The 57671-nt window shown below is 29.5% G+C and carries 49 protein-coding genes, 3 pseudogenes and 1 riboswitch (2 of these 53 only partly in view); of the genes and pseudogenes, 42 read left to right on the plus strand and 10 right to left on the minus strand.

Annotated elements, in window-relative coordinates; genetic code table 11:
• A protein-coding gene (locus T483_RS0120830) for an FAD-dependent oxidoreductase (protein ID WP_026888571.1) crosses the window boundary here: on the plus strand, nucleotides 1-488 show its 3' portion. It extends 853 nt beyond the left edge of the window; only the last 488 of its 1341 coding nucleotides appear in the window; its start codon lies beyond the left edge, outside the window; its stop codon occupies nucleotides 486-488.
• A gap of 85 nt (nucleotides 489-573) precedes the next feature.
• On the opposite strand, the gene T483_RS0120835 is transcribed toward T483_RS0120830, so the two are convergent.
• On the minus strand, nucleotides 574-2091 hold the full coding sequence (locus T483_RS0120835; RefSeq protein ID WP_026888572.1) for a PLP-dependent aminotransferase family protein: 1518 nt from the start codon (nucleotides 2089-2091) through the stop codon (nucleotides 574-576).
• A gap of 309 nt (nucleotides 2092-2400) precedes the next feature.
• Here T483_RS0120835 and T483_RS29590 point away from each other — a divergent pair.
• The 3 genes and pseudogenes from T483_RS29590 to T483_RS0120855 all read left to right on the plus strand — a co-directional run.
• Nucleotides 2401-3196: pseudogene (locus tag T483_RS29590) on the plus strand (methyl-accepting chemotaxis protein); the annotation flags it as partial.
• A gap of 151 nt (nucleotides 3197-3347) precedes the next feature.
• Nucleotides 3348-3803, plus strand: a complete 456-nt coding sequence (locus tag T483_RS0120850) for an Lrp/AsnC family transcriptional regulator (RefSeq protein WP_026888575.1) — start codon at nucleotides 3348-3350, stop codon at nucleotides 3801-3803.
• A 64-nt stretch (nucleotides 3804-3867) separates the two neighbouring features.
• Entirely contained in the window at nucleotides 3868-4677 is an 810-nt protein-coding gene (locus tag T483_RS0120855) for a TraX family protein (RefSeq protein ID WP_035790414.1), read from the plus strand.
• Nucleotides 4678-4701: 24 nt separating this feature from the next.
• On the opposite strand, the pseudogene T483_RS32685 reads toward T483_RS0120855, so the two are convergent.
• Nucleotides 4702-5240, minus strand: a pseudogene (locus tag T483_RS32685) (DJ-1/PfpI family protein).
• A 326-nt stretch (nucleotides 5241-5566) separates the two neighbouring features.
• Between T483_RS32685 and T483_RS0120875 the strand changes: the two are divergent.
• The 8 genes from T483_RS0120875 (at nucleotide 5567) to T483_RS0120910 (ending at nucleotide 14205) form a co-directional block, all read left to right on the plus strand.
• Entirely contained in the window at nucleotides 5567-6268 is a 702-nt protein-coding gene (locus T483_RS0120875) for a flavodoxin family protein (RefSeq protein ID WP_026888578.1), read from the plus strand.
• 74 nt (nucleotides 6269-6342) lie between these two features.
• Nucleotides 6343-6969: a VC0807 family protein gene (locus T483_RS0120880; RefSeq protein WP_026888579.1), complete on the plus strand. Its 627-nt coding sequence runs from the start codon at nucleotides 6343-6345 to the stop codon at nucleotides 6967-6969.
• 90 nt (nucleotides 6970-7059) lie between these two features.
• Nucleotides 7060-7620: a PadR family transcriptional regulator gene (locus tag T483_RS0120885; RefSeq protein WP_026888580.1), complete on the plus strand. Its 561-nt coding sequence runs from the start codon at nucleotides 7060-7062 to the stop codon at nucleotides 7618-7620.
• 442 nt (nucleotides 7621-8062) lie between these two features.
• Complete coding sequence (locus T483_RS0120890) at nucleotides 8063-9235, plus strand: NAD(P)-dependent malic enzyme (RefSeq protein ID WP_026888581.1); 1173 nt, start codon at nucleotides 8063-8065, stop codon at nucleotides 9233-9235.
• 200 nt (nucleotides 9236-9435) lie between these two features.
• Complete coding sequence (locus T483_RS0120895; RefSeq protein ID WP_012060164.1) at nucleotides 9436-10410, plus strand: 2-keto-3-deoxygluconate permease; 975 nt, start codon at nucleotides 9436-9438, stop codon at nucleotides 10408-10410.
• Nucleotides 10411-10595: 185 nt separating this feature from the next.
• Nucleotides 10596-11666, plus strand: coding sequence for a butyrate kinase (gene buk, locus T483_RS0120900; RefSeq protein WP_012060163.1), 1071 nt, complete (start codon nucleotides 10596-10598; stop codon nucleotides 11664-11666).
• Nucleotides 11667-11930: 264 nt separating this feature from the next.
• The gene (locus tag T483_RS0120905; RefSeq protein ID WP_026888582.1) at nucleotides 11931-13505 is read left to right on the plus strand and encodes an ATP-binding protein; all 1575 of its coding nucleotides are present in this window, start codon (nucleotides 11931-11933) and stop codon (nucleotides 13503-13505) included.
• Nucleotides 13506-13509: 4 nt separating this feature from the next.
• Nucleotides 13510-14205, plus strand: a complete 696-nt coding sequence (locus T483_RS0120910) for a response regulator (RefSeq protein WP_026888583.1) — start codon at nucleotides 13510-13512, stop codon at nucleotides 14203-14205.
• Nucleotides 14206-14300: 95 nt separating this feature from the next.
• Here T483_RS0120910 and T483_RS0120915 read toward each other — a convergent pair whose 3' ends face one another.
• The 3 genes from T483_RS0120915 to T483_RS0120925 all read right to left on the minus strand — a co-directional run bounded on the left by T483_RS0120915 (nucleotide 14301) and on the right by T483_RS0120925 (nucleotide 16208).
• Nucleotides 14301-15068: a 3'-5' exonuclease gene (locus T483_RS0120915; RefSeq protein ID WP_026888584.1), complete on the minus strand. Its 768-nt coding sequence runs from the start codon at nucleotides 15066-15068 to the stop codon at nucleotides 14301-14303.
• Nucleotides 15069-15209: 141 nt separating this feature from the next.
• Nucleotides 15210-15788, minus strand: a complete 579-nt coding sequence (locus T483_RS0120920) for an ATP-dependent Clp protease proteolytic subunit (protein ID WP_026888585.1) — start codon at nucleotides 15786-15788, stop codon at nucleotides 15210-15212.
• A gap of 36 nt (nucleotides 15789-15824) precedes the next feature.
• Nucleotides 15825-16208 (minus strand): helix-turn-helix transcriptional regulator, encoded by a 384-nt coding sequence (locus T483_RS0120925; protein ID WP_026888586.1) that lies wholly within the window; start codon nucleotides 16206-16208, stop codon nucleotides 15825-15827.
• 238 nt (nucleotides 16209-16446) lie between these two features.
• On the opposite strand from T483_RS0120925, the gene T483_RS0120930 reads away from it, so the two are divergent.
• The 10 genes and pseudogenes from T483_RS0120930 to lepB all read left to right on the plus strand — a co-directional run bounded on the left by T483_RS0120930 (nucleotide 16447) and on the right by lepB (nucleotide 25809).
• Nucleotides 16447-18027 (plus strand): [Fe-Fe] hydrogenase large subunit C-terminal domain-containing protein, encoded by a 1581-nt coding sequence (locus T483_RS0120930; protein WP_035790415.1) that lies wholly within the window; start codon nucleotides 16447-16449, stop codon nucleotides 18025-18027.
• Between the two features lie 465 nt (nucleotides 18028-18492).
• A complete protein-coding gene (locus tag T483_RS0120935; RefSeq protein WP_026888588.1) occupies nucleotides 18493-19281 on the plus strand; it encodes a YdcF family protein in 789 nt (262 codons plus the stop codon).
• A gap of 59 nt (nucleotides 19282-19340) precedes the next feature.
• The gene (locus tag T483_RS0120940) at nucleotides 19341-20201 is read left to right on the plus strand and encodes a putative RNA methyltransferase (protein ID WP_026888589.1); all 861 of its coding nucleotides are present in this window, start codon (nucleotides 19341-19343) and stop codon (nucleotides 20199-20201) included.
• A 241-nt stretch (nucleotides 20202-20442) separates the two neighbouring features.
• Entirely contained in the window at nucleotides 20443-21009 is a 567-nt protein-coding gene (locus tag T483_RS0120945) for a DUF5317 family protein (RefSeq protein WP_026888590.1), read from the plus strand.
• A complete protein-coding gene (locus tag T483_RS0120950; RefSeq protein WP_026888591.1) occupies nucleotides 20987-21436 on the plus strand; it encodes a hypothetical protein in 450 nt (149 codons plus the stop codon). The genes T483_RS0120945 and T483_RS0120950 overlap by 23 nt, the downstream gene beginning before the upstream one ends.
• A gap of 2 nt (nucleotides 21437-21438) precedes the next feature.
• Entirely contained in the window at nucleotides 21439-22059 is a 621-nt protein-coding gene (locus T483_RS0120955) for an accessory gene regulator ArgB-like protein (protein ID WP_026888592.1), read from the plus strand.
• Nucleotides 22060-22102: 43 nt separating this feature from the next.
• The gene (locus T483_RS29600) at nucleotides 22103-22228 is read left to right on the plus strand and encodes a cyclic lactone autoinducer peptide (RefSeq protein WP_035790417.1); all 126 of its coding nucleotides are present in this window, start codon (nucleotides 22103-22105) and stop codon (nucleotides 22226-22228) included.
• A 58-nt stretch (nucleotides 22229-22286) separates the two neighbouring features.
• A pseudogene (locus T483_RS29605) lies at nucleotides 22287-23995 on the plus strand (bifunctional diguanylate cyclase/phosphohydrolase).
• A gap of 152 nt (nucleotides 23996-24147) precedes the next feature.
• On the plus strand, nucleotides 24148-24963 hold the full coding sequence (locus tag T483_RS0120970; protein WP_026888593.1) for an alpha/beta fold hydrolase: 816 nt from the start codon (nucleotides 24148-24150) through the stop codon (nucleotides 24961-24963).
• A 303-nt stretch (nucleotides 24964-25266) separates the two neighbouring features.
• Complete coding sequence (gene lepB / locus T483_RS0120975) at nucleotides 25267-25809, plus strand: signal peptidase I (protein WP_026888594.1); 543 nt, start codon at nucleotides 25267-25269, stop codon at nucleotides 25807-25809.
• Between the two features lie 27 nt (nucleotides 25810-25836).
• Here the strand turns inward: lepB and T483_RS0120980 are convergent, their stop codons facing one another.
• The gene (locus T483_RS0120980) at nucleotides 25837-26163 is read right to left on the minus strand and encodes a hypothetical protein (RefSeq protein WP_026888595.1); all 327 of its coding nucleotides are present in this window, start codon (nucleotides 26161-26163) and stop codon (nucleotides 25837-25839) included.
• 447 nt (nucleotides 26164-26610) lie between these two features.
• Between T483_RS0120980 and T483_RS0120985 the strand changes: the two genes are divergently transcribed.
• Nucleotides 26611-27072 carry a hypothetical protein gene (locus T483_RS0120985; protein ID WP_026888596.1) on the plus strand — a complete coding sequence of 154 codons (462 nt, stop codon included), beginning with the start codon at nucleotides 26611-26613 and terminating at the stop codon, nucleotides 27070-27072.
• 243 nt (nucleotides 27073-27315) lie between these two features.
• Here T483_RS0120985 and T483_RS0120990 read toward each other — a convergent pair whose 3' ends face one another.
• Together T483_RS0120990 and T483_RS0120995 are read right to left on the minus strand one after the other, a co-directional pair.
• Nucleotides 27316-28362: a galactose ABC transporter substrate-binding protein gene (locus T483_RS0120990; protein WP_026888597.1), complete on the minus strand. Its 1047-nt coding sequence runs from the start codon at nucleotides 28360-28362 to the stop codon at nucleotides 27316-27318.
• Between the two features lie 126 nt (nucleotides 28363-28488).
• Nucleotides 28489-28704 (minus strand): helix-turn-helix domain-containing protein, encoded by a 216-nt coding sequence (locus T483_RS0120995; protein ID WP_026888598.1) that lies wholly within the window; start codon nucleotides 28702-28704, stop codon nucleotides 28489-28491.
• 135 nt (nucleotides 28705-28839) lie between these two features.
• Between T483_RS0120995 and T483_RS30640 the strand changes: the two genes are divergently transcribed.
• From T483_RS30640 to T483_RS0121010, 3 genes are all read left to right on the plus strand, one after another.
• Nucleotides 28840-28998, plus strand: coding sequence for an aspartyl-phosphate phosphatase Spo0E family protein (locus T483_RS30640; RefSeq protein ID WP_080697098.1), 159 nt, complete (start codon nucleotides 28840-28842; stop codon nucleotides 28996-28998).
• 249 nt (nucleotides 28999-29247) lie between these two features.
• Entirely contained in the window at nucleotides 29248-30540 is a 1293-nt protein-coding gene (locus T483_RS0121005; protein ID WP_026888599.1) for a hemolysin family protein, read from the plus strand.
• Between the two features lie 365 nt (nucleotides 30541-30905).
• A complete protein-coding gene (locus T483_RS0121010) occupies nucleotides 30906-32939 on the plus strand; it encodes a M13 family metallopeptidase (RefSeq protein WP_026888600.1) in 2034 nt (677 codons plus the stop codon).
• 1025 nt (nucleotides 32940-33964) lie between these two features.
• On the opposite strand, the gene T483_RS0121020 is transcribed toward T483_RS0121010, so the two are convergent.
• A complete protein-coding gene (locus T483_RS0121020) occupies nucleotides 33965-34858 on the minus strand; it encodes an AraC family transcriptional regulator (RefSeq protein ID WP_026888602.1) in 894 nt (297 codons plus the stop codon).
• A gap of 302 nt (nucleotides 34859-35160) precedes the next feature.
• Between T483_RS0121020 and fabF the strand changes: the two genes are divergently transcribed.
• Entirely contained in the window at nucleotides 35161-36396 is a 1236-nt protein-coding gene (gene fabF / locus T483_RS0121025; RefSeq protein WP_026888603.1) for a beta-ketoacyl-ACP synthase II, read from the plus strand.
• Nucleotides 36397-37263: 867 nt separating this feature from the next.
• Here the strand turns inward: fabF and T483_RS0121030 are convergent.
• Nucleotides 37264-38067, minus strand: coding sequence for a CPBP family intramembrane glutamic endopeptidase (locus tag T483_RS0121030; protein WP_026888604.1), 804 nt, complete (start codon nucleotides 38065-38067; stop codon nucleotides 37264-37266).
• Nucleotides 38068-38436: 369 nt separating this feature from the next.
• On the opposite strand from T483_RS0121030, the gene T483_RS0121035 reads away from it, so the two are divergent.
• The 15 genes from T483_RS0121035 to T483_RS0121110 form a co-directional block, all read left to right on the plus strand.
• On the plus strand, nucleotides 38437-38937 hold the full coding sequence (locus T483_RS0121035; RefSeq protein ID WP_026888605.1) for an AAA family ATPase: 501 nt from the start codon (nucleotides 38437-38439) through the stop codon (nucleotides 38935-38937).
• A gap of 527 nt (nucleotides 38938-39464) precedes the next feature.
• Nucleotides 39465-40511, plus strand: a complete 1047-nt coding sequence (locus T483_RS0121045) for a CAP domain-containing protein (protein ID WP_026888606.1) — start codon at nucleotides 39465-39467, stop codon at nucleotides 40509-40511.
• 878 nt (nucleotides 40512-41389) lie between these two features.
• Entirely contained in the window at nucleotides 41390-42823 is a 1434-nt protein-coding gene (locus tag T483_RS0121050; RefSeq protein WP_026888607.1) for a 6-phospho-beta-glucosidase, read from the plus strand.
• A gap of 574 nt (nucleotides 42824-43397) precedes the next feature.
• Entirely contained in the window at nucleotides 43398-45749 is a 2352-nt protein-coding gene (locus T483_RS0121055) for a PAS domain-containing sensor histidine kinase (protein ID WP_026888608.1), read from the plus strand.
• A 39-nt stretch (nucleotides 45750-45788) separates the two neighbouring features.
• Entirely contained in the window at nucleotides 45789-46217 is a 429-nt protein-coding gene (locus tag T483_RS0121060) for an EamA family transporter (protein WP_026888609.1), read from the plus strand.
• A gap of 324 nt (nucleotides 46218-46541) precedes the next feature.
• Nucleotides 46542-48218 (plus strand): peptide-binding protein, encoded by a 1677-nt coding sequence (locus T483_RS0121065; protein WP_026888610.1) that lies wholly within the window; start codon nucleotides 46542-46544, stop codon nucleotides 48216-48218.
• A gap of 112 nt (nucleotides 48219-48330) precedes the next feature.
• Nucleotides 48331-49293: an ABC transporter permease gene (locus T483_RS0121070; protein ID WP_026888611.1), complete on the plus strand. Its 963-nt coding sequence runs from the start codon at nucleotides 48331-48333 to the stop codon at nucleotides 49291-49293.
• A gap of 12 nt (nucleotides 49294-49305) precedes the next feature.
• Nucleotides 49306-50148 (plus strand): oligopeptide ABC transporter permease, encoded by an 843-nt coding sequence (gene opp4C / locus T483_RS0121075; protein WP_026888612.1) that lies wholly within the window; start codon nucleotides 49306-49308, stop codon nucleotides 50146-50148.
• A gap of 13 nt (nucleotides 50149-50161) precedes the next feature.
• The gene (locus T483_RS0121080) at nucleotides 50162-51151 is read left to right on the plus strand and encodes an ABC transporter ATP-binding protein (RefSeq protein ID WP_026888613.1); all 990 of its coding nucleotides are present in this window, start codon (nucleotides 50162-50164) and stop codon (nucleotides 51149-51151) included.
• Nucleotides 51144-52130 carry an ABC transporter ATP-binding protein gene (locus T483_RS0121085; RefSeq protein WP_026888614.1) on the plus strand — a complete coding sequence of 329 codons (987 nt, stop codon included), beginning with the start codon at nucleotides 51144-51146 and terminating at the stop codon, nucleotides 52128-52130. Before T483_RS0121080 ends, T483_RS0121085 begins: the two co-directional genes overlap by 8 nt.
• Before the next feature lie 280 nt (nucleotides 52131-52410).
• Nucleotides 52411-52764, plus strand: coding sequence for a hypothetical protein (locus T483_RS0121090; RefSeq protein ID WP_017208965.1), 354 nt, complete (start codon nucleotides 52411-52413; stop codon nucleotides 52762-52764).
• A 357-nt stretch (nucleotides 52765-53121) separates the two neighbouring features.
• On the plus strand, nucleotides 53122-54072 hold the full coding sequence (locus T483_RS0121095) for a transglutaminase domain-containing protein (protein ID WP_026888615.1): 951 nt from the start codon (nucleotides 53122-53124) through the stop codon (nucleotides 54070-54072).
• Nucleotides 54073-54256: 184 nt separating this feature from the next.
• Nucleotides 54257-55252, plus strand: a complete 996-nt coding sequence (gene mgrA, locus T483_RS0121100; protein WP_026888616.1) for an L-glyceraldehyde 3-phosphate reductase — start codon at nucleotides 54257-54259, stop codon at nucleotides 55250-55252.
• A gap of 115 nt (nucleotides 55253-55367) precedes the next feature.
• Nucleotides 55368-55793, plus strand: coding sequence for a MerR family transcriptional regulator (locus tag T483_RS0121105; RefSeq protein WP_026888617.1), 426 nt, complete (start codon nucleotides 55368-55370; stop codon nucleotides 55791-55793).
• Nucleotides 55794-56157: 364 nt separating this feature from the next.
• Nucleotides 56158-56245, plus strand: a riboswitch (glycine riboswitch).
• 141 nt (nucleotides 56246-56386) lie between these two features.
• Nucleotides 56387-57671: the 5' portion of an amino acid permease gene (locus T483_RS0121110; protein ID WP_026888618.1), read on the plus strand. 110 nt of this gene lie beyond the right edge of the window; 1285 of the gene's 1395 nt are visible here — the first part of the coding sequence; it begins with the start codon at nucleotides 56387-56389; its stop codon lies off the right edge, out of view.

Consider the following 57671-nt stretch of genomic DNA (forward strand, 5'->3'; position numbering starts at 1 on the left):
AGTTCAATCCGGCTGATGATACACGATATATACCTTTAGCAACAAATGCAGTGAGAATGGGAACTTTAATTGCTCATAATATAGTTGAACCTAAATTAAAGTATATGGGAACACAAGGTACCTCAGGAATTAAGATATATGAAAAATGCATTGCATCTACAGGATTAACTGAAGAAGTTGCAAAAAATACAACATCATTTAACGTAGGAGCAGTTTCTGTTACAGATAATTACAGACCGGAATTTATGCCTACTTATGAAGAAGCATTATTAAAGCTAGTTTATGATAAAGATAGTAGAAGAGTACTTGGAGGCCAAATAATTTCAAACTTAGATTTAACACAATTTATGAACACATTGTCAGTAGTAATTCAAAATAAAATGACTATAGAAGAACTTGCAATGACAGATTTCTTCTTCCAACCACATTTTAATAAACCTTGGAGTTTACTAAATATAGCTGCTTTGCAAGCATTAAAAAATATATAATAAAAATTATTATAATAGGTGTTAAATAAAAAAACTCATTTGCCATAATTTTGTGGTTAATGAGTTTTTCTATTTTAATTAAATACTAATTATCTAAAAGTTTTATATTTTTTCCTATTATTTCAATACCATTTTTTATATCTTCGTCACTTACTCGGCCAAATCCAATTCTAAAAGTATCATAGCCTTTTAAGCTTTTTTTGCTATAGTTAATATGTTCGTCATCATCTATTTCAGTATGAAATTTTACATTGTCATTGAAATTCTCATAAAAAATATCGCCAGGCATAAATAATACATTGTCCTTATAGCAGAGTTCTAAAAGAGTTCTTGCATTTAAGTTGTTCTTTAGCTTTATAAACACATGAAGGCCACCCTCACCCGTTACATATTCATATGGAATATATTTTTCAACCATATCTAGTACAAGATTGTATTTATCTCTATAATATTTTCGTACATTTTTAACATATCTGCTGAAGGCACCGCTTTTTAAGTAATAGCAAAATGCGCTTTGATCTAAAAAGGAAGAATGAATGTTTCTTCCACGCTTTACACTTTCTAAAGTCTCTATAAGTTTGCCATCCGCGAATATCCATCCTATTCTAAGACCGGGAAACAGTATTTTAGAGAGACTTCCTATATATATGACTCCGTTACCAGTTCCGCACAGCGAAGCTATTGGATCAATGGGAGAGCTAGAGTAGAGCAATTCTTCGTTAAAGCCATCTTCTATTATAGGAACGGAATATTTTCTAAAAAGCTTATATATTTCCTTTCTTCTTTCGGTTTTAGTTACGATTCCAGTTGGATTATTGTAAGAAGGGATCAAATATCCGAACTTGGGGCTATATTTATTTAAAGCATTTTCAAGAGATATTAGATCTAAGCCTTCTTTATCCATTTTAACTTGAATTACCTTTAGTCCATAGGCTTTCATAATTTTTAAAGCTGTATTATGAGTTGGTTCTTCACATAAAATAATATCACCATTATTTGTTAGCGAACTAATTATTATATCAAAGGCTTCGGTAAATCCATTAGTTACTAAAATATCTTTGCCTTCAGTATCAACTCTCTTATCTCTCATGTAATCTAAAAAATGATCTATTAATGGCTTATATCCTTTAGCATAACCGTAATTTAACAGATTAGCTTCCTCGTAAGTCCAAGCATCTAACAAAGATCTTTTAAAATCATCAAGATTAAAAAGATGACTCTCAGGAGAAATAGATTTGAAAGATATCATTCCCTTTTGATATGGTAATTCACTTTTTATGATATCAAATTTTTTTAAAGTATTCGCGTAATTATTAATCCTTTTTGAAAAATCTACATTATATTCATAATTTTCATTCTCGCTTTCTATGGAGATAAAAGTACCTATTCCTCTTTTTGTTGTTATTATTCCTATGCTTTCTAATTCTTCATAAGCAGAAATTACAGAATTTCTGCTTATATTTAAAAATTTACTTACTTCCCTTGTAGATGGAAGCTTACTATCTTTTTTTAATTCGCCGTTTTTAATTCCTTGTTTTATATGTCTTTCGATTTGAATATAAATAGGTTCATCTTTATTTATATTAAGATTAGAAAATATCAATGCTGAATCACCTCGCTATTTTAGATAAATATAATAATAAAATACTTAATGTCTAAATTATATTGTTAATAATAATATCTAATGATTTGTTAAAAATACATTTAAACCGTATAGAATAAATTCATCTCAATTATTTTAGATTTACCATACTATTTCTTTTGTGTCAATAAAATGATGGAATAGTTATTGGAAAACAAAAAAATATGAAGAGATTAAATAATAATATATATTAACTAATAGTATATTTACTGGTTAATGTAGATAAGTGTATAATTGTATTAAGAAATAAAGTGAGATATGGTAAATTATATAAAACAAGCTCAGAATACAGATGAGGCTGTACAAGCACTTAATGGAAATATTGAAGCTTTAAGGAATATAGTTGAAAATGAGAATGAAAATAAATCAGAACTTGAAAATGCCATGCTTAAGATTAATAATAGCTATGAAAATGTTGAAAATGCAAGTAAAAACATTTTGAAATCTTTACGGAGCTTTAATGAAGTTAAAGAGAAAGGTACACAGCTTGAAAGAAGGGCTAAAGATATAAATAATATTGTATCTATAGTATCAGGAATAGCCGAACAAACTAACTTATTAGCATTAAATGCATCCATAGAAGCTGCTAGAGAAGGAGAGAAAGGTTAATGGATTTGCTGTTGTTGCAGAATCAATAAGAAAACTTGCTGAACAGTCCAAAGAGGCAGTGCTTGATATTAACTCTAATTTGGCTCAATTTGTTAAAGAAATAGGGTTCTTAGTAGATAACATAGATGCTCAATATGATGTATTAGAAAAAGAAACCAATAACTTAGGAATTGTACGAAATATTAGTTATGAAGCTAATCAATCAGTGCAGAGTGTAGCAACTTCTATGATTGAGACGATAAGTAAGTTAAATATTGAAGCCGATTCTATATCTGATGTATATGAGAGTATAGAATCATTAGCAGCTATTGCAGAAGAAAATTCAGCGTTATCAGAAGAAGTAAGTGCTAGTGTAATAAATTATACAAATGAGATAAAAAAACTTATAGATAATATATCTGATTTTAAAGGTATTACAAAAACTTTTAGAAATGATTTAGAGAAATATAAAATCTAACTTAATGATATGTAGAATACCTACTAAAAGAAAATGGTTTACTTTTAGTAGGTATTTTCATTAAAGTTATAGTCTTATTTACATTTTAAATGACATATTATATTAATGATAAGATTATATTTGAAATAAAAAAATAGTAGGAGCGTTGCAAATGAAATTTGATGAAATAGATATAGCGATATTATCAGAGTTGCAAAAAAATAGTAGGTTATCAATAAGAGAATTATCTAAGCGCATAAATTTATCACCTCCGTCCGTTACAGAGAGAGTGAACAGACTTCAAGATAGTGGGATTATAGAAGGCTATACAATCAGAATAAATAAGAAAAAGCTAGGATTATCAATTGATTGCATAATGAAGATTACAATGAAAAACGGAGAATATAATAAATTTAAAAATTTCATTAAAAATCATGAAAGAAGTGAATGGGGATATAGGATAGCAGGGGATGGCTGTTTCTTAGTGAAATTATCTGTAAAGAATTTAGAAGAGATAGAAGAGTTTATAAATGATATATCAGAATATTCACTAACAACAACAATTATTGCATTCTCAAAAGTTGAAATAGATAATAACATAAATAAGTTTTTGGAACATATCGAATAAATAGTTATTAATAAATATACATTAACTTACATATGAAATTTTAATAATAGCTAGGAGATACAATATGTATACAGCAAATAATAATATTATTCAAAAGGGACTTGATGGATTTTCTTTGAAGATAATAGCATTAATATTAATGACAATGGATCATATGCATGAATTTTTAGCATCAAATGGAATTCCAATTTGGTTTAATTGGCTTGGAAGATTATCAGCTCCGCTTTTTTTCTTTACAATGGCAGAAGGCTTCTTCTATACAAGAAATAGAAAAACTTATGTTAAAAGACTATATTTATTTTCAATAATAATGTCGTCAGGAAAATTTATTTCATGGAAGATATCAGTTGGTGATCCATCATATTTTCCAGTGAGTAATAATATATTCGAGACGTTTTTTTTAATAGCATTGAATATACTACTAATTGAATATTTGAGAGATGAAAACAAAGACCTATACAGGAAAATTTGTATTATCTTTTTAGCGATAATGTTTGAAATAATATTACCAATAAGCACTTATTCAATATTTTCAAAAAACATAGCTGGAATTATTATATTATTTTTGCCTTGTCCATTGTTTTGCGAAGGAAGTGTTTCATTTATTGTTCTCGGAATATTATTTTTTTATTTAAGAAATGATAGAAAAAAAATGATGATTATTTATATGATTTTTTCAGTATCGTTTTTTCCATTTGCAAGTTTTTCACTTAAGAATATATTTCATAGTTATAATCAGTGGATTATGATTTTTGCTATACCTATAATGATGCTTTACAATGGAAAAAAGGGGCATGGATTAAAATATTTATTTTATATTTATTATCCAGTTCATATTTTTATATTCTTTTATATATCAGGAATTATAAATTGATTTTTGTTTTATTTTCAAGTCTCATTAATTAGTTAACGTAATTGCAGATTTCTTAGAGGTTAATAACTCTAGAAGTTTAAAAGCAACATCAAATGAAATAGAAGGATTATAAGAAGTTATTATATTGTTATCTATAGCCATTGGTTCACTTTCAATAATATTTGCACCTAATGCTTCCAGGTAAATTATAAGTAATGGCATTTCTTTGAGGTAATATGTCACTTTTATTTATAGAAAGTGTACTTCGACACATATTGATGCTATTATATCAAATTCTCCAATCAAATTTAAGAAATCTTCATTATAAGCGTCATTATAAAATCCAGCTTCTTCAAAATCATCAGGTATTGCAAGAACATCAAAATCGCAAATATTGACTTCATTAATATTTATTTTAGGGATAACTGTAAAATTCCACATACAAGGTATTTTACGGTTATCCCTATTGTTATTAGGTCAGCGGTCTTATCTTCTTCAAGTTTATTTCAATCAATAACATCTGTAAAAATACTAGCCTCAATATCCTCAAATCCAATAGCAAGAAGTAATAAAACTTTTTTCATAATTAACATCCCCCTTTTGTTTACTGGGAAACTTTAAAGTAAACAATTCTTAAAAATTATGTTTGTTTCCTTTATTTTTTCTTTTTTGGATAGTAAGGATTGAAGGTGATTTTATGGATATGTATATATTATCAGGAGTAATATGGAAAAAAAGTATTGACTTTATATATCAGAGTGATATAATTCGAGTATAGTATATCAGAGTGATATATATCAATAAGGAATGCGTAAAGTTAATAAGAGTTATATATTATAGAATATTTATAATATAAGAAATTAATAGTTTAAAAATAGGTATAAAGGTATGATTAAAGGGAGGGTTTATAATGAAAATATTAGCTGTAAATGGTAGTCCAAGAGGGCAGTTTGGGAATACAGAGGTTTTGCTAAAGCATTTTCTTAGGGGCTGTCATGAGGCAGGGGCAGAAATAGAAACTATTTACCTTAAGGATAAGCATATAAAACATTGTAGCGGATGTTTTTGTTGCTGGACGAAAACACCAGGAAAGTGTATTCATAAAGATGATATGGAGGAATTACTTCCTAAAGTGAAGGAAGCTGATTTAATAGTCTATGCTACACCATTATATTATTATACGGTTACTGGAATAATGAAGGATTTTATGGATCGTATGCTTCCACTAAATAGCAAAGAGATAGTTAAGGATGGAGATAGATATTCTCACCCTAGACGTTATAATAAGGAAGTTACTACAAAGAGTGTTTTGATTTCAAACTGTGGATTTCCTGGAAGCTATAATTTTTCAGGTCTTATTGAAACTTTTAAGGTTATGACAAAAGGCAATTTAGTAGGTGTTATTACCTTTGGGCAAGGTGGTATATTGAATAATATCGAGAAGCACAAACCTTTAAAAGAAATATCGAAATCTTTTATATTAGCACTCAGAGATGCTGGAGAGGAAGTCGTAAAATTAGGATATATAACAAATGAAACTCAGGCTATAATTGATAAGGAGATAATTGATCCTGACATTTATATCAAAAATGCTAATGAGAGTTGGAGATAAAAAGTAAGAATATAAAAATAATTGAGATATTGTAACCTATAATAGAGGTAGATATAAATTGGAGGAGATTAATAATGGAAAAATCAATAAATAATTCAAGTAAACAAAATTCAATAGTAAAAAATATACTTAATAAGGATTTTATAATAAGCGCAATTGTTCCTATAATAATTTTTTCGAGTTTTGATAAATTTGGAATGACATTAAAAGGAATAATCTTATCTGGGGCTTGGAGCATTGGTGTAGTCATTTTAAATTTTGTAAAAGAACGTAAACTTAATGCTCTTGCAGTAATGGGAGCAGCTTTTTCAGGAATTGGTGTAGTAGGAACTATTATTTCAAATGATCCTTCATTTTATTTAATAGCACCAATAATTCAAGATATTTTACTTGCAATAATTTTTCTTGGATCTTTGTTTTTTAGAAGATCATTGATTCAAATAATAGTAGAGCAAAGTTACTTGAGAAACGCATCAGAGGATTTTAAGAAGCAACAAAAGTATACAGCAGCTTGGAGAATAATTACTGTTTCTTGGGGGATTTTGAATATTAGTCAAGCAATTGTAAGAACTATATTATTATTTACCGTATCAATGAGTTCATACTATGCAATAAGCACTATTTATTGCAACGTTTCAACTCCTGCACTTATAGCATTTTCTATATTATTCCCAAGATGGTATTGGAAGAAGGTAAGATAATTAAAATTAAATGTTGATTTTAGATATGAGATTAGTATAGTTTTGAAGTTATATTGTACTGTAGAAGCAAAAATATTAGAGGTGAATCAAATGGCAAAAGTAAATAAAACCAAATATGCTCTTTTAGGAATATTAAATCATACGTCTGGCTCAGGGTACGATATTAAGAAGGTGTGTGACTCTTCAATCGGGCATTTCTGGAATGAAAATTTTGGGCATATATATCCTGTACTTCAAAGAATGGAGGATGAAGGATTAATAACAAAAGAAGTGCAACAAAATGAAGGAAGACCAGCTAAAAATATATTTTCAATTACTGAAAAGGGGAAAGAAGAACTAGATAAGTGGTTATTGCTCCCAATTGAAAGAGAGCCAATTAGATCTGAGCTATTACTAAAAATATTCCTATCTAGGGATGTACCAGTAAAGAAAATTATAGAAAGAATAAGAGAAATTAAAAGTGATTCAGAAAAAGATTTGATTAAATATTCAGAAATAGATGGAATTCTCAGATCAGGTGAAGTTAAAGTAGATAAAAAAAGCTTAGTCTTATGGCTTACAACCATTAATTATGGAAAACAAAGTGAAGAGGCAAAAATAAAATGGTGCGATGAGACTATAAAATCATTAGAAGAAATAGAAGATTTGTAATATTAGAAATGCAAGTAAGGAAAAATAGAATGTCTGAGGAGAATACGAGAAGAAAGATATTAATAAAAAAAGAAAGTATCAACTGTAAGAGTTCATACTTTCTTTTTTTGTTAAATGTATATTATGATAGCAAATAGTTTTTATACGAAGTATATCAATATTCTAAAATAAAAAACTTTCAATAAGAAAAGTGATCTAAGCATGAGAAGTAAAGCAATGTAAAGCAGAAGATTTTTTGGATCAAGGTAAAAATAAAATGATGACTCAAAGTAATAAATACATTGTTAAAGAAAACACAAAGTATTCTTAATTTACTAAACATAAATTAAACTTACTTAATATTTTAAATTTTCAGACAAAATGATATTATCTAGTTACACCAAACAACAACGAAATATTAAATATCAAATGTAAATGTTTAAATATAGAGGGGATGTTTTAAATGGATTATTTTGAAGAAAGTTTAAAATTACATGAAGAAAAACAAGGAAAGATTTCAATTACATCTAAGGTTAAGGTTGAAACAAGAGATGATTTAAGTCTTGCATACACACCGGGAGTTGCAGAACCATGCAGAAAAATTCATGAAGATCAGGAAAACGTCTACAAATATACATCGAAAGGAAATTTGGTAGCAGTAGTAACAGATGGAAGTGCTGTATTAGGACTAGGAGATATAGGACCAATGGCAGGAATGCCTGTAATGGAAGGAAAATCAATTTTATTTAAAGAATTTGCAGATGTTGATGCTTTCCCTATATTAGTAGATTCTAAGGATGTTGATGAAATAGTTAATACAGTTAGATTAATAGCTCCGACATTTGGTGGAATAAACTTAGAAGATATTGGAGCACCAAGATGTTTTGAAGTTGAAGAAAAACTTAAAAAATTAATCGATATTCCAGTATTTCATGATGATCAACATGGAACTGCAATAGTTGTTCTTGCTGGTGTTATAAATGCACTTAAAGTAGTAGATAAGAAGCTTGAAGATATAAAAGTAGTAGTAAATGGAGCGGGAGCTGCAGGAACTGCAATAGCTAAGCTTTTATTATCATCAGGAGTAAAAAACTTAATTGCTTGCGATAAAGTAGGTATTTTATATAGAGGCATGGAAAAAATTGATGATGCTAAAGATGCTTTAGCAGAAATAACAAACCCAGATGATATAAAAGGCAACCTTGCAGATGCTTTAATTGGTGCCGATGTATTTGTTGGAGTGTCTGCTCCAGGAATATTGAAGCCTGAAATGGTTGAAGCAATGAATAAAGATGCAATAATTTTTGCAATGGCAAATCCAACACCGGAAATTATGCCAGATGAAGCAAAAGCAGCTGGAGCAAGAGTTATAGGAACAGGACGTTCAGATTTTCCAAATCAAGTGAACAATGTTCTAGCTTTCCCGGGTATTTTTAGAGGTGCCTTAGATGTTAGAGCAAAAGAAATAAATGAGGAAATGAAGCTTGCTGCAGCATATGCCATAGCTGGATACATTAAAGATGAAGAGTTAAATGAAAATAATGTAATTCCAAGTGCTTTAGATAAAAATGTTGCTACAAAGGTAGCAGAAGCAATTGCAAATGCTGCAAGAGAAAGCGGAGTTGCGAGAAAATAGCTGAATTCGATTTGTACATGTTATTAGAAAGTAAGAAATTAGAATTACTATATTTGTGGCATGTACAAATTCTAAATAAAATACGATTATAACTAATTATATCTAACAAAATTATAAATTAGGATTGTTTAAGTAGAAGTTTATCATGAGATATATGTAAAGGTTTAAAAATAAAAAACAAGATTTTAGGAGGTATATATATGCAAATCCCAATTAAGAAAACACTTGATAAAATACCGGGTGGTATGATGCTTGTTCCACTTTTTTTAGGAGTACTAGTTAACACTTTTTGTCCGCAATTCCTTAAAATTGGTGGATATACAACAGCACTATTTAGTTCGACGGCATCATCAACAATTCTGGCTTGCTTTATGTTTTTAATTGGCTCACAAATTAATTTCAAATTAGCACCTAAAGCACTAAAAAAAGGTGCACTATTAATATCTGGAAAATTCATAGTGGGTGCTGGTATCGGTATAATTGTAGGAAAAGTTTTTGGACCAGCTGGGGTATTAGGTTTATCACCACTAGCGATTCTTTCAGCACTAACAAATTGCAACGGGGGGTTATATGCATCTCTAGCTTCACAATATGGTGATGAAACAGATGTAGGTGCTTATGCTCTATTATCTTTAAAAGATGGTCCATTTTTCACTTTGGTTGCATTAGGTGCATCAGGGCTTGCTCAAATTCCATTTATGTCACTTGTTGCAGTGTTAATTCCAATAGGAATAGGAATGATTTTAGGAAACGCCGACCCTGATATGAGAAAGTTTCTTGGAAGCAGTAAGTTGTTATTAATTCCATTCTTCTCATTCCCATTAGGTGCAGGAATGAATCTTGATACAATTGTAAAAGCTGGAGGTCCTGGTATATTATTAGGAGTGATAGCTGCCTTTACTGGAATAGGGGCATATATACTTTTAAAATTATTTAGAGAAGAACCTATAATTGGACTTGCAACAGGATCAACAGCGGGAAATGCAGTAGCCACACCAGCAGCTGTTGCAGCGGCAGACCCAACATTGGCTGCAATAGCGACAATAGCAACAGCACAAGTTGCAGCGGCATGCGTAGTATCTGCTATTGTTTGTCCATTCATTGTTTCTTATGTGTTTAAAATGCTTAGAGCAAATAAAGAAAAGAAATTGAGCAGAGAAGCAGTAGTACAATAAATAATTATTAGTATTGGGTTAAGAGCTATAGTATGAATTAATAAAATTAATTTTAATATTGAAAAATACTTGCTAAAGCTGATACCTACAGAGTATAATTTAAAAACAGGTTTTGTATCTGTGTTTATAATAATAACAATAGATGCAAATACTATAATTAAATATAACGTAGGGGAGGAAAATGTGTGAGTCATAAATTATTAATTATAAATCCAGGTTCCACATCAACTAAAATAGCAGTATATGAAGGTGAAAAGGAAATTTTTGAGGAAACACTTAGACATTCATCAGAAGAGATAGGAAAGTTTAAGTACGTAGTTGATCAACAAAGCTTTAGAACAGAAGTTATATTAAAAATACTAGAAGATAATAAAATAAATATAACTGAAATGGATGCAATAGTTGGAAGAGGTGGCCTTTTAAAGCCTATAGTTAGTGGTACCTACAGTGTAAACGATAATATGTTAAAAGATTTAAAAGAAAATGTTCAAGGAGAGCATGCATCTAATCTTGGTGCTATAATTGCTAATGAAATTGCGAGGTCTATTAATAAACCTGCTTTTATAGTAGATCCAGTAGTTGTAGATGAAATGGAAGATATAGCAAGACTTTCAGGAGTGCCAGAACTTCCAAGAAAAAGTATATTTCATGCATTAAATCAAAAGGCAGTGGCTAAGAGGTATGCGCAAGAAAATATGAAGAACTATGAAGATATAAATGTTATAGTTGCTCATATGGGAGGCGGTGTTTCGGTAGGCGCACATAAAAATGGCAGAATAATTGATGTAAATAATGCTCTTGATGGAGAAGGCGCATTTTCACCAGAAAGAAGTGGTGGCATACCATCTGGTGATTTAGCTAGAATGTGTTTTAGTGGGAAATATACTTTAGAAGAAATATTGAAGAAGATAACCGGAAAAGGCGGTTTTGTAGCATATCTTGATACAAACGATGGGAGAATAGTTAGACAACTTGCATCAGAAGGAGACATGAAGGCAAAGTTAGTTTATGAAGCCATGGGATATCAAGTAGCAAAAGATATAGGGGCAGCAGCTGCGGTTTTATGTGGAAAAGTAGATGCGATAATTTTAACTGGAGGCATTGCCTACGAAAAAATGATGGTAGACATCATAAAAGAAAAAGTGGAATTTATTGCTCCAATAACTGTTTATCCAGGTGAAGATGAAATGCTTGCTTTAGCTCAAGGTGCACTAAGAGTTTTAAACGGACAAGAAGAAGTTAAAGAATATAAATAGACTTCTATATATACTAAAGATTAGAAAGTAGTTGAAAAGATAGCATTTAGTATTACTATAATTATTGAGTATTAGTTTATTGGCTTTAATAAATTATGAATTAAGAGCGGATTCCTAGGGATACGCTCTTAACTTTTTGTGGGAAATTGCTTTGATAAATAGCAAGTAAACGTATTACTAAAGAAGTTGTACTATTTTGTAATAGGGAATTATTTATATATAATGTAAGTGAACTAAAATTTAGAATTAGATAGAGGAGATAAAATGAAGCTAAAAGGTAAAATAATATCTCTTGTAATAGCTATCCTTGTAATTTCAATTGGAAGTATAACAATACTTTCTTTTATTGAAATGAAAAAGTTATTAAGAGATCAAATAGATAAAAATATGTTGAATATAGCGGATTCATTTGCATCAACCTATGAAGTTAAAGAATATTTGAAAGGAAATAAGGCAATTCCGATTGATCTGTTAAATAGTGAGATAGAGAAGGCCCGTATAAAGACAAATGTAGAGTTTATCGTAATTATGGATATGAATGGCATAAGATATTCTCACCCAGATAAAAGTAAAATAGGAGAAAGATTTGCTGGTGGAGATGAAGATAGGGTATTAAGCACAGGAGAGCAGTATATATCAACAGGAAGTGGTACACTTGGTATTTCTGTAAGAGCATTTGCACCTATTTATGATGATAGTAATAAGCAGATAGGTGCAGTTGCTGTTGGTATGTTGTATAATAAATTTGATAACGAAGTCTATACGAAAATGTATAAATTTATTCCTATAATATTAATGGGATTAATATTGGGTATATCGGGAGCTATAGCTCTTTCTTATAATATAAAGAAGTCAATATTTGGACTTGAACCAGAAGAAATAGCCTTGGCGTTAAAGCAAAAAGAAACTGTAATTGAAAATATAAAGGAAGGTATAATAGCTTTAGATAATAATGGATGCATAACGCTATTTAACGGGCAAGCTAGTAAAGTTTTACATTTGAAAGAAAATGATATAGGGAAGCCGATTACTGATTTTACCTACGAAAGTATGGCTCTAAAAGTTTTAAACAGCGGGAAATCTATGACTAATATTGAGATAAAAGTGCGCCCTGGAGTAAACGTTATGTGTAAATACAGTATTATAAGAGGATTTAAAAAACAAATTCTTGGATTAGTTGTAACATTTGAAGATTTGAGTGAAGTTAGAAAAATGGCTGAGGAGTTAACTGGTATAAAGAAAATGGCATGGTCACTTAGAGCACAAAATCATGAATTTATGAATAAACTTCATACAATCTCAGGACTTATACAACTCGAAGAATATGATGAAGTAATTAAGTTTGTTAATGTCATAGTGGAAAGTAAAAAGAATATAACTACTATAATATCTGATAAAATAAAAAATGTATCTTTGGCAGCGTTAATACTATCTAAATATAGTAAGTGTGAAGAAGCTAGAATCAATTTGATAATAGATGATAACTCAAGAGTAATTAAATTACCACAATATATGACATCAGAAGAGTTAGGATCTGTTGTAGGAAATCTAATAGAAAATTCTATTGATGCAGTTAAAAATGATGGGGCTGGTGAAATATATATGAAAATCTTTGAGGAAGATGATCAAATGAAAATTATGGTAAAGGATAATGGCTGTGGGATACCAGAGAATATCAGAAATTCTATTTACAACATTGGAATCACAAGTAAAGAAGGGGAACGAGGATTTGGAATGTATATAGTGAAAAAGATCATTGATGAAGCTAAAGGAGCTATTAAATTTAAAGTTGATGATGGTACTGAATGGGAGATATCTATACCTATGAGGAGGAGTTGAATATATGATTAAAACTATGATTGTTGAAGATGATCCGATGGTAAGACAAATTAATTCTAAGTTTTTGAAAAAAATAGAGGGATTTTCACTGGAAAAAGCAGTTGCAAACCTTTCTGAAGCAAAAGAATTTTTGATGCAGAATCAGGTGGATTTAATTTTATTAGATATTTTTCTTCCTAATGAAAATGGCATAGATTTGCTAAAGTGGTTAAGACAAAATGAAATATTATCTGATGTTATATTAATTACTGCTGATAAGAGTGTAGAAAGAGTGAAGGATGCTTTTAGATATGGTGTTGTAGACTATTTGATAAAACCCTTTACATTTGAAAGGTTTAACGAATCTCTCAATATTTTTAAAGAAAGATTAAATAGTTTTGAAAATAATCAGACTATGGAACAAAGCGATCTGGATAAGTTTATTTTAAGTAATAAAAATAAAAAAACAAATGGTAGTGAAATAAAATCAAATCTAGAAAAGGGTTTGAATAAGTATACATATAATTCTATAGCAAATGAGCTTAATAATATTGAAGAAGAATATTTTACTACTGAGGACTTGTCAGAAAAGCTAGGTATTGCAAAAGTAACTGTAAGGAAATACCTTGATTATATGAGCAAACAAGGTGAACTAGAGAAAATTATAGAGTACGGAAAGATTGGAAGACCATTATATAAGTATAAAATAAAAGGTCTATGATGATGTTACAGTTCATGAATTCACGGATACTCTAAAAATTAGTAATAGAGTATCCTTTTTATATTGAATTAAAAAAAGTTTTCTACTAGCTGCATTTATTTCAGAAATTGTTTCGTTTTTCCCATCATGTATGCAACTTTAATCATTGATTTTTCATCTTTAGTCAGTTCTCTATTATACATTTTTTCAAATTGCTTTAATAAAGCTTCAGTATCAATTACTTCTTTGGGTTCTGTAGTTCTTTTTGCTGGTGAAGGAACGTAAGTTTCAGGCTTCATGTATTTGTTATAAATACGCTTAAAAATTTCAGAAGTATAGTAAGCATCATTAAGTGCATCATGAAATTCACCATAAATTGGTATATTTAAAATCTCAACAGCATTTCTTAAACCAATTCTAGAATTTTTGGGTGCTTTAAGGTATTTTGAAGCATACTTCTGAATGTCAATATATTTTGAAATATATGAAGTAGATAGATTATAAAATCCCAAGTTTCTGTAGAGTTCCTTAATATCGCCAACGCCCCATACACAGAGTAGTACATCATCATCTCCAATGAATTCTAAAAAAGCTTTATGAACATTAATAAAGTTTTTGCAAGAAGAAACTTTATCGTAGGTTATTTTAGTTAAATTCTCAACATATGGATGAATGGTTTTATATAGAGTTGGTTTGACTAAGGAATTGAATGTAGACACTTCTTGAAAATTGTTATCTAGTTTTATAGCACCAATTTGAATTATTTCAAAAGGAATAAGTGGTATGTTAGTATCATCATTAAATTTTGAAAAATTAATATTATTGCAATCTTCAGAGGCATTGCTTTTTTGGTTAAATTCTAAATCATATATTACATAATACATACTTTCACCTGCTTTTTGGTTAAGAATAAGAATACTATTTATATTATAGCCAATGAAGATGTGAATAATATAGGCATAATAAAAAAAGATTCAAAAATTTTTGAACCTTTTCAATATATTTATAATAGGAATTTATATTTATCAAAGAATTTTATCTATTATTCCATAAAATAAAGCCTCTTGAGCAGACATAAAATAATCTCGTTCCATATCTCTTTCGATTTCCCCTATTGGCTTTTTGGTTTTTTCGCTATATATTTTATTTATTTTATTTTTTGTCTTTAGCAGCCATTCAGTATGAATCCTAATATCTGTAGCTTGACCTTGAAAACCTCCATGTACAGATGGCTGATGGATTAGAATCTCACTATTTGGAAGAGCATATCTTTTTCCAGGTGAGCCTGCTGCAAGTAAAAACGATCCCATACTTGCAGCTAATCCTAAACATATTGTTGATACGTCAGGCTTTATATATTGCATTGTATCATATATTGCCATTCCGGCTGTAATAGAACCACCTGGGCTATTTATATAAAAGTGAATATCAGCATCTGGATTTTCTGATTCAAGAAATAGTAATTGTGAAGTAATTATACTTGCGGTAGAATCGCTTACTTGATCGCTTAGCATAATTATTCTTTCTTTTAGCAATCTAGAATAGATATCATAAGAACGTTCTCCTCGACTTGTTTGTTCAATAACCATTGGTACATAGCTCATAAAGATTCACTCCTTAAAAAATATTTTAAATGAAGTCTAAGCAGCCATAGAAAGGTAAGTTGTAGAATTCTTTCTTGAATGTATTGTTGTTAAATTTATTTTGTTTTTCCTAAATTCCTTAGGAGGGATTCCATAAAGCTTTTTGAAAGCCTTAGTAAATGATTCCTGATTACTAAATTGATATTTTAGCGCTATATCTATAATCTTATTTTCTGTAGTTAATAGTTCATTTGCAGCTTCCTCTAATCTTTTTTTACGAATATATTCAGCAACAGGTTCTCCAACCACTGAATGAAAAACCCTATGAAAGTGGTATTTGGATAAAAAGGCCTTATCTGCAAGTTCCTTTAGTTGTATTTTCTTATTTAGATTATTTTCTATATATTCAATGGAATTTTTTATACAAGCTTCATAATTCATGTAAGGCGCTCACCTCATTTAATCTTTTCCTATATTATATAGCAACATTCTATTTAAATCCTGTCTTTTTTTGCTCATTAAATATTTAGGCAATGAGCAGAGAGATTTTATCTTCATTTTTAAATTATAGTTTTCAGTTGTTATCAAAAATTTAACTAATTAATAAGCTAGATATAGTAATAATAAAAGAATATAAAAAGTAATTATAACTATAGAAATGAATAAAGTGGAGAAATATATGGGAAAGTCAAAAAAGGTTAATAGAATTGAAGGGAAAAACATCATACAAATAAATAAGAAAAAATGTATTGGATGTACGGCATGTGCTTTTACATGTGCTCAAGAAACTAAGATGGCTATATTAAAAGAAGTTGATTCGGGAAAGAAAACTGTGGAAACCAAAAATGGAAGCTTTGAGGATACGGGATGCTTATATTGTGGACAATGCACGCTTGCTTGTCCGACAGAAGCTATAGACGTAAGGAATGACTTAGAATTAGTAAAAGATGCTTTGAATAGCGGAAAGTATTTAGTTTTAACGGCATCTCCGGCAGTAAAAGCAACATTAGGAGAAGAATTTAATCTTCCAATTGGCACTTATGTTGGAGGGAAAATTGCTCCATCTGCAAAGAGATTAGGATTTCAAAAAGTATTTAATACTGATTTTGGAAATGATATGACAGTTGTAGAGGAGAGCAGTGAATTTATTAAGAGGATTGCAAATAAAGAAAAACTTCCTATGTTCACATCCTTTTGTCCTTCTTTTATACGTTATGCTGAGATATTTCATCCAGAAATATTAGATAATATATCTACGTCGAAATCCCCTCAACAGATGATGGGAGCGGGAATAAAAACATACTTTGCAGATGTCTATAATATTTTACCTACCAATATAGTTATTGTATCTGTACAGCCATGTAGTGCTAAAAAATATGAAGCTGAGAAAGAGGATATGGGGAGAGACGGTTATAAAGATATTGATATTGTTCTAACTGTGAGAGAATATGCAAATCTTTTAAAAGAGAAGGGAATAGATATAACTGCTATACCAGACGAAAAACCTGATGATTTTATGGGGGAATATACTGGGGCAGCAGCACTTTTTGGTATGAGCCAAGGGGCAATGCAAGCGATTTTTAGAACTGTAATGAGTTATTTAAAGAGTGATATATCTGAGGCTGAAAATATGACATTAAAACCAGTAGAAGGGTATAAGGAAATAGGAGAAGCGTTGGTTGCTTTAGGCAATAAAAATTGTAAAGTTGCAGTGATAAATGGTCTAAAAGAAATTGAAAAATTTTTAATCAGTAACAAATGGAAGGAATATTGTTTCATTGAAGTAGTAGCATGTAACGGCGGGTGCATAAATGGAGGAGGAACTCCTAGAATAAGTACAAAGTCTCAAATTAATGAAAATTTATGTATATCATGTGGTACTTGTATACAAAATTGCCCTGTTAATGCGATACAGTATAATATTAGAGGAAGGGCAGAGGTTAAAGAAGAAGAGTGTGTTGGATGTAAATTGTGTAATAACGTCTGCAGAGCTAAAGCTGTGCAGATAAAATATTATAGTAAATCCTCAAATGAGTTGTTAGGAAAAGATTATAAAATATTGAGAGCAGACACCCTAAGAAATATTGATAAAAAATCAATAAAAAGAGTGTCTGATGAAAATGAAAATCTTGAAAATATGTATAAAAGCTATATAGGAGATCCTAATGGTATAAAAGCAGAATCTTTATTTCATACTAGTTACATTGATAAATCTAACGAATTTGGAAATAGTAATACAAAAAAAAGACGGAAACATTAGTGGAAGTTGATAGAACAAATGTCGAAAAATAAATAAGAAATGCCTTGAAGTATATGGCGTTTATTGTTGAAATATGTTAATATATAGGTATACAAAAGATATAAACCCTCTCCCATTTATACCCACAGATAAGATAGAGTATTCTTAAATGAGTAATCTATCTTATTTTTTTATAATATTTTATTCTATAGATAAGCTTTCGTTAGAAAATATTTGATGGATTTGTAAGCAGGTTTTTTTGAATGAATTTTAATTTTATAATATATATTGTGATTATTGAAGCGTGAATTGAGCTAACAATTAATATGTTGGAGTTGGCCAATGCTATAAATAATATAAAGATAATAGAATGGCAAAAGAAATATACAAAGTTAATGAAAGACACGTGTATAATTTATGGTATAATTTATTAATTCATATTAGGGATAATTTTGTTATTATATGTTTTAGTAGGAGGAGATAACAATGAATAGTGAAGAAATCCAATATTGTATTAATAAAATATCTGAATTTTTAGCAGTTAGAGATATTAGCGCATTAAATCCTAAGGAACTAGAAAGAAAATTTGGATTTAAAAAAGTTGATGTATTAGTCTTATTAGGTAATTCGATCCCTTATACAGTACAGTGTGCTGTGAATGCATGGAAGAATAATATGTGTGATAAAATTTTAATTAGTGGTGGAATTGGACATTCTACTCAAATACTAAGGGATGAGGTAAGGAAAAACTCGAAATTTAATTTGATTAGGGTTGATGATAGATTAGAAGCTGATATATTCTTTGATATAATGACTAAAATTTATGGTGTTAGCGCAGAGAAAATTATTATAGAAAATAAATCTACGAATTGTGGAGATAATGCTAAAAAGACGATAGAATTATTATGCAAATTAAATATAGAATATAAATCTTTAATTTTAATTCAAGATCCTACTATGCAACTTAGAACTTTTGCTTCATTTTCTAAGTATACATATAGTAACAATGTTAAGTTAATAAACTATGCGCCATTCATTCCTAAGGTTGATATAAATTTAAAATTAAGTAATATTAGAATTAATGGAATTTGGGATGATAAAAGATACCTGGAACTTTTGATGGGAGAGATACCAAGATTAAGAGATAACGAAAACGGGTATGGACCTAGTGGAAAGGGATTTATAGTCCATGTGGATATACCAAGAGAAATAGAAGAAGTATATAATAGTCTAAAGACACTGATTAATAATGAAGATTTTTGTAGTAGATGTTGATTTTAGCAATTAAAACATAAAATATAGTACACAATGTATGGAAAGAGAGTTGTAAGTTTATGAATAATAGTTTTAATGAAACCTTGTTACTTTGCCCTGTTTGTAAGGAGACATTAGTTAAGGATATTTCAAATAAGATATATAGATGCAGTAACAAACATACATATGATATAGCAAAAGAAGGTTACGTAAACTTGTTAATCAGTAATCAGAAAAGAAGCAAGAATCCTGGTGATTCTAAGGAAATGGTCTTATCAAGAATAGATTTTTTATCTAGAGGATATTATAAGAAATTATCTGATAAAATAAACGAAATGATAGTTGACAGGGTGGCAGGGGACAGTAGTGACAAATTAAATATTGTAGATCTAGGATGTGGAGAAGGATATTATTTAACTAACTTAAAAGATTATGTAAATAAGAGGAATATTGAAGCTAACTACTATGGATTAGATGTTTCTAAAGAAGCTGTAAAATATGCAAGTAAATTAAACAAAGATTGCGTTTGGGCGGTAGGAAATAATTTTAATATACCACTTGGAGATAAAACAGTGGATTGTATTATTTCAGTATTTAGTCCTATAGATATTGACGAGTGTAATAGAATTTTAAAGGATAATGGAATATTTGTTAGAGTGTTACCTAGAACTAATCACTTAATACAACTTAGAAATATTATTTATTCCGAAGTCCATTTGAATGATAAAGTTTATAAAGCAAGTGCAGAAGAAAATGATTATATAGAAGAAGCTAATGTAACTTTTGATATAACATTAAATAAAGAAGAATTATTGAGTTTATTAAAGATGACACCTCACTATTGGAAGTCTACACCAGAGAATAAAGAGAAGTTAGAAGATTATCAATCTTTAGCTATAACTATAGATATGAGAATAGGCATATTTAAGAAGAAAATATAGTTAAGTAAAACTTAATCCGAATTTAATACAAAGATTATGTAGGAAGAGTTTACTTCAGGATTTTTATAACTAACTTATTAAATTTATCCTTTTATGGGTAAGGATATAGAAACTGTGCAAAATAGGTATTATAATATATATTAATATGTATAATAATTTATTTAAAACTCATAATTATTAGTTTTATTAGGACACAATTATTATATAAAAATTGAAATAGTAATTTGATCGCGGAGGGAATATGCCAGAAACAGTACTACTTGCATTCTTTTTAGCAAAAATTAGAGGATACAAAATATGTCCATTATTTAAATCATGGACTATTTATCCTCTAATTGTATTTGAAATACTCACGTTTATTGGACAAGTTGCAACTTTTTCGGGCAATTATGTGCTTATAAGAACAATAGGGAGATTAACACCTATTTATTTAATTACATATTTGTTGTTGATATTAAAATATGAATTATACATAAGTTCGATAATTGGGGCGTTTTTTATGATTTTAGGCGGCGCATTAAACGATATTGCAATAAAAGCTAATTGTGGATTTATGCCAGTTTACCAATCATTATCACGCCTTACAGGACGTTCATTAGAGAATTTTCGAGGAATGAATGATATTCATATATTAGGAAATGCACAAACTAAATTAAAGATATTAACTGACTTTATAGACTTAGGATACACTATTCTTAGCGTAGGTGATATATTTATAAGAGTATTTGTGTTTATAGTAATTTATAGTGCTTTAAAGAAAATTAATAATCAAGGGAGAAAAGAAAATGTTGAGATTAACAGTATTTGAATTTATATTTAGGTTAGTTCCAGAAGCATTTGTATTAATACTAGCAATGATAGCGTTATCTAATGTAAAACTTAATGCAAAAAGATATATAATTTCGAGTTTATTATTATCAGTATGCGAATATGGAATACGACTTTTGCCTATAAATTATGGAGTGCCAACCATACTTGATATATTTGTAATGATTATTATTATGTGGAGCATAAATAAAGCAGATGTGGTTTTGTCTATAAAGTCATCATTAATAATAACTATAGTTTTATTTATTATTGAAGGACTAAATATATTAGCATTAAATATTATTTTGAAGGACGAATTTGAAAAAATAATGTCAAATGTAATATTAAGAACAGTATATGGAGTGCCGTCATTACTATGTTTTGCAACTATATCTTTTATTTATTATTTAAAAAGAAGGAATGTTTAGATATGTTTAAGATTGAAAATATCTGTGAAAAAATTTCTAACTATATTGCTAAAGAATTAAATTTTGATGATGATAAAAAATCTGTAATAAATTATGGAATATTTGCATTTATTCAAATGGGAATCTGCATAGTCTTGGTTATAGCATTTGGATTAATTTTTAATGTTACTACTGAAGCGCTCATAGTATCATTTACTATAAGTATATTAAGAAAGAGTTCTGGTGGAGTTCATTCAAAATCTCCTGAACGATGTGCGATTATAGGTACAGCCTCAAGTGTTGGTATGGCATTAATATGTAAGTATATAAATGTTACTCTTAGCACTGTTATATTAAGTGGAGGTATTATATTTATATGGTCATATTACATTGTATATAAGTTGGTGCCTGTAGACAGTCTGGCAAAACCTATCAAAAGCATTGAAAGGAGAAATAAGTTTAAAAAAGTCTCTATCAAGATACTAAGTACGTATTTGATTATTATAATAAGTAATATTTTATGTTATATGTACTTGGAAAACTTTAGATTATTGACCTATTCATTATGCATATATATGGGGATATTATGGCAAGTTTTCTCTTTAACTAAAAGTGGACATTTAATATTGGGAAAGTTAGGATAAATTTGGAACCTTTATTTTGTTATATTGTAAGGAGGTGAGATTAATGAAAAATAGAATTTTAATGAGTATAGCAACATTAGCAACAATTATTGCTTCAATAATGGCAACTTCAGCATGTTGGTATGGTCACTATCAGCCACAGGAACCAAAGTGCTTAAGAGAAGAGTAATTTCGCAATAAGACCAATATATATTGGTCTTATTGTGACCTATTATGAGGTATATGATATGAGAAGAGGAAAAAATAATAAACAAAAACAAGTAAATGATATAGTATCTGTAGTGAAATTGTCTGTACTTTTGCTTATAGGTATAATTTTATGTGAAAATTTTATTAAAAGTGATAGCAGGATAATATGGGTTCCAGAAGTATATTATACGTTGATATGTTTATTTATACCGTTAATGGTATCTGTTTTGATTTATTTAATATGGATTTTTTCGACTAAAAATAGATTTAATAAAAGATATGTAGACATTATCAATAAAATCGAAATAGCAATATTTATAATAGTGTTTTCGATAATTATATTTATATGTGGAGTAAATGAAAGCCAATATAAATTTTTGTATTTGTTTATAATAATAACAACAACGATTCAATATGGAATGAAACAAGGTATTATAGTTTCCTGTATTTCATCTCTAATTATTTTAGCGATGGACTTATTTATGGAACCTAGTTTAATAGTAAATACATATTTTGAAAATGATTTAATCCTGGCAGGGGTATTTATTTTGACTGCATGGCCTTTGGGGTTCTATGTAAAGATAGAAGCAGAACATATTAAAAAGCTAGAAGAGCTAATAAATATTGATGGTCTTACTGAACTTTATAATCATAGATATTTCTGTGAGTCATTAGCAGAGAAAGTTAAGAATGGAGATAGGAATAACAGGCCTGTATCCATGATTTTTATAGATATAGATTATTTTAAGCAATATAATGATACCCATGGTCATCAAAAAGGTGATTACGTCCTTAGAAAAATGGGTGAAATTATTAAAAGTAACATAGGAGAAGAAGATATTGCAGCAAGATATGGGGGCGAAGAATTTGCGATAATACTGTCTGATACAAACGAGGAAGAAGCGATGCATACGGCAGAAAATTTAAGGAAGAAAATAGAGTGTACGCATTTTGATGGGGAAGAAAGTCAGCCTAAAGGGAAGGTGACAGTTTCAATAGGGGTATCAGTCTATCCAGATAAAGCGAGAAATGATATAGAATTAATAAAAAGTGCAGATGATGCGTTATATAGAGCAAAATTTTTCAATAAGAATAGAGTTGAAGCATATACTTCAATTTTAGATGAAATTAAAAAAATATAGATGAAAAAGATATTGAACTTGTCACTTCAATAAAAACCTTGATTAGTGTTATTAATGCTAAAGATAGGTATACTTATGGTCATGTAGAAAGAGTTGTAATGTATAGTGGAATGATTGCTGATAAACTCAAATTAAGCAAAAGGGAAAAAGAAATTTTAATTTATGGTGCCTATATGCATGATATTGGTAAGATTAACATTAATAAAGAAATATTAATGAAAAAAATGAGGCTAACAGATGAAGAATGGGAATTATTAAAGCAACATCCTGCTAATGGAGTTGAAATTATAAAGTCTGTAGATTCGCTTAAAGATATCATACCTTTAATTATAAGTCATCATGAAAGGTATGATGGGAACGGATATCCTAATAAATTAAAAGGCAGAGAAATACCTTATTTAGCAAGAATTCTGACAGTTGTGGATAGTTTTGATGCAATGACATCAAATAGACCATATAATACTAGAAAAACTTATAAGGAAGCAGCAGAGGAACTTGAAAAATGCAGTGGAACACAATTTGATCCTGAAATCTCGGCGGCTTTCGTTGAAATAGTAAGAAAGAATGAGGGAGAGTCTTTTATAGAAGGAGTAAGCGATACATGATAAATACAAGTACAAATAAATTCTGAGTATTTATTTTAATTAAACTACATTTTACTATTCATTATAGAAAATTAAGGTAGTAATTCACCTATTTGCTTTAAAAGAATAAGCTGTTTTTAGAAAGAAAGTTTATTAAATGGAGGCATTTTTATATGGGTTACTATATTAAAGTAGAACCAGATGTGAAAGTTTATGTGGAGGATCTTAATGAAGAAGGAAGAAATACAATTGTATTCTTACATGGTTGGCCAGGAAGTCATAAATTATTTGAATACCAGTTTAATATACTTCCTAAAATGGGATATAGGTGTATTGGGATAGATCAGAGAGGCTTTGGTGAATCAGATAAGCCATATAGAGGGTATGACTATGATAGATTATCGGATGATGTTAGAAGAGTTGTGGAAGTGCTTAATTTAAAAAACTTTACATTGCTAGGTCATTCTACAGGTGGAGCAATCGCTATTAGATATATGTCAAAATATGATAATGACAAAGTTTCTAAATTAGTTCTTTGTGCAGCGGCAGCGCCAAGTCTTATTCAAAGATCTTATTTTCCTTATGGGTTGCGGAAACAAGCTGTTATTGACATAATTAAAGGAACATATAATGATCGAGCTAAAATGCTTCAAAGTTTTGGAGAAATTTTTTTCTATAAGCATATTACTGAGCCGTTCTCAAACCGGTTCTTTCAGCTTGGATTGCAGGCAGCTGGCTGGTCTACAGCAGAAATTGCCAATACTTGGCTAGGTGAGGAAAGTTTATTTTCTGATCTTGAAAAAATTAATGTTCCAACCTTGATACTCCATGGTATTCATGATCAAGTTTGTTTGTTTGGTTTGGGTGAAGCTCAGAAACAAAGCATTAAGAATTCAAAAATTGTGCCATTTACTGAAAGTGGGCATGGATTATTCTACGATGAAAAAGAAAAATTTAATGCAGAGCTAACAAAATTCATTGAACAATAACATTTATGGGAGGGAAATGAATGTTATTAAATGATATCTTGATTTTAACTAGAAGATAGGAATATGATATAGGAAAATATATTTCTTTATAAGGTTACAAATTCTGAATAATATATATTGTTTAGAATAGTACCTTATGTTTTCTTTTAAGATGATTAATATAAAATAAGTAAACTTGACTAATTCGTATTTTACTGGTAAGTTAAATAAATGGTTGCTAAATTAATCTGTATATAATAAATATATCCATATGTAACGGGAAAAGCAGAAAAATTAATTATAATCTAGGAAGGGTGATATGCTTTGGAAGAAAGTATTAAAATAGAAGAAAAAGGTAAGAAGAAAAGTAATTTTTTTAAAGATTGGATAATACCAATATTTTGTGCTTTAGTAATAGCGTTTTTATTAAGACAATTTGTATTTTTTAATGTATATGTGCCAACAGGATCGATGATACCAACTATAAATTTAAATGATAAAATCTTAGTAACAAGAATACATAACTTTGATAATCTAAAAAGAGGAAACGTAATTGTATTTTACTCAGATGAACTTAAAGAAACTTTAGTAAAGAGATTAATAGGTTTACCAGGCGATAAGATAGACATAAAAAATGGTGCGGTATTTGTAAATGGAGAAAAGTTAGAAGAAGATTATGTGAAAAATAAGGATGATTATAATGGATCCTTTGAAGTACCACAAGGAAAGTATTTTTTCTTAGGAGATAATAGACCTGTATCATTAGATGCAAGGTATTGGAAAGAACACTATATAGATAGCTCTAAAATAGAAGGAAAGGCTCAATTTATATTTTATCCTTTTAAAGACTTTGGGATGTTAAAATAATGTAATTAAACCACTCGAGAGAGTGGTTTAATTTATGCTTATAAAATTAGCAGCTATTTCTCCGGAGCCAATTACTGATACTATATCACCTTTCACCATAGGGCCTAAGTTGATTGTTTCATTAACTGTATCGAACCTCTTGAAAAATTTTATATCTCCATCAGGATCTATAATAATTAAACTTGTAATGTTATTAGGGGTTATAAGTTTTGCAGTGTAATTCTCTTTGCTACTTTCAGAAATTTTATATATGCCTTGATTATAAGTATTTGCTATTGGAATTGTCGCATTAGCAGTGGTTATAGGAAAGATGAAAAATATTAAAATAGTTGCTAAGAAGTTTTTGGTTTTCATAATTTATACCTCGCTTTAGTATTGTTAGAATTTTTTAAACGCAGCCAATAAAATAATGGCTGCGTCTTTTATTAAGTTAATTAGAGGAATAGAGATTAATGCATTAAATATATTCTGCAAAATCATTATCTATTATACTTAAATATCAAATTTATAAAAAGATAATAAAAATAATAGAATATTTTGTCGGATTATGTTATTATATAAGTGTACAAAAAAGTATGTTTCAAATTATATAAAACCTTAATAATCTCATAATCTCTTATAAATATAGGTGCAGTCAATTTAGACTGCACCTTTTGTTATGCTCCATTAATATAAATTAAGAGTATAATTCATATATGATTTATTAAAAATTATTTATATGATATTAATATAAGAAAAAGTGGCTTTTAAGGAGGCTATTTCATAATATGTGTTATAAAATAATATAGAAGGATGCATATAATGTTAAAATCAATTTTAAAGCCAATGGAGAAAATTCTCGTTAGTAGGTTTGCCAAGTCGGGAGTGAAAGATGATCTATCAAAACATCCAGATTATATTTCAAAAGCACGAGAAATTTGGGATATGATTGATGAGGATTTTGGAATTTCAAATACGATAGAAAATATGTTGAAATTAAAAATAGATAAGTTTGATAATACTTTAATATCTAGATTTCCTGAATTAACAAAAGAGGATATTGAGGAATTAAAGCAAAGTATACTCGGAAATTTAAATCCAAGCAAAAATTTTGCATTAGGTAATGCAAATGTAATTAAAGAATTAAGCGATATTAATTCTAAGTTACAAGAGGAAAATGAAAAATTAAAAAGTGAATTAATGCAATTTGAATCATTATTTACTTCAACTAGTGATTCGAAATTAAGTAAGATAGAAACAATCACTAATAAAGATGAAAAATAATAAATTTATAACTTAATTAAGAGTAGCCGTTTGGTTACTCTTAATATCATGTAGGATATCACAAATTTATCTATGTTATTTTAGTGGAGACAAGTGTAAAAAACTATTTTTTATTAGATATATTCAGATAGTAAGTCTAAAATTAAAACTCTAGCAAGCCAAGTTCCCAATTAAGGCTGGAATGTATAAACCTAATTTCAAAATGTATACAATAAATAATTATATAAATAATTTCAATTCTATTTATTGTTTATATTCACTGTAAGGCATTTCTATTACAAACCCGGTTTCATTAAATTTATATTTTGTATCACTAAGAGGTGGGCGATTATAAATTAAATTCAATCCAACCTTATAAAGAGCTTCTGCCATAGCAGAAGGATCTTGAGTAACAGTACCGAGCATAGAACCTTTCTTAATTAATTCCCTAGCTTCTGGTATTGCGTTGGCCCCAATAACTGGTATTGATTTGCTGCCTAGGTTGTAACCATATTTTTGCAAGGCATTAATGGCTCCTATAGCTAAGGTATCGTTAGTTGCAATTATAGCTTCAATTTTATCACCGTACTTTAGAAACGTTGATTCCATAATCATTTGGGCAGCTTCTTTAGTTCCTTCTGAAGATATTCTGGAAAGCTCTTCTGTTTTTATTCCAGCCTCATTAATTGTTAATATAGAATACTTCGCTCTTGCAGTAGTTAAGGTGTTATTGCTTTTATCTGTTATCATAATGTATTGAAGGATATTATCTTTATTTTTATCCAGAGCTGTTTTACTATTGTTCCATGCATTAACAATTAAATTTCCTTGCAGAATTCCAGATTGTTCAGCTGCTGTTGCTATTACAAGAGCTCTAGGATAGGATTGGATTGAAGTTGTTACAAATGGTACTACATTAAATAAAATTACAGGAATATTTTTCTGTTTTACTTTATTGATAAATGAGTCTATGTTATTGGCATCCAAGTCAACTAAGTTTGCCAATAAAAGATCAAAATCAGTTGAAAGTGTTGAATTTATAAGCTCATTTTGTATATCTTTATTATTCTTTCCGTCAAGAAATATAAATTCCAGATTGTTAGCGTTTTCTTTTTGAATTCTTTCTAAATTATCACGAACTAAAGAAATGTAAGCGTCATTAAATGAAGAGATAAGTACGACTATTTTTACGCTTTTTTCTGGTTTAATTGATGCGTTTGCATATATATTATTTTTAACTATATTTAACGACGTAACGATAAATAATGTTAAGGTAATAGTAAAAAACATTATTTTTTTTAATACCTTCATTTCAATCCTCCGAGTTATTAATATAATTTTAGGTTGTCTTTTAGCAACAAAAATATTCGTTATTTTCTTAATACAATTTATTAGGTGTGATTTGGAGGGAGTTTAGATTAATATGCCAAGTGCTTTTTACTTACTAAAAGAATTTTTGCTTTCTATAAAGTATAAAAAAATTTCAATAGAATCTAAATTTAATTCCTTCGACAATTTCAAAATAAAATTAATATTAGGATTACAAAGAGAAGGATGCCTTTCTAATTTAGATAGATAACTTTTGCTGATTCCCAATTTTTTTGCTAATTTCGACTGAGTTAAATTTAATTCTCTTCTTTTTCTCTTTAACATACTTGTCACCTCATTCTATTACTTGCAAAGAACGTCGAAAGTTTCCTGGTAGTAAACAATATTTGTTATATAATGTAATTGTTAATGGGATTAAATACAATATATAGCTAAAAAGTATTTTGTTGGAGGTGGGGTATGGATAAAAAGAAAGAAATTGAAGAATTAAGGGATAAATTAAATAAAACAATTACTGAAAAAATGGACTATAATAAAATTTTGAAGTTAAGTCAGGAGTTGGACATATATATAGTTGAAGTAATGAAAGCAGATTCAGAAAGTATGGGAAAAGAGTAAATAGAAATTAATTCAAGTGGACAAACTTGGTAAAAAGTATTCCTCGTAAGTGTGAATGAGTGGATTTTATTTCTGCAAAAAAATAGTAGGGTTTAATTAATTGGAGAATGGAGAATATAAAATAAAATGAATGATTAACTGTTTATGCCCTAACTTATTAAATAATATATGTTATAATGTTAATTAGTATTTAAAATAGTATTATATAGTAGCATGCATACAATAACTTAGGAGGGAAACTATCAATATATGATTATAATATTAAATGTTATTATTGTAATTTTGCTTGTATTTATGAATGGCTTTTTTGTAGCAACAGAATTTGCAATGGTAAAGGTAAGAAAATCAAGGATAGAAACATTAGCGATAGATGGAAATAAAAATGCAAAGCATACATTAAAAGTTGTTAAGGATTTAAATTCGTATTTATCTGCATGTCAATTAGGAATAACATTAGCCTCATTAGGACTTGGTTGGGTTGGAGAGCCTGCATTCGCGGAAATGTTAAGACCGTTAATAAATTTATTTAATTTGCCGGAAATAACGTTGCATTCAATTTCAGTGGTTTTAGGATTTTCAATTATAACTGGACTTCATATTGTACTTGGTGAATTGGCGCCTAAATCATTAGCGATTATAAATACTGAAAATATAGCTATGTATACCGCTTTACCGCTTATAGCTTTTTATAGATTAACTTATCCGATAATGTGGACCTTTAATCATAGTACTAATTTAGTTTTAAAGATATTTGGGATTTCACAAATGGATGAGCAAGAAGCAGCTCATACAGATGAGGAAATAAAGCTTTTAGTTGAAGATAGTTATAAACATGGGTTAATAGATCAAACAGAATTAACTTTTGTGGATAATATATTCGATTTTTCAGAGAAAACAGTAAGAGATATCATGATACCGCGTACTGATATGGCATGTATTTTCATTGAAGATACTTTTGAAGAAATTATAAATTATGCTTTAGAAGAGCAATTAACTAGATATCCTATATGTAAAGATAGTAAAGATAATGTAATTGGATTTATACATATCAAGGATTTATATAAACTTAAATTTGAAGGCAATGAAAACATAGAAGGAATTATTAGAGAAATTAAATTTGTTCCTGAATCATTATCAATCGGGGAGTTATTTAAAACTTTTAAAAAGGAAAAAGCACAAATGGCAATAATTATAGATGAATTTGGTGGTACAGCAGGACTTGTAACAACCGAAGATATTTTAGAAGAAATTGTTGGTGAAATTCAAGATGAATTTGATGATGATGGTGAAGAGGAAATAAGAGAAACTGATAATGGTAGTTATGTTGTTGACGGCAAGGTTCTAATTGGAGATATAAATGAACTTTTAGATACTAATATTGAAGCTGAAAACATTGATACAATTGGCGGGTGGATTTACTCTCAATTGAAGTCATACCCAAAACCTAAAGAAAAGATAAATTATGACAAGTATGAATTTATAATTTTAAAATGTGATAGAAAAAGAATAAATCAAGTATTAATTAAAACCTTAAATGAATGATTTAAAACAGTGCTTTTAGATATTGCTACATATCTGAGGTGCTGTTTTTTTTATTCTTTAGGAATTCATATTCCAATAAAATCTATGGATAACTTAAAAAAGGTTGATTGACTAGTTTTTTATTTTAAAAAGAATAAAAAAGAAATCTTATTCGCCTGCCAAATTTTTCTCACATGCGTTCGTAAAGGCAGATGCGTGAAAAAATCTCCGGCTCCACAGTCGCCTGCGATTTTGTTCTTAAGAGTTAAGGTTATAAAATTTATTTAAGATTAAATTAAGTTTTTTAGAATTGTAAAAAAATAAATAGGATGTATAATTGTTATGAATTACCAAAAAGTATAGAAGGAAGAGGGGATGAATTTTAAATGAGGAAATTAAAAGCAAGAGGAATTATAGCAGCTACGCTGATATGTTCATTTTTAATGTGCCAAGGAACTTATGCAAAAGCAGCAGAATCAGCTGATATAAATAGCGCAATCGTGCCAAGTTCATTGAGAATGCAAGATGATTTTTATTCAGCGGTAAATAGAGAATGGTTAAACACAGCTAAAATTGATATTGGTAAAACATCTAATTCAACATTTATGGAAACTAATAAAGTGTTAACAGAACAAAAAAAGCAAATAATAGATGATTTGTTAGCTAATGAAAAAAATTACACAGAGAATAGTGATGAAAAGAAGATAATTAATTTATACAAAAATACTTTAAATATTGATGCAAGGAATAAGCAAGGAATTGAACCGATAAAAGAAATGTTGGAAGAATTGAGAAATATTAGAACAATAGATGATCTTTCGGCATTGACGCCTGAATCAAAAGTTGAAAGTCCTTTAATAGAATTTTCTTGTTCTGTAGATTTAAAAGATGCAACAAAAAATGCTCTTTATATAGAACCAACACCTCTTAGTTTAGGAAATTCAGATGAGTATGTAAAGCCAACGGAAAATAGTGCAAGAATTAAAAGCTTGGCAGAAAATTATTATAATACAGTTTTAACATTAAGCGGGTATACAAAAGAACAAGCTAAAAGTAAAGTGGACAACTTATTTAAATTTGAAAGTACAATAGCATCATCAATAAAGGGGAAAGAAGAAACATCAAAAAATAATAATTCTATAGATGAAGAATATAATGTATATACTCTAGATCAGCTTGATTCTTTGGCACCAAACCTAAGAATAAAAACCATTATGAAAAATTTTAAAGTAGATAATGCAAATAAAATAATTTTGACACAACCGAAATGGTTTCAGGCCTTAAATGATGTATACAAACAAGAAAACTTGCAAATGATAAAAGATTATATTGAAATTATCAATATAACTAGCGCGTCACGGTATTTGGGAGAAGATTTTGAAAAAGCTGAAACTGACTTTAGAAACGCACTTTTAGGATCACAAGGAGATATTTCTGGAGATGAAAAAGCTATTAATATGGTTAATTCAGCATTAGGTGAACCTTTTGGTAAAGTTTACATTAAAAAGTATTTCTCAGATAAGGTTAAAGAAAATGTTAAAGATATGACTAATGAAATAATAGAAACTTATAAAAAGAGAATAAATAATCTTGATTGGATGAGTGGTGCTACTAAGGAAAGAGCCATTGAAAAATTGGACAAACTCAATGTACAAATTGGATATCCAGATAAATGGGGAGATTATTCAAAGTTGGAAATAAGATCATATGAAAACGGAGGATCTCTTTGGGAAAATATTCAGAACTTAGGTAAGTTCGCTTATGAAAAGTCTATAAGCAAGCTAAATCAACCTGTTGATAAATCAAGATTTGCGTGTACACCACAAACAATTAATGCCTTTTATAATCCGTCAGCCAATACCATAACAGTTCCAGCAGGAATATTACAAGGTGCGTTTTATGATGTAAATTCTAGTAAGGAAAAAAACTTAGGTGCAATAGGTGCAATTATAGGTCATGAAATAAGTCATGCATTTGATAATACTGGAGCTAAATTTGATGCAGATGGAAATTTAAATAATTGGTGGAGCACAGATGATTATAAAAAGTTTGAAGAAAAGACTAATAAAGTTAGACAATTTTATAATACTGTCAAAGTAGATGACGGCAAAAATGTAAATGGAGATCTTACTGTGGGAGAAAATATAGCTGATATAGGTGGAGCGGCTTGTGCTTTAGATATTTTAAAGAAAATGCCTAATCCAGATTATAAGGCCTTCTTTGAAAGCAATGCTACCATGTGGCGTGAAATTGGCACAAAAGAATATGAAGATTATAAACTTGAATATGATGTTCATTCGCCAAATAAAGTGAGAGACAATATAGTATTAGCACAATTTGATGAATTCTATAAAACATATGGAATTAAAGAGACTGATAAGATGTATGTTAAACCAGAAGATAGAATGAAAATTTGGTAGTAAATTAGAATTTATTTTGTGAAAGAGTTTCAAGAAATAAGTCGGATAAACCTAATGTATTTGAATCGTTTTATATTACAACAATAAATTGTTAATAAAATTACGCGTATTGTAATTGAGATTCCGTATTTTGGTTTTAATTGAACAATTAGGATACTAAAATTTAAAATGTGGCGTTATTACTTTAAGATATATTTAATGAAAGATAAAGACACCACTAATGGTGCCTTTATCTTTTATTGAGTTATGATTTAGGAATTATTTTTTGCAGATACTTTAAGAAAATTAGAATGCAAACTTTTTAAATGACTTAAAAAGTATATATATACAGTATCAAATATAAAACAGAAAAGTCCTAAAGCGATGATCAATCCACTATGCAAAATAATACTAAATGAGATTGTGCCTGCTAAGGTACCAATGCATTTAGTAATGGCTATAGTTAGACTTTGTCCCTTCATATCGGATCTACTGACAAGCATTATTATGAATAAGATAGACATTATGAGATTTTGAATAAAAGCGGAGTAAAATTTAGTTGAATCACCAAATTCCATGATAAAGAAATATTGGATAACAAAAGACATTATGAATACAATCAAAGTCCATGGCCAGAAGTATTCCTTATTTGTATGTTTTGGAAAATATCGTTTCCCATATAATAGGTAAGTTAAAACAACTAAAATATCTAAGCATAGCCAAATTAAAGAGATGTAAGTTGTAATATTTAATATATTGACTTTTAAATTGAAATAAGAATTAATACTTTCCCAGGCAAAATTAAGAGTTAAAGCAATAAATGGAATTCCGCAAGTTTTATCCCTAAAACCTAAATGAATTAATTTTATATAAACAATCGACCAACAAAATCCACATACTAATAACAAAAATAATACCATGAAATTTCTCCTTTATAATTTTTAGATTATAATTATAAAAGTTAATTAATTAGATGTTAATATATGATATTCAGAATCTAAGAAAACTAGACTCATATTTATCAATTTGAATTAATAAATATGAGTCTAGTTTTCTTTTTTTAGATCTTCTATTGGCTGATATACGTAGAGTTCACAGTAATTGTCTTTGGATCTTGAATTGTCTATATATTCGAACCTGAAGGTGGCGGCAAATTTATAACCAGATTTAAAAATCCATTTTCTATATAACTGAACTAATAAACGGCCTAAATGTCTTCCGTTAAGATCATCTGGACGAAAGAAACCAACAAAACGGAAAACTACATATTTATGAGCTGGTATAGAAATACTAATCATTCCTTCAGGTATAGTACTTATATCAGAAACTTGGACACTTGGAATGTAATATATGAAGTCATCACTACCCCAATCTGTAAAGCCAAAGTATTCATGTGGATTTATCAAATTGCTAATTTTATGTTTATGATTATAGAAGAAGTCCCGGCCATATGAATTTGCACTTTTATCCCCAGATTTACTTAATATCTTATGCTTTATTCCAATCAAATTGAATTTTTGTTTAAAGACAAATTGAGGATTATATGTAATAGAATTACCTATGGATAAGATATCATTACAATTAATTTTTTCTTTAAGTATTAAACTCAAAGAAATCTTATCGGATCTTATTTTAAGAGGTGTATGTCCGAAACATTTTTTAAATGCTCTAATATAAGATTGTTCATAATCAAATCCATACTCAAGAGCAATATCTATAATTCGCATGGTTGTATTAATTAATTCGTTAAGGCTAGATGTTAATTTTCGACCTTGAACATATTCCATAATAGATTCACCGGTTAAAGATTTAAAGATTCTGTGTAGATAATATTTTGATATTCCTGTATGGAGTGAGATGTCATCCAAAGAAATTTTGTTATAGAGGTTATTTTCAATATAATCTACAGTTTCAATAATAGTTTCTTTTAAGTCTTTCATATTTTAAACACCTTTTCTAAAAATAGTTATTGAGATAAATGAAAAATAATAAGGTAATAATTTTATATAATATATTTGATACTGAGCAAAATTAAATATATTAATTTATTCATTTTGGAAATATATCGGACATTAAAAAAGCAATATCTGTTCATTTTGATTAACAATTTACATATAAAATCATATTGAAAGACGATATTAAATTGTTTAGATTTATTATATCGATTAAAAGTTATAAAGTAAATACTTTGTAAATTAGAAAGAATTATGCTGTATTGGTTACAAAAAGTAGGAGGTTTAGTATGAGTAGAAGAGTAGTTATTACAGGGATTGGAGCAGTTACATCACTTGGAATTGGAGCAGATAAGCTTTGGAAGTCAATAAAGGCTGGAAAGTCTGGAATTAGTATGATTGAGGGAATAGATGTTTCTGATCTGCCTACTAAAGTTGCATCTCAAGTAAAAGATTTTGATCCAAGTAGCTTTGTTGATAAAAAAGAAGTTAAAAGAATGGATAGATTTGCACAATTTGCTCTAGCATCAGCTCAAATGGCTGTTGAAGATTCAGCGCTTAATTTGGAAAAAATAAATAAAGAACGTATGGGAGTAATAATTGGTAGCGGCATAGGAGGAATTGGGACTCTAGAAAGTCAGTATGATGAATTGAAAGAAAGAGGTCCTCGAAGAGTAAGTCCGTTTTTAGTACCAATGATGATAGCCAATATGGCATCAGGGCTTGTTGCTATAAAATTTGGAGCTAAAGGTTATAATGAATGTACTGTTACAGCTTGTGCAACTTCAACAAATGCAGTGGGGAATGCATTCAAAGTAATTCAAAGAAATGATGCGGATATAATGATTGCTGGTGGGGCAGAGGCTTGTGTAACGAAGCTAACCTTATCTGGTTTTTGTGCAATTAAAGCTATGACAACAAATCCTGATCCAGCTACTGCATCAAGGCCATTTGATTCAGAAAGAAATGGATTTGTACTTGGAGAAGGTTCAGGAGTGCTGATACTTGAAGAATATGAACATGCTTTAAATAGAGGGGCTAATATAATTGCCGAGATAGTTGGATATGGATGTACTAATGATGCGTTCCATATAACTGCTCCGGCTGAAGAAGGTGAGGGAGCTGCAAGATGTATGAAAATTGCACTTGAAGATGCAAAGATTATACCTTCTGATGTAGGATATATAAACGCTCATGGAACATCAACAAAAGCAAATGATAAAAATGAAACTATGGCTGTAAAATCTGTTTTTGGAAAACATGCGTATGAACTTGTCATAAGCTCAACAAAATCAATGACTGGTCATCTTTTGGGGGCGTCAGGTGCTATAGAGGCGATTATAACAGCGTGTGCACTAAAAGAAAGATTCGTACCTCCAACAATAAACTACAAAAATCAAGATCCAGATTGTGATTTAAACTATGTACCTAATGAAGGAAAGAACCTAGAATTTACTTATGCTTTGAGTAATTCTTTTGGTTTTGGAGGACACAATGCAACTTTAGTTTTGAAGGCACTTAGTTAGTAAGGTATAACTTCGGAGCTAGTTCAGTGTAAAATAGTGAAGTTTACATTACTGTATTCCAATAAGCTTAAAAGGTTGAGTATCTATATAAAATGGATATTTAGCCTTTTTATGATTGCTTATGAAAATAAGAATTTAATAATAATTTTGAAAATAATATAATCGATGAAGATGATTTGCCTGCACTTGCATATGTAAGAATTTTACTTGAGGGAATAGATGAAGAAGGAAAAATTAAATATTAGGTAAAGAAAAAGAAATAAAAGAAGATTTAATTACTAGTGTTGAAGCTCTTTCAATTTTGTGAAATTTTACAAATATATAAGATAATATGGATTGTTTTGTTGCAATATGATAATGTAGACATAAGCAAGACAACTCAAACATAATAATCTGAAAAACAAAGTTAAAGATAGATCGAGCATAATTCGAGCTGTCTTTAATTTTTTTTTTTAAAATTAGATTTAAAAACTAGATATGTTAGTGGGGTTCTTAGAATTTTAATATATAGTTTTTTGTATTGAGAAGGATTCTGTTTTGGAGGATTAGAAGATATATCTGTAAAACATAAATTTATAATGATATAGATATTCCGATAAGAGGTTTCCATTTAAGATGCGAATTAGCTAATAGAATTTAAAAACCTAAATTGTACGAGTATAAACAAAAAATAAATTGAATAAAAGCAGATGAGAAGGATGGTTTTGCCAAGAAAAGAGATGGAGAAAATATGGAATTATTCAAAAATGATGGAAAGATTAGAATGAAGTTTTGAAGAATGAAACTCCATATTATAGTCTGTGACATATAGTATGGAGTTATATTGTTTTTAAAGTAATATACTATGTTTAAACTGATTTTGGTTGGTTATATGTTTAAAGTCATTCGGTTGGAAAATTTTCTATGAGCATAAATAGCAAATATACCTAAAAAAATTAGCCCTAATAAACCCTCTCCATTAATAATCTTTACATTACCAATAATAAATCCGTAGGAAACATTATTATAAGAGTAGCCAAGAGCGGCTATGTTAATGTTATTCCACAATATATGCATTATACTTGGAAGAAGTACATTTTGTGATATTGTATAAAGGTAAGTAAAGGAGTAGTTTAATGCAAAAATAGCTGCACATTGCAAAAGCATATATGTAACTGCTTTATGTAAACCAAAATGCATATTTAGAATAAATGCTGCGGGAATATAGTATAATGACCAAATAATACCCATTATGAAATTGGTTCTTTTAATACTGTATTTATTTAGGAGTCTAGGTAGAAGGTAACCTCTCCAGCCATACTCCTCAAATAATCCAGCTATAAAAAGTGTTAAAGAGATCAAAGTAATCTTTATAGCGTCGAGAAATATGTACGATATATTTTCTGATAATACACCTTGTTTAGTTAAATATGCAGATGACCCGCATAGAAAGATCACAATTAATGGAAATGCAATAGCGAAAATTAAGCCCTTCAATGTGATTTTGTAAGTAAAGGGATTTAGTAATACTTTTAATGACCTTGATTCCATCAATATCGAAATTATAGCAGCGAAAGCTGGAATAACCATTATAATAGTTAAGGCTCCAATAAAACCTTTCGGTAAAAGTATTATACTTATAAAGTAAGTTAATAAAAAAGTGATTGATAGGAATATTTTTTCGTATTTCATTTTTAAGCTCCTTTTAAAAAACATAATTGTTTTAGTTCTTCGATATAATTATATTTTGTTTCGTAAAATAAATAACTTTGATTAATTATTATATCATATAGTTTAGAATATTATGTGGCAATGCTGGAATATTATATGAAAAACATTAAATGTTGCATTAGAAACTATATTTTTTGAGTTTTATTATAAGGAGCAAAAATTTTTTATATCCAATGCACTAATTATTATTATTGAATATATATGATAAAAAGGGTATCCTTAACAATTAAGTGGATAGTGTTATTATAAATATGGGACTATAAAAGAAGCTATTCTAAAGATGTATCATATTAGTTCGTGTGAATTGGACATTATAAAAAGGAGAGAGCTATGAAGAAAAAAATGATAATAATAAATGGAACTATGGGGGTTGGAAAAAGTGCAACCTGTAGAGAGTTAAATAAAAAGTTGAAAAATTCAGTATGGCTTGATGGGGATTGGTGCTGGATGATAAATCCATTCGTGGTTAATGATGAAAATAATAAAATGGTTATAAATAATATAAATTATTTACTGAGAAGCTTTCTTACTAATTCATCATTAGAATATATTATTTTTAATTGGGTTATACATATGGAAGATATTTTTGACGATATATTAGAACCGCTAAATGATTTGAATTTTGAGATTATCAAGATAACTTTAATTTGTGATGAAGATGCTCTAAAGAAGAGAATTTTAGGAGATGTAAAGCTAAAGTTAAGGGATGAAGAGTGCGTAAGAAGAAGTGTTGAACGTCTTGATTTATATAAAGAAATGTCAACTAAAAAGATTGATACAAGCAACATTTCTGTATTGGAAACTGTAGATAAAATAATAAAAATTATTTAAAAATAAATCTTATTTATTTTTAATGATATGGAATATATTTAGAGAAAAAAATGTATATTGTGTAGATACCCCATTAACTAATACTTAACTTTCTTATATTAATATTTTATAGGTGGATTATCCACCTATATTTTTTTGTAAAACTATAAAATTTAAATATAGATAAATAATGTTAAAATTATTATAACAATTATGAATAAAATGTAAAAAACAAGGTTTTTGATTGGTGACATTTTTAATAATACTATGATATTTTAAAAAAATATATAGGGGGGAGTCCTTTGCAGAGTCAGGGTTTAGCGCATATAAGGGCGGACGATAGAGTAAAAATAAGCAAAACAGAGAAAGTTACAGCTATTTTCTTTTCAAAGAGAATCCCTAAGGAAAAACGTGTTGAATAATGTCGAAAAGATGATAGTATTAAGGCATGGACTTCGTTGAAAGAGTAAACAAGTAAAGCAATTAATAAAGAAAATGTTTACTTTAAAAATTCAGAAGACAAATAAAAAAACAAAGGAGAAAAACTAATGAAGAAAGCTTTTTTAAGAAAGATAGTGACGGCTGTTATTGCTGCTACAACAATGACTAGTATTGCACCATTAGGAGTATCTGCAGCGACTACTAATTCAATGTTTAACAATTATTACAATGTATTCTCTAATGGAGGATTACAAACTGGTTGGGTTAATAACAATGGTCAATGGTCATACTTTGATAATGGTGGAGTAATGCAAACTGGTGTTATTAAAGTTAATGGTAAGACTTATTGCCTAAATCAGAATGGTATAATGGAGATTGGAAAGGTTTTAGTAAACAATAGAATATATACAACTTCTCAAGGTGGACAAGTTATAGGGATTAAAGCTCCATCAAGTGATAAGGTATTCGATTCTGGAAATAACGTAGTACAAGATAATAATAAAACATCTACAGTAAAACCTTCAAATACGACAAGTACAACTTGCCCTACAACAGGAGGTACAACTGGAACTGTAACAACAACTAAACCCGCAACAGGAAGTACAACTGGTACTGTAACAACAAAACCTACAACAGGAAACACAAATAGTACTGGTACTACAACAACTGGAAATACAACAAATTCAGGAAGTACAGCTAATACTTCTACAAGTACAAGCTCGCTAGATGTTCAGGGGTTGCCTAAGTTACCTGCTAATTATTCTGTAACTGTACAAGCTGCTGCTGAACAAAAGATTCTTGAATTAATGAATGCAAAGAGAACAGAAGCTGGTTTAAAACCGTTAACATTAGATAATACTTTATTACAAGTAGCTAGATATAAGAGTAATGATATGATCCAAAATAATTTCTTCGACCATACAAATCCAGATGGAACAAAGTGGACAAATTGGTTGCAAGCAGTAGGTTATAGATACACTACAGCAGGTGAAAATATAGCATACAACACATATGATGCTGTTGAATTATTTACCCAATGGTGGAACTCACCAGGTCATAGAGCAAACATGATGAATTCTTCATATACTAAAGTTGGTGTAGGAGTTCTTTATGGAAATGGTAAATACATGGGAACACAAGAATTCTCAAACTAGTAAGCTATAATAATTACATGTGGCTTATCGAAATAAAGGACAATTATTTTTATGAAAGTCCTTTATTTCTAGTTTTTGATATTTGGTTTAATCATAAGCTTAATTTAATTATATATAATCAATAGAATTGAACTGAGGAGAGTATACTCTAAAAGGTAATGTCTAAAAGACTGTGCCGTTTAGGGTATACTTTTCGTCTTATATTTTCAAATCGTGGCAATATCGTTATAGTTCTACTTTTTTTAGAATGGGTAATCATGATGGCCTTATCATTAGATAAGTATTTTATAGATAAACAACATGTAAATTAGACTTATGCTACAATTCCTAATAAAGATATGAACTTAAAGCTTTAGCAAATTTGTAAATATGTTCATTTAATAAGTTAAAACTTTAAGTTGGATCTCTATAATGATTATTATAGACTATACTGAATTATATTACAGATAAGCATAGAGAAATTGCTAATCTATTTTTTGGAGTGGAATTAGTACATATGTATATAATTTTAGGTTATGCTTATTATAGAATGAAATTATAATTCTATAATAAGCATAATGGAAAAGTATGATCTTTGTATGTACTATCGAAGGAATTTTAGCATAATACTTGAATAGATTTTTCCGCTTGTGTAGGCAAATTTATTTGAGGTGCTCCGAGAGATTTAAATATGTATTATATAATTAAGGAGTATCACTAAATTTTTATAATTGTTAGTTTTATTTAATATATAAACATTAATATATATGTTGTGATAGTGAATTTGTATTTAGAATTCTGATAAAATAAGCATCAAAATAGGATTGGAATATAAAAACTCAATTACAATGTATATATTAAAAAATATTTTTATATTGTAAATGTCAGGAGGAAATTTTATGGCTTTTAGTAAAGATTTTTTGTGGGGCGGTGCTGTTGCAGCTCACCAAGTTGAAGGTGGTTGGAATGAAGGCGGAAAAGGTCAAAGTGTTGCAGATGTTATGACTGCAGGAGCCCATGGAGTACCAAGAAGGATAACAGATGGAGTAATTAAAGGAGAAAATTATCCTAACCATGAAGCTATTGATTTTTATGGACATTATAAAGAAGATATTGCACTCTTCGCGGAAATGGGTTTCAAATGCTTTAGAACGAGTATTGCGTGGACGAGAATTTTTCCTGAAGGTGATGAATTTGAGCCTAATGAAGAGGGATTGGAATTTTATGACAGTGTATTTGATGAATTATTAAAATATGGAATTCAGCCTGTTATTACGTTAAGCCACTTTGAAATGCCTTATCATTTGGCTAGGAAATATGGAGGATGGAGTAATCGCAAAGTTGTTGAATTTTTTGTACGCTATGCAACTACTGTAATGGAGCGCTATAAGAACAAAGTTAAGTATTGGATGACTTTTAATGAAATTAATAATCAGAAAAATACTGTGAATTCTATATTCGCATGGACTTGTTCAGGAATACAGTTTAAAGAAGGTGAAAATAGAGAAGAGGTAATGTATCAAGCTGTGCATCATGAATTAGTTGCGAGTGCATTAGTAGTTAAAAAGGGGCATGAAATAAATCCGGACTTTCAAATTGGATGTATGTGTTCGTTTGTTCCTATATATCCTTTCTCTTGTAATCCAGATGATATGATGCTTCAAGTTGAATCGATGCATGATCGTTACTTTTTTGCTGATGTACACTGTAGAGGTCATTATCCTTCATATGCACTAAAAGAATGGAGCAGAAAAGGATATGATATCAAGATGGAGCTAGAAGATGCTAAAATTTTAGCTGAAGGAACTGTAGATTATTTAGGGTTTAGTTATTATATGTCTGATGTGGTTAAATCAGGGATAAGTGAAGTTAATAAGGATTCAGTAACCGGAGGGTCAAGTGCGAGTGTTAGGAACACATATGTAAAAGCTTCAGATTGGGGATGGCAAATTGATCCTGTTGGTTTAAGATATTCTTTAAATTTATTATATGAAAGATATGAACTTCCTTTATTTATAGTAGAAAATGGATTTGGTGCTATTGATGTTAAGGATGCAGATGGTTCATGTGATGATAATTATAGAATAGATTATTTAAGAGCACACATAAAAGAAATGAAAAAATCCATTGAGTTAGATGGTGTTGATTTACTCGGATATACTCCGTGGGGATGTATTGATTGTATTTCATTTACTACAGGAGAAATGAAAAAGCGTTATGGATTTATATATGTGGATAAAGATAATGAAGGAAATGGAACATTAGAAAGATCCAAAAAGAAATCATTTGATTGGTATAAGAAAGTAATTTCATCTAATGGAGAGGACGTTTAAATAATATACACAGGTAGAAGGGCAAAGTTTAAAAAATACGTATGGGTACTTTTTAGAGTAAACAGTTATAATAGAGACAATATTGGAATAAAGCAACTGCATTAAATATCACTTGCTATAGCAGAATGGTAGTGAATAGATAGATATGATTTGCGTAGTTGCAATAGGTGCTTTTACAGCATCAATTATCTCAAGTGAAAAAATTAAAACGTAATTAATTACTAATTATTGGGATTGCGTTAATAGGTGAAAATATAAGCGCGCATGTAATTACATTTATTATGTGACTTAAGCAAAATATTTTTATGATTTATATTAATAATCCATAGATTATATCCTTTATAAACTTCCTATAATAAGAGTTTGAAAAATATAAATGAATTAGGAGGATTTATTTTACTGAGAATGTAAAACTATTCCTAGAATGAAATGGAATTAAAGAATAAAGTATAAAAATTCAAAATAATTTGAATTAAATGAATCTAGGAGTAGAAATAATCAAGATACTGTGGTAAAATATTACTTATTTTGTTGCATATGCTAATGATAATGAAAAACTTAGGAGGAGACTATTATGGAAGATAGAAGATACCTTGAGCGCATAGAAGAGGTTTCTTATATATTATTAAAAAATCATAAAGTTTTTGAGGTGAGTCAACAGTTTGTAGAAATGACGGAATATACAGCTGCTGACTTGCTTGGAAAAAGTATCAAAGAAATATTTGAAATTCTACGAGTCGGCCCAAGCGTTGATATAAAAAGCATCGCTGAAAAGGTCGACTATTTTTTATTTACTAAATCTCTTGAATTTAGATCAATTTCAATGAAAATAGTTAAGGAAAAAGATACTCAGTTATTTATTATTAGAGAAAAACAAAATTCAAGACTTGAAGTTAAACATACATATTTATCAGAATTATGTAAGTCAAACTTTGTGGGAGTAGCGGTTTATAGTGTTCCTGATATGATACTTATGAAAGCGAATCAGGAGTATTTAGATTTTTTGGAACCTCCATTTAATCAATCATATTACAGTATAGGAAAAAGTATAGAGAAGATTATATTAGGATGGAGTGGAAGTAAAGTAGAAAAATTTTGGAGGGAAGCTGTACTTACAGGAAAAGCAGTTCAAGTAAAAGAATATGAACATATTGGATATGAAAGAGGAATTACATATTGGGATTCCATAATTATTCCAGTTGCAGAAGGTGAAAGTATAAAATATGTGGTAAGCAATACAACTGAGGTTACTGAGAAGGTACTTAACAGAGAAAAAATTAAAGAACAAATGGATGCTATTAACTTTCAAAATAAAGAAATGGAGGCTATATTTGAAAGTATTCCAAATGGAGTATTCGTTAAATCAAAAGAAGGAGATATACTTCAGCAAAATGAAATATCGAGAAAGTTGATGGAACAATCTAATGATGTAAAGACTTTAAGTGGAAAATATAGCGAAGCTAAATATTTTAATGAAGTAGGTAAAGAAATTGATATTGAAGATATGCCATCATTTCGCGCTTTAAAGGGTGAGAGAATTAAAAATCAACGTATTACAGTTTTAGCTAACGGTAAAGAAAATATTTTAGCTATGAGTTCATCACCTATTTATGATAAAGAAAATACTGTTCTAATGTCTGTTACCGCTTTTGATGATATTACAAAACTTGTAAGTAATGAGAAAAAAATTAGAAATAATAGAGAGCAATTAAAAGCAATTATTGATAATATGTCTGATGGAGTAGTGGTTATAGAAAAATGTGGTAAGTTGGTTATGCTTAATAAATCAGCAGAGAAACATTTTAATGTTATAAAAATAATTGAAGGAAGAAATAAAGCTAATCGTGAAATAAAATATTTTGATGTTGATATGAAAGAATTGAATGAATATAGTCTCCCATCAAATAGAATTTTAAGGGGAGAAATAATTACTGAATATAGAATAATTATAAAGAAATATAGTCAAAATATATATATGTGCATAAGTGGTAATCCTGTATATGATGATGACGGTAATTTCCTATTTGGAATGATGTGTATGAAAGATGTAACGGAAAAAGTTAAACACGAAAAAGTTATAAAAGCTCAACAAGATTCGGTTTTGCAGGCGGAACTTGAAAGAAATGAAGCATTAGAAAAAACAATAGCTATGAAGGATGAATTTCTTTCTATAATATCGCATGAATTTAGAACTCCATTAAATGTCATTAATTCAGCCGTACAAGCTATGGAGTATATTTGTATTAATGAGTTATCGAATAATACTAAAAAATACTTGGGAATGATAAAACTTAATACATTTAGACAGTTAAGGTTGGTTAATAATATTCTTGATATAACTAGTTCAAATTTGAAGAGCATAACAATCAATAAGAAAAATATAGATATTGTTTTTTTTATAGAGGCGATTGTTAAATCTGTAAAGTCATACGCTCTGCAAAAAGAAATTGAATTGGTACTAGAAACATCATATAAAGAATTCGTGGTAGCTATTGATAATGAAAAATTTGAAAGGATACTTTTGAATCTTCTCTCTAATGCTATTAAATTTACTTCTGATAATAAGAAAATAATTGTAAGGTTTAACGCTTTAAAAGAAAAAATATCTATAGAAGTAAGCGATGAAGGTATAGGAATTTCAAGTGATAAAATAGATACAATTTTTGAGCAGTTTGGTCAAGTAGATAGTTCTTTATCTCGCCAAGTAGAGGGGACAGGATTAGGATTATCATTAGTAAAGAAATTTGTTGAGGAGTTAGGTGGGGAAATTTTTGTCCGTAGTAAAGTGGATAAAGGAAGCACTTTCATAGTAATGCTGCCAAATGAAAAGGTTGCCGAAGCATATGACTATAGATCGTCCAGAGAGTTTTTTTATAATCATATTTTAGAAGCGACTAGGGTGGAATTTTCTGATATATATCTATGAGTATAGAAGAATTGCAGTAAAATTAATGGAGGATATTTTATGTTTATGTATGCATTTTCTATTATAATTGTTGTTGCATCAAATATGATTTATCATATTTGTGCAAAATCAGTTCCGGAGAAGGCTAACCCTTTCTCTTCTTTGTTCATTACTTATTTAACTGGAGTAATTGTAGCTGCTATAGCATTTAGATTTTATAAATCAGATAAAGGATTTTTTGAATCTTTTGATGATCTAAATTGGGCTAGTATATTACTTGGGTTTGCTATTGTTGGTCTTGAGTTTGGATATATAATGGTATATAGATCAGGCTGGGATATAAGTATAGGATCTTTAGTATCTAATATTCTTCTTGCACTTATACTCATTCCAGTAGGTATAATTTTTTATAAGGAAGGCTTTAATATAAATAAATTAATAGGAATAATATTATGCATTCTTGGATTAATATTTATAAATAAAAAGTAAAAATCAATCACTACAATTTTGTGGTGATTGATTTTTTGTTTAAAAGTTAAAAAGCTCTCACAATATTAACTGTTTAATATTGGTATAACTTAAGAAGATTTAATTGTAGTGCTTAATTATCTTAAGACTCATAAATATATTTTGTATATTTAATCAAAATTTTAATATACGAAGGTTATAATTTAAAAAAAGTAATCATATTAAAATACTATGAATTGAAATTTGAAAAATATATTCTTAGAATTTGCCTTGGAAAGTATTTTGATAAAATCAATACTTTACGTTATATGAATCGAGATCAAGTTATGAAAGAGAGGAATATTTATGTTTCGAAGAAAAAATAAAATATTAGCTGGAATGTTTTCAATGATATTATCTATATTGCTATTAAATGGTTGTGGAAGTACATCTGCAGAAATACCAACTAATTCATCAGCCAATAATCAATCATCAAGTGGTGAATCTGTATTAAGATACGCTGTGGAATCTTCTCCTAAAGGTTTGTTTAGCCCATTATTATCAAATACAACGTATGATAATAACGTAAATAGCTTGATATATTCACCATTGGTTTCATTAGATGAGAATAATGATTTTAAGCCGGGGCTTGCAGAGAAATATGAGTTTTCAGGTGATAATCTTACTGTGACATTTAATTTAAGAAAAGATGTAAAATGGCATGATGGGGAGGACTTCACAGCAGATGATGTTGCGTTTACATTCACTAGTATGGCTAATCCAAAGTACACAGGATCAAGATTCGATGAAATTTCAAAAATAGTTGGTGCGCAGGATTATCATGACGGTAAAGCAGATTCTATAAGTGGAATTAAGGTTATTGACAAATATACCATAAGCTTTACATATTCTAAAGTTTATGCACCCGCATTATCGAATTTTTCACAGCGTGGAATCATTCCGAAGCACATTTGGAGTAAAGTAAATGTTGCTGATTGGGATAAACAAAGTGATTTACTTAACAAGCCTATAGGCACTGGTCCATATAAACTTATAGACTTTAAACCAGATCAATATGTTGAATTAGCTAAAAATGATAATTACTTTGGAGGAACACCAAAAATAGATAAATTTATTTTCAAGGTTACTAATACAGAAACAGAGCTTTCAGAGCTGGCAAAAGGGGATCTTGATATTGTTGAACTTTCAAGCACAAAAGAAGAAGATTTGAAGATGTTACAAAATGCAGGTATAAAAATAGAGGAGAAGCCAAGTGCAAATTATCAATTTATGACTATGAATAGTAATAGAGATTTCTTTAAAGATAAAAGAGTACGTCAAGCAATCACTTATGCTATAAACAGAAAAGGTATAGTTGATAGTTTGTTAGGTGAACATGGACAAGTAATAAATGCACCTATATCACTAGCTGGATGGGCTTATCCTCAATCTGGACTTAACACCTATGATTATAATGCAGATAAGGCCAAAGAATTACTAAAAGAAGCTGGCTGGATTGAAAATAATGGAGTTCTTGAAAAGGATGGTAAGAAATTTGAAGTGGATTTAATGGTTCCGACAGGAAATAAGGTTCGTGAGCAAAGTGCTCCGATTATTCAGCAAAATTTAAAGGATGTAGGTATTATGGTAAATATCAGCACAATGGATGTTGCGTCTGCTATGGCAAAAACTAAGGGACAAGGAGATTATGACATGGGATTATTAGGATTTACCTTAGAAGTTGATCCAGGTGATGCCGATCGTTATTGGTCTTCAAGTATTGCAAATAATTCTCAGTTCAATTTTTCGAATTTTATAAATACTAAAAGTGATGAATTTATAGAAAAGGCTGCAACTACTATTGATCGTAATGAACGTAAAGAAGTCTATGCAAAATGGGGACAACTATTGAATGATGAAGCACCATATGTATTTTTATATTCACAAAATGCTATTCGTGCTCATAATTCTAAGCTACAGGGATATAAATATTCAGCATATTCCGTATTTCCGGATATTCAAAACTGGACAATTTCAAAATAAGATGCTATTTCAATAGAAATAGAGAAGCCACGAACTAAAGTCAAGAATTTAATGTATCGGTTAAGACAGCAGTTTTAATCGATACAATTTTTTACAGAAGGGAGTTGATTATTTGAGAAAATATGTATTTAGGCGATTAATACAGACAATCCCTGTATTGATTGGAATTTCTATAATTGTTTTTATACTTGTAAAGCTACAGCCAGGAGATCCGTTTTCATCTATGATGGATCCTAATCTTTCGCAAGAGATGAAAGAAAAAATGTTGGAACAATTGGGATATAATGATCCTATATTAATTCAATACTTTAAATGGTTAATGCAAGCGTTACAAGGGAACCTCGGATATTCTATTCAATTTAAGCAGCCCGTTATGAGTGTTATAGGCAGTCGTCTCGGTAATACAGTTATCTTATCTATATGTTCAATGATTCTCAGTATTTTGATAGCAATCCCATGTGGGGTTATAAGCGCTACAAAACAGTTTACTAAAATTGACTACATTGTCACAATATTTGCGTTTATAGGATTATCTATTCCATCCTTTTTCTTTGGTATGATTTTGATTAAAGTGTTTTCTGTAAATCTGGGATGGCTCCCTATATCAGGGATGGTGACTACAGGTGTTAATTTAACTGGTTTGGCATTCGTAATAGATGTTGCAAAGCATATGTTATTACCAATGATAGTTCTTGCACTAATGAATACGGCTAGTTTAATGCGTTATACGCGTTCTGATATGATTGAAATTTTAAAAACAGATTATATACGTACAGCGCGTTCAAAAGGAGTTAGGAATAGGAATGTTATATACAAGCATGCCTTAAAGAATGAACTACTGACTTTAATTACAGTAGTAACTATGCAGATACCATCATTGTTATCAGGGGCTCTTCTTACAGAGACGATTTTTGTTTGGCCAGGGATTGGAAGGCTGAACTACAATGCTGTTATTAGTAGGGATTATCCACTTATTATGGGAATAGTTATGATGGTTGCAATAATAAGTTTACTTACGAATTTATTGGCAGATATACTTTATGCAGCTGTAGATAAACGTATAGAATTTGATTAAGGGAGGGAAAGTGTGTTAAAACATGTAATTTTAACGAGGTTTCTAAAGAATAAGCTGGCCGCAATTGGCTTTTGTCTTTTAAGTATATTTGTATTAGCAGCGATTTTTGCACCCTTTTTGTCAAGTTATGGGAGAGACTCTATAGATTTAATGAATATAGAAAGTCAACCAAGTTTAAGGCATTTATTTGGAACAGATGAACTTGGAAGAGATGTATTTACTAGATTATTATATGGTGGACGTATTTCATTGGGGATTGCTGTAAGTGCGACTGCTTTGCAGATGATAATAGGAGTTACGCTAGGTTGCATCAGCGGATTTTATGGAGGATGGATTGATAATGCAATCATGCGTATAGTCGATACAATTATGTGCTTTCCTTTCTTTGTGATAGCAATCACAGTTGCCGCATTAGCTGGACCTAGTGTTTGGAATGTTATTTTTATTATAGGTCTTTTACAATGGACGGGAGTTGCTAGAATTGTAAGAGCTGAAATTCTTTCTCTTAAACAAAGCGAATTTATTGAAGCTGCACGAGCTATGGGTCTTAACGGTTTTGAAATTATTATTAATCATTTGTTACCAAATACATTATCACCTGTTATAGTGAATGCTACGTTAGCTGTTGCACAAGGGATTTTAATGGAAGCTGGCTTAAGCTTCTTAGGATTAGGAGTAAAACAACCTGAGCCAAGCTGGGGGAATATATTATCAGCAGCTCAAAGTATGCGTGTATTGCAATACGAGTGGTGGCTTTGGATTCCAGCAGGGGTATTGGTGTTTTTATCAGTTCTATCAATTAATTTTGTAGGGGATGGACTGAGGGATTCTCTTGATCCCAAAATGAATATATAGGAGGGGCGCGAGTATGGATAAACAAATTCTCCGTATTAATAATCTATCTGTTAGTTTTGGGGAAGGGAAATGCAAAGTAATAGCTGTAGATGATGTGAGTTTTGCTATTGAAAAGGGCAGGATACTGGGGATTATTGGGGAATCTGGTTGTGGCAAGAGTACTTTAGCTTTATCTATCATAGGATTGCTTCCAGATAAGATAAGTAAGATTGAAAAGGGAGAAATATTATTTAATGGAAATGATTTAAGTAAGTTTACAGAAAAACAATTCGAATATCTTCGTGGAAATGAAATCTCTATGATATTTCAAGAACCAATGACTTCACTAAATCCAGTATTTAAAATAGGAAGGCAAATAGCAGAGCCACTAAAGATACATAAACGCTTGAAAGGGAGAGCTCTTAAGGATAAGGTAATTGAGATTCTTAGAACAGTCCATATTCCAAATCCAGAAAAAGTTTATAATTCTTATCCACACAACTTGAGCGGAGGGATGCGTCAGAGAGTAATGATTGCAATGGCTCTAGGCTGTGAACCAGAAGTATTAATTGCAGATGAGCCTACAACAGCGCTAGATGTCACTATTCAGGCCCAAATTTTATTTCTGTTAAAAGAATTAAATAATAAAGCTAAAACATCTATTTTATTTATTACTCATGATTTATCAGTAGTTGCTGAAGTCTGCGATGAAGTTATGGTATTGTACGGAGGAAAGGTGGTTGAGCAAAGTAATGTATATGAGTTATTCGATAATGCTAAACATCCGTATACTCTTGGGCTATTGGAATCACAACCGCATAGAGGTGAAAGCGGAAAGCCTCTAAAAAGTATTGAAGGAATAGTACCATCTTTATCAGATATGCCTGAAGGGTGTCGTTTTAACAATAGATGTCATAAAAAGTTTTGCATAAAATGTGAAGATGAAATTCCACCATTATTCAATATTAAAGATAATCATAAAGTAGCATGCTGGTTATACGAGGAGGGAAAGGATTTTGATTGACACGATTTTAGAAGTAGATCGGATTAGAAAGAAATATGTAATTGAAAAAAGCTTTTTGGGAAGAGAAAAGATTGTTTTAGATGCAGTAAATGATATTTCATTCTCAATAAAAAAGGGAGAAAGTTTTGCATTGGTAGGAGAATCGGGATGTGGAAAGTCTACAACAGCCAGAACTATTTTAAAATTAATAGATGCTGATGGTGGTAGAGTAATATTTGAAGATAAGACTTTATTTGATGTGGAAAATAAGAAATCAATTAGTAACAAGGAAATGTGTAGATTAAGAAAAGATATGCAGATTATTTTTCAAGATCCATTTGCTAGTTTAGATAAAAGAATGAAAGTTGGACAAATTATAGCAGAAGGAATTAAGAAGCATAGATTGATAAATGGGAAAGATGCATTTAATATAGCAGAAGAATACTTAAGGATTTGTGGTATGGATAAAGAATCTATAAATCGATATCCTCATGAATTTAGTGGTGGTCAACGTCAACGAATAGGAATTGCTAGAGCTTTGGCTGTTCAGCCTAAATTTGTGGTTGCAGATGAACCAGTGGCTGCATTAGACGTTTCGATTCAAGCACAGATTATAAATTTGCTGAATGAATTAAAAACACGATATCTACTAACTTTTCTGTTTATATCTCATGACTTAGGCGTTGTAAAATACTTCTGTGATAGAATTGCAGTTATGTATTTAGGGAACATTGTTGAGTTAGCTGAAAAAAAAGATTTATTTGATAATCCGATGCATCCATATACAAAAATGTTACTTGAATCTATGCCGGTTAGTCATCCAAAATTGCGAAAGCAGAGGCTTAGTCTAAAAGAATCAGAGATAACATTGCAAGATAGAGAAAATGGGTGTAAATTTTGTAATCGCTGCGTATATGCATATGAGAGATGCAAAAATGAAATTCCTGTCTTTAAAGAAATTGAAGGTGAGCATTTTGTTGCATGTCATTTATATGATTAATTTGTAATCTTAATACATTAATCCGCCTATTTCGTATAATATTACATCATTTAAAATAGAGGAATATTAATATTTTTGTGGAAATATAGAATTTATGAAATATATTAAATTTAAAGTAAAAGTTTTTTATACTAATATGCTGAATTTTCTTGGTTTACAGAATGAAAACGCTGCCTAAACATAAAAATTAGCAATAATATATTCAGATTATTATACAAGAGAGTGAGGTGTAAAATAGGAAGATACAAGCTAAATCATAAGTATCTAGCCTATTAAGTGAATGAGTGAAACAGGTATATGTGGTTGGTTATCAAGAGATGGGAAATTTTATGAATGTGGTGAATCTAAACATAATCTTTTAGCATCTAGGTTAGAAAAAGAATTGGGATTAGAAATGTTTGATGAGGAGAAATCAATTTATCTTCATGATACAGCATTGCTGGAGACTCTTGGGTTTATTAAATTTACTCAATCTACCTATGGATTAGTAGGAGACAATTATGACAATCAATTTATGTTATTCTTTGGAAAAAGGTTTTCCTATGAACAACGAAAATGGATGGAAGAAAATATATTAAAGATGTCATCACATCAAAGAGCAGAGTGTAGGCAAAGGTTAATTTTGGGGTATTAAAATAATTATATAACTATGTACATATTCTTAATGTGCATAGTTATAGAGATTATATATTTGGAATTGGAAATGGATAATTTTTAACTTTGCTTGGTTTATTTAAATATTCGGGATATATCTAAAAATAAATAAACATAAAGATAGAGCTAGTATCATAAATGTTAAAATACTAACTCTATTTTTTTATTCACATTATTTAATTGTAATTTTTGTATATTGAAAAATAAACATTTAAACCTGTGTAGTAAAATATAAATAAAGTGAATAGATTTTTTGTGTAAAACTGCTTTGTAACATATTTGAAAAAAAGATGAAGTGATATACAATTATGTTATAAGTATTGAAGGGAGGAATAAAATGAAAAGTCTAAGATTAAGAAATATCATCATTTGTACATTAGTTGCAGCTTCGATCACAGCGCTAAACCCAATAGGAGTTTCAGCAGAATGGAAATCTAATTATAAGGGTTGGTGGTATACAGAAGGTAATTCGTATGCCATTGGATGGAGAAAGATAGATGGCTTTTGGTATTATTTCTACCAAAATGGATACATGGCACAGAATACTACTATTGATGGGTGTTACTTAAATTCCAGAGGAGTGTGGATTGATTCAGTAAATACATTAATAGGACAAGAAATATTAAAGAATGTTAGTATTCAAAATCCATCATTTTATATAGAATGTCCAAGTAGTGGCGTAGATATCAGCAACCTAGAAAATATTATTAAAGATGAGATAAGCAAGCTGAAAATCACTAATTCTTATGAAATGTTTAATGTATCTGATTATGATGTAACCATGACAAGTTATGGATCAGGTAATATTGGAATACAGGTTAAATGCAATTATAAAATGACAGCAGGAATGGAAGCAGATTTGGATTCGAAAGTGAGATCTATAGTCGCACAGATTGCTCCAGATAGCATGAGTCAGCCAGAGAAAGAACGTGCGATACATGATTGGATAATAAATAATACAAAATATGATCAATCTTTAACTATATATGATCCTTATAATACACTAATTAAACATACTGGAGTCTGTGAAGGATATTCTCTTTTAGCTCAAAAAATGTTTACTGTTGCAGGAATTAAATCAATAGTTGTAGAAGGTAATGCTGATGGACAAGCTCATGCATGGAACTTGGTTTATATAAATAATAAATGGCGTCATGTGGACTGTACATGGGATGATCCAGTATCTAATTACGGTGATATTATACAATACGACTACTATAACTTAACAGACCAAGAAATAAGTGTGGATCATTCATGGAATACTTCAGTTTATCCAAGTGCTAATTAGGTATACAATTCAACATAAATAAAAGTATATATCATGCAATATAAACTACTAAATTTATGTCAGTCCTGGGTTGGGTAGTTTATTTCTGAATAATATATATTTTAGGAAATTTAAAAATATAGCATTGACTTAAAGTTAACTTTAAGTGTTAAAGTTAAGTTATAAAAACAAAGGAGCTGAGAGAATGAAATATCAAGCATCAAAAAATAGATATAATGAGATGAAATACAGTAAATGCGGAGAAAGTGGCTTAAAGATTCCAATGATATCCTTTGGACTTTGGCATAACTTTGGAAGTAATGCAGATTATAATAATATGAAAGAATTATGTTTTACTGCTTTTGATAATGGAATAACTCATTTTGATTTAGCAAACAACTATGGACCAGTTCCAGGAAGTGCAGAAGAAAATTTTGGACGTATTTTAAGAGACGATTTAGTATCATATCGTGATGAATTATTAATTAGCACAAAAGCGGGCTATAAGATGTGGGAAGGACCTTATGGAGACTGGGGAAGTCGTAAATATATATTAGCAAGTTTGGATCAGAGTTTAAAGCGCATGGGATTGGAATATGTAGATATATTCTATCATCACCGGATGGATCCTGATACGCCATTAGAAGAATCTATGATGGCTCTTGATACAGCTGTAAAAAGTGGAAAAGCACTTTACGCAGGAATTTCAAATTATAATGGAGATACAATGGAAAAGGCAGCTGCAATTTTAAATGAATTGAAATGCCCATTTATAATAAATCAAAATAGATATTCTATATTTGATAGAACTATTGAAAATAATGGGCTTAAAGGGGCGGCAAAGGAAAATGGAAAAGGAATTATAGCATTTAGCCCCTTAGCACAAGGAACATTAACAGATAAGTATTTAAATGGAATTCCAGACGATAGCCGAATAAAAATGGATGGAAGATTCTTAAAGGAAGATATATTGACAGAGAAAAAGTTAGATCAAATTCGCAGATTAAATAATATTGCTTCAAATAGAGGACAGACTCTTGCTCAAATGGCACTTAGCTGGGTACTAAAAGATTCAGAAGTGACAAGTGTGCTTATTGGAGCATCAAAACCATCACAAATTATTGAAAATGTAGGGATAGTTCATAATATTGGATTCACTGATGAAGAGTTAAGGATGATTGATGAAATAAGTCTTAATTAGGCTAAATTTAGAAAAAATAAGTTTTATTTATACATTTTATTTTCATTACTATTCTAAAAATAGTAATTTTGGCGTATAATGTGTATTAGAAATTTCTAGTATAAGGAGAGCAACTATGAAATATTCTATACAGGAAGCAGCGAGAATTACAGGACTAACACCATCTACTTTAAGATATTACGAAGCTGAGGGATTGTTGCCTAATATTAAAAGGGCTGAAAATAGTCATAGATATTATGATGAGTCAAATTTAGAATGGATTGCAGTAATTAATTGTCTGAAAAATACTAATATGCCCATTGAGCAAATAAAAGAATTTGTTTCTTTAAATAGTCAAGGTGATGATACATTGTATAAAAGGTTGAAATTAATATTAAAACATAGGGAAAATGTTCAAAAAAAGATAGATGAATTAAATAAATATATGGAACATATTAATTACAAGGTTGATTATTTCACCATGGCGTGTGAATTGGGGACTGAAAAGGAACTTAAGAAAGAGCGATATCCAAACCATTTTTATATAAAAGAAGATGAATGATGTAGGATAAAATATATTTATTGATAAATAAAATATTACATTAACGTTTATATAACTAAAAATATCTTAAAAAGTCTAGTGTTTTTATACTAGACTTTTTATTGCATAATTTTCTAAGTTTACAAAGAAGAGGGATTGATGTTGGAGAGTTAGTTGCATTTTATGAGGGTTTTAAAATTATGATAAAAATACTTAATAATTCTGATTGAAATGAAAAAAATGTTGCAACTTTATTAAAAATGTATTAATATATAACAGTAAAATCTAAAAGTTCAGACGAAGATAGCGGGAGAGTAATGGCTATGGTCATTCACCGAAGAAGTAAATCTTTCAGGTACCTATTTAATTAGAGATGACCGCTATTGGATGAAACCTTGGAGAGACTCGAAACGAGCACCGAAGGAGAAAGCTGTAAAGGCGAAACTCTCAGGTAAAAGGACAGGGGACAGATAACATATCTTATCAAAGTAATATATTATAAATTACTTCATTTAGATCTTATCTATTCCCATTTATATCTCAAATTACAAAACATTTATATTAGTAAAAGGCTTTTTAGTACATGCTTTTTTAACTAAGATGGAGGGATAAAAATGGATCAATTAAAATCAGAAAATCAAAATTTATCAAGAGGGCTAAAAAATCGTCATGTTCAATTACTTGCAATTGGAGGAGCAATCGGTACTGGATTATTCCTTGGTTCAGGAAGGTCCATTCACTTGGCAGGACCATCTATATTGTTTGCGTATATGATAACAGGAATAATTTGTTTTTTTATTATGCGTGCCCTTGGGGAATTATTACTTTCTAATTTAAACTATCATTCATTTGTAGATTTCGTATATGATTATTTAGGAGAAAGAGCCGCATTTATAACTGGATGGACCTACTGGTTCTGTTGGATTTCACTTGCGATGGCAGATGTAACTGCTGCAGGTCTCTATATACAATACTGGTTCCCGAATATAGCTCAATGGGTTCCAAGTCTTATAATCCTTATAGTTTTATTGGTTATGAACCTTACAGCAGTAAAGTTATTCGGTGAAATGGAGTTTTGGTTTGCCTTAATTAAAGTTGTTGCAATTTTAGCACTAATTATAATAGGTATATTTATGGTTATTAAAGGATTTTCTACAGATGCTGGTGCAGCTAGCTTTACAAATCTTTGGAGTCATGGAGGATTGTTCCCTAAGGGTGCAACTGGATTTATTCTTTCATTCCAAATGGTTGTATTTGCTTTTACTGGAATCGAATTAGTAGGGCTTACAGCTGGTGAAACTGAAGATCCAGAACGTGTTATTCCAAAGGCTATTAATAATATTCCAATCAGAATTATTATTTTCTATGTTGGAGCACTTTTTATTATCATGAGTATATACCCATGGACTTCAATTAATCCAGATAAAAGCCCATTTGTACAAGTATTTTCAGCAGTAGGAATTGCAGCAGCAGCAAGTATTGTAAATTTCGTTGTATTAACATCAGCTGCCTCTGCATGTAATAGTGGTATATTTAGTACAAGTCGTATGGTTTACTCTCTTGCAAAAGAAGGTAATGCACCAGAGTCAATGAATCAATTAACTTCTAATCAAGTACCTGCTAATGCTACAATATTCTCAGCAATTGTTATTTTGATTTCAGTTATTTTAAATTACATTATGCCAGAAGGAGTGTTTGTTCTAATTACAAGTATATCAACATTTTGTTTTATCTTCATTTGGGCAATTATTGTTGTTTGCCATTTGAAATATCGTAAAACTAATCCAGAACTTGCAGCGTCCAACAAATTCAAGATGCCACTTTACCCAATTATGAACTATATAATTCTAGCATTTTTGGCTTTTGTTATAATCACATTAGCGTTTAATAATGAAACTC

The sequence above is a fragment of the Clostridium beijerinckii HUN142 genome, from assembly GCF_000621745.1.
Classification (GTDB): domain Bacteria; phylum Bacillota; class Clostridia; order Clostridiales; family Clostridiaceae; genus Clostridium; species Clostridium beijerinckii_A.

Bases quoted from the DNA above. Each gene is read 5' to 3' on its own strand.
- T483_RS0120850 (WP_026888575.1), top strand. From the start codon at position 3,348: ATGAAATTTGATGAAATAGATATAGCGATATTATCAGAGTTGCAAAAA.
- T483_RS0120855 (WP_035790414.1), top strand. From the start codon at position 3,868: ATGTATACAGCAAATAATAATATTATTCAAAAGGGACTTGATGGATTT.
- T483_RS0120875 (WP_026888578.1), top strand. From the start codon at position 5,567: ATGAAAATATTAGCTGTAAATGGTAGTCCAAGAGGGCAGTTTGGGAAT.
- T483_RS0120880 (WP_026888579.1), top strand. From the start codon at position 6,343: ATGGAAAAATCAATAAATAATTCAAGTAAACAAAATTCAATAGTAAAA.
- T483_RS0120885 (WP_026888580.1), top strand. From the start codon at position 7,060: ATGGCAAAAGTAAATAAAACCAAATATGCTCTTTTAGGAATATTAAAT.
- T483_RS0120890 (WP_026888581.1), top strand. From the start codon at position 8,063: ATGGATTATTTTGAAGAAAGTTTAAAATTACATGAAGAAAAACAAGGA.
- T483_RS0120895 (WP_012060164.1), top strand. From the start codon at position 9,436: ATGCAAATCCCAATTAAGAAAACACTTGATAAAATACCGGGTGGTATG.
- T483_RS0120905 (WP_026888582.1), top strand. From the start codon at position 11,931: ATGAAGCTAAAAGGTAAAATAATATCTCTTGTAATAGCTATCCTTGTA.
- T483_RS0120910 (WP_026888583.1), top strand. From the start codon at position 13,510: ATGATTAAAACTATGATTGTTGAAGATGATCCGATGGTAAGACAAATT.
- T483_RS0120915 (WP_026888584.1), bottom strand. From the start codon at position 15,068: ATGTATTATGTAATATATGATTTAGAATTTAACCAAAAAAGCAATGCC.
- T483_RS0120920 (WP_026888585.1), bottom strand. From the start codon at position 15,788: ATGAGCTATGTACCAATGGTTATTGAACAAACAAGTCGAGGAGAACGT.
- T483_RS0120925 (WP_026888586.1), bottom strand. From the start codon at position 16,208: ATGAATTATGAAGCTTGTATAAAAAATTCCATTGAATATATAGAAAAT.
- T483_RS0120930 (WP_035790415.1), top strand. From the start codon at position 16,447: ATGGGAAAGTCAAAAAAGGTTAATAGAATTGAAGGGAAAAACATCATA.
- T483_RS0120935 (WP_026888588.1), top strand. From the start codon at position 18,493: ATGAATAGTGAAGAAATCCAATATTGTATTAATAAAATATCTGAATTT.
- T483_RS0120940 (WP_026888589.1), top strand. From the start codon at position 19,341: ATGAATAATAGTTTTAATGAAACCTTGTTACTTTGCCCTGTTTGTAAG.
- T483_RS0120945 (WP_026888590.1), top strand. From the start codon at position 20,443: ATGCCAGAAACAGTACTACTTGCATTCTTTTTAGCAAAAATTAGAGGA.
- T483_RS0120950 (WP_026888591.1), top strand. From the start codon at position 20,987: ATGTTGAGATTAACAGTATTTGAATTTATATTTAGGTTAGTTCCAGAA.
- T483_RS0120955 (WP_026888592.1), top strand. From the start codon at position 21,439: ATGTTTAAGATTGAAAATATCTGTGAAAAAATTTCTAACTATATTGCT.
- T483_RS29600 (WP_035790417.1), top strand. From the start codon at position 22,103: ATGAAAAATAGAATTTTAATGAGTATAGCAACATTAGCAACAATTATT.
- T483_RS0120970 (WP_026888593.1), top strand. From the start codon at position 24,148: ATGGGTTACTATATTAAAGTAGAACCAGATGTGAAAGTTTATGTGGAG.
- T483_RS0120980 (WP_026888595.1), bottom strand. From the start codon at position 26,163: ATGAAAACCAAAAACTTCTTAGCAACTATTTTAATATTTTTCATCTTT.
- T483_RS0120985 (WP_026888596.1), top strand. From the start codon at position 26,611: ATGTTAAAATCAATTTTAAAGCCAATGGAGAAAATTCTCGTTAGTAGG.
- T483_RS0120990 (WP_026888597.1), bottom strand. From the start codon at position 28,362: ATGAAGGTATTAAAAAAAATAATGTTTTTTACTATTACCTTAACATTA.
- T483_RS0120995 (WP_026888598.1), bottom strand. From the start codon at position 28,704: ATGTTAAAGAGAAAAAGAAGAGAATTAAATTTAACTCAGTCGAAATTA.
- T483_RS30640 (WP_080697098.1), top strand. From the start codon at position 28,840: ATGGATAAAAAGAAAGAAATTGAAGAATTAAGGGATAAATTAAATAAA.
- T483_RS0121005 (WP_026888599.1), top strand. From the start codon at position 29,248: ATGATTATAATATTAAATGTTATTATTGTAATTTTGCTTGTATTTATG.
- T483_RS0121010 (WP_026888600.1), top strand. From the start codon at position 30,906: ATGAGGAAATTAAAAGCAAGAGGAATTATAGCAGCTACGCTGATATGT.
- T483_RS0121020 (WP_026888602.1), bottom strand. From the start codon at position 34,858: ATGAAAGACTTAAAAGAAACTATTATTGAAACTGTAGATTATATTGAA.
- fabF (WP_026888603.1), top strand. From the start codon at position 35,161: ATGAGTAGAAGAGTAGTTATTACAGGGATTGGAGCAGTTACATCACTT.
- T483_RS0121030 (WP_026888604.1), bottom strand. From the start codon at position 38,067: ATGAAATACGAAAAAATATTCCTATCAATCACTTTTTTATTAACTTAC.
- T483_RS0121035 (WP_026888605.1), top strand. From the start codon at position 38,437: ATGAAGAAAAAAATGATAATAATAAATGGAACTATGGGGGTTGGAAAA.
- T483_RS0121045 (WP_026888606.1), top strand. From the start codon at position 39,465: ATGAAGAAAGCTTTTTTAAGAAAGATAGTGACGGCTGTTATTGCTGCT.
- T483_RS0121050 (WP_026888607.1), top strand. From the start codon at position 41,390: ATGGCTTTTAGTAAAGATTTTTTGTGGGGCGGTGCTGTTGCAGCTCAC.
- T483_RS0121055 (WP_026888608.1), top strand. From the start codon at position 43,398: ATGGAAGATAGAAGATACCTTGAGCGCATAGAAGAGGTTTCTTATATA.
- T483_RS0121060 (WP_026888609.1), top strand. From the start codon at position 45,789: ATGTTTATGTATGCATTTTCTATTATAATTGTTGTTGCATCAAATATG.
- T483_RS0121065 (WP_026888610.1), top strand. From the start codon at position 46,542: ATGTTTCGAAGAAAAAATAAAATATTAGCTGGAATGTTTTCAATGATA.
- T483_RS0121080 (WP_026888613.1), top strand. From the start codon at position 50,162: ATGGATAAACAAATTCTCCGTATTAATAATCTATCTGTTAGTTTTGGG.
- T483_RS0121090 (WP_017208965.1), top strand. From the start codon at position 52,411: ATGAGTGAAACAGGTATATGTGGTTGGTTATCAAGAGATGGGAAATTT.
- T483_RS0121095 (WP_026888615.1), top strand. From the start codon at position 53,122: ATGAAAAGTCTAAGATTAAGAAATATCATCATTTGTACATTAGTTGCA.
- mgrA (WP_026888616.1), top strand. From the start codon at position 54,257: ATGAAATATCAAGCATCAAAAAATAGATATAATGAGATGAAATACAGT.
- T483_RS0121105 (WP_026888617.1), top strand. From the start codon at position 55,368: ATGAAATATTCTATACAGGAAGCAGCGAGAATTACAGGACTAACACCA.